Source organism: Agrococcus sp. Marseille-P2731 (assembly GCF_900117395.1).
Taxonomy (GTDB): Bacteria; Actinomycetota; Actinomycetes; order Actinomycetales; family Microbacteriaceae; genus Agrococcus.
In genome coordinates, this window is sequence record NZ_FPEG01000003.1 from 619,597 (window position 1) to 673,929 (window position 54,333).

A 54,333-nucleotide genomic window follows, 5' to 3' on the forward strand; every position below is an offset into this window, starting at 1 on the left:
CGCGGTCGCGGAGCGCAGCGGCCTGCCGTGGGTGTCGCTCGCGACGCACCCGCCCGCGGTGCGCTCGAAGGGATGCCCGCCCTATGGCTCCGGGCTGCGCCCGGCGCGCGGCCTCGGCGGCCAGCTGCGCGATGCGGCGCTCACGACTGCCGTCTACGGGCCGGCGATGCGCGCGCTGACGCTCCACCTCAACGCGATGCGGCGGGAGGTCGCCGGGCTGCCGCCGGTCCGCTCCTACGACGCGATGGTGCGCCGCGCGCCGCTCACCCTCGTGACGACCGCCGAGCCGCTCGAGTATGCCCACGCCGATTGGGCGCCGCACCTGCGGCTCGTCGGGCCGACCGCGTGGGAGCCCGCGGCGCCCGCGCCGGCGTGGTTGGCGCGCCTCGCGCATCCGATCGTGCTCGTGGCGACCGCCACCGCCTATCGCGGCGACACGGAGCTCGTGCGCACGGCGCTCGCGGCGCTCGCGGGTGAGCCGGTCACGGTCGTCGTGACGATGGGCGAGGGGGCGGCGCCCGGCCTGCCCGTGCCGCGGAACGCCCGCATCGAGCGGTTCCTGCCGCACGGGCTGCTGCTCGAGCGGGCGAAGGTGGCGATCACCCACGGCGGGCTCGGGGTCACGCAGAAGGCGCTCGCGCATCGCGTGCCGGTCGTCGCGGTGCCTGCGGGCCGCGACCAGGTCGAGGTCGCGGCACGCGTGCAGCACGCGGGCGCTGGCGTGCGGCTCGATCCCGAGCGGCTGACGCCCGCGCGGCTGCGGGATGCGGTGCGGCGGGCACGGGGGATGCGCGAGGGGGTCGACGCGGTCGCGGCGGGGCTCGCCGCGGCCGGTGGCGCGCCGCGAGCCGCCGACCTCATCGAGGAGCAGCTCGCGGCGCAGCAGCGCTGACGCGGGTCGCGCTGACCGCCGGTCACTCCATGTGCAGCTTGTCCTGCACCTCGCCGGCGACCTTCTCCATCAGGTTGGGCTTGGGCGTCGTGCCGTACCAGCGGGCGTCCGGCTGCGTCGGCGGCGGCATGGGCACGCCGCGCTCGGGCTCAGCACGATAGGAGAACTCGCCGTTGCCGTCGGGGGTGGGACCGCTCGCCCAGCTGCCCTCGCCGGCCGCTGGGCCGTCGCTGAAGTTGATGTACTCGTAGGACACCTCGGTGTGCTCCTTCTTCTGCGGGAAGTTGCTCGGCACCGGCAGGCTCTCGATGCCCTCCGCCTGCAGCTCGGCGGCGGCGGCGATCCACTGGTTCTGGTGCATCGTGTCGCGTGCCAGGAGGAACTTCAAGAGGTCGCGCACTCCGTGGTCGTCCGTCATGTGATAGAGCCTGGCGACCTGCACGCGGCCCTGCATCTCGGCGTTCGCGTTGGCCGTGAAGTCGGCCAGCAGGTTGCCGCTGGCGGTGATGTAGCTGCCCGACCAGGGGTTGCCCATCGAGTCGACCGGGCGCGCGCCCGCGCCCGCGACGATGCCCTGCTGGATGTCGGTGCCACCCACGACCGCGGCGACGGTCGGGTCTGCCTGGACCGCTTCGTCGGTGATGCCGAGCGGGGCCTTCTCGAGCAGCTGCGCGATCATCGTCGCGAGCATCTCGACGTGCCCCATCTCCTCGGCGCCGATGCCGAAGACCAGGTCGCGGTACTTGCCGGGCATGTGCATGTTCCAGGCCTGGAACTGGTACTGCATCGCCACGCTGATCTCGCCGTACTGGCCTCCGAGCACCTCTTGCAGCTTGCGCGCGTACACGGCGTCCGGCTTGTCGGGGGTGGCCTTGTGCTGCAGCTCTTGCCTGTGGAAGTACATGGTGAAGCTCCTCCGGTCTCGCTCTGCCCGGGCCCCTGCGGCCGCGGTGCCGATCGGCACGCTACGCCCGCGAGTGGGGTACAACAACGGGGTACATTGCCGCATCTCGTGCGAATCTCCTGAGAACGTCCCTCCTACGGCTCCATCGGAATGCGCTGCCAGCGACGCGGGTTGGCTCGAGCAGAACGATCGGCAGCAGTGCGACGACCAAGGAGACGACATGGCGAAGATCACGGTGCTCGGCGCGACAGGGTTCGCGGGCAGCCACATCGCGGCAGAGGCAGCGGCGCGCGGCCATGAGGTCACCCTCGTCTCGCGGTCGCAGCCGAAGGATGCGCCCGCGGGCGCGCGCGTGCTGCAGGGCTCGGTGCTCGATGGCGCGCTGCTCGCGCAGGCGCTCACCGGCGCCGACGCGGTGATCGGCGCGCTGTCGCCGCGCGGCGACATGGAGGGCAAGGTGGCGGATGCCTATGCCGACATCGCGGGCAGGCTCGCGGGCACGACGGCGCGGTTCATCATCGTCGGCGGCTTCGGATCGCTGAAGGACGCGAACGGCGAGCGCATCGTCGAGACCGAGGCCTTCGCACCGGAGTACAAGGACGAGGCGCGCGAGCTGTTCTCGGCGTACGAGCGGGTCAGCGCCGTCGACGGCGTCGACTGGACGTACGTGTCGCCGGCTGGCACCTTCGGCAGCTACGTGCCCGACCAGCAGCGCCGCGGCGAGTACCGCACCGGTGGCGACACCCCGCTCGAGACGGAGGACGGCGGCTCGCTGATCTCGGGCGCCGACTTCGCCCTCGCCGTCGTCGACGCGATCGAGTCGGGCGAGCACCGCCGCGCGCACGTGCACTTCGCCTACTGACCTCGCGCGTCGAGGACGCCGCGGCCCGCTCTCGCCCGTCGAGCAGGCCGCGGCCCGGAGGGTCGCTGCCGTCACGAGACGCCCCCCTGGCGCCTCCCAGCCGCACCTGGCACCGTGGCCCCATGGCTACCGAATGGATCCCTGACTACGGCGAGCTGCTCAAGCGCGGCGTCACCATCCCCCTCGACGGCACCGAGGATGACGCGGTCACCGCGGTGCTGCAGCAGCTCGACGCCGGCGGCCCGCTCCCCTCGGAGACCGACGTGCGCCAGCTGGTGCAGGATGCCCGCGCGGGCTACCAGGGCGACTGACTGCCCGCGGTCATGACGCCGCTGCTGTCATGACGCATCCGCTGCGCCGGGCGCTGCGCCGCCTGCTGGCGCCCGTGTCGCGCACCCGCGCGTTCCGCCGCGTCGGCCCGCGCGTCATGCCGATCGCGGAGCGCATCGCGACGCGGCTGACGGGCGGGCGGCTGGTCGTCTCCGGCATCCTGGTGCCCTCGCTGGTACTGCACACGCGCGGCGCGAAGACGGGGAAGCCGCGGCGCTCGGAGCTCATGTTCACACCGGACGGCGACGGCGGAGCGATCGTCGCCGGCACGAGCTTCGCGCGCGCCCAGCACCCGGGCTGGACGGCGAACCTGGCCGAGCATCCGGACGCAGAGGTCGTCGTGCGGGGCCTGCGCTACCCGGTGCGGGCGACGCGCATCGCGGCCGACGAGCGCGACGCCGCGTGGGCGCGCATCGAGGCGCAGTGGCCGGGCTATCGGGAGTACGAGCGCGACTCGGGCCGCACCGTGCGCCTGTTCAGGCTCACGACGGATGCGGTGCCGTCACCGTTCCGCGAGCGCCGCTAGGGCGCCAGCGCCGACGCGAGGGCCGAGACGAGCCTGGGCAGCGCCGTCGGATCCGACGCCGCGTGGTTCGGGTCGAGCTGGCCGATCGACATCCCCCAGCAGTCCGGATCGTGCAGGAGCTCGACGAGGGCCTGCTCGAGGATGGCGATGGTCGGCCCGCTGCTGCGGCCGTTGACGTTCTCGGCGATCGGCGCGTCGAGGAAGTCGAGCACGTCGACGTCGAGGTGCACGACGAACGGGCCCGGCTCGAGCGAGCCGCGGGCCCGGTGCGCCGCCGCGCGGGGATCGGCGCAGAGCGCTGCCTGCTCGACGACGGTGAGACCGAGGCCCGCCGCCTGCTCGCGCTCCCACTCCGTCGTCTCGCGCGTCGTGTCGGCGCCGAGGTAGACGAGATCCGCCGGGCGCAGCAGGGGCATGCGACCGGTCGCGTCGGCGAGCTCGGCGGCGGCACCCTCGAGGGCCAGCGCGTGCGCCATGCCCATCCAGCTGAGCGAGCCCTCCGTGGTCGAGCCCGGGGTGTTCAGGTCGAGGTGCCTGTCGACATAGAGGAGCCGCGGCCGCTCGCCGGCCTGCGCCATCGCAGCGCACATCCCGACGGCGACGGTGCAGCTGCCGCCGAGCACGAGCAGGCGCTCGCCCTGCGCGAGCAGCATCGCGGCCGCGTCGGCGAGCTCGACCATCGCCTCCGCCTCGTCGCCGAGGTTCTGCGCGAAGGGGCTCGTGCGGTCGGGCACCCAGACCCGCCTCGTCAGATCGCCCGCGTCGACGACCTGCGCACCCGTCGCCGCCAGCGCCTCGACGAGGCCCGCATCCCGCAGCGCCCCCGGCGCCCGCTCGACGCCGAGGCAGTAGGCACCGGCACTGCTCGGAACGCCCAACACGGTGACCTTCATCGGGCTCTCCACCAACGCAGGGTCTCGACCATGCGGCCACCATGCATCGGATGCGGGACGACGCGCAAGGGCCGCGGCGCCCGCGCACGCGTCCCGGGCGGGCGGATGCGCGCTGCCCGCCGACCGCGCAGGGCACACTGGGTGCATGCGCATCCTCATCGCCGGCGCCAGCAGCGCGCTCGGCCACGCCACCGCATCCGCCCTGCTCGACGCGGGTCATGACGTCATCGCCGTCGGATCGAGCGCGGATCGGCTCGGGCTCGTCGACGCGACCGGGCGCTTCGAGTGCGACCTGACCGACCTGGCGGCGGTCGAGCAGCTCGCTGCAGAGGTCGGCGAGCTCGACGGCCTGCTGCACCTGGTCGGCGGCTGGCGCGGCGGCGGTGGTCTCGCCGGCCAGAGCGATGACGACTGGGCATGGCTCGAGGCGCGCGTGGTGGGCACGCTGCGCAACACCACGCGAGCGTTCGCCGAGGCGATCGGTCGGTCGGATGCGGGGGTCATCGCGATCATCTCGTCGACCGGCGTCGAGAAGCCGACCGCTGGCAACGCGAACTACGTCGCGCTGAAGGCGGCGGCCGAGGCGTGGCTCGCGGCGGTCGGGCACGCGCTGCGGGCCACACCGGCGCGCACGGTGGTGCACCGCGTGAAGGCGCTGGTCTCCGATGCCGAGCGCGCCGCCCAGCCCGACAGGGAGTTCGCCGGCTTCACCGACGTCACCGAGCTCGCCGCGACCCTCGCCGCCGAGTTCGCCGCACCCGCGCCGGGCAGCGCCAACGGCGGCTGATCCGCTCTCAACCGCCTGACCGGTCGGGCGACCTGCTCTCGCGGCCGTGACCGCCGATCAGCCGGTCGAGCGATGCGCCAGACTGCGCCTATGCATCGGCGCAATTGCCCGACTATGCTCGCGAATACCTGCAGGGCTCGCCGTCGAGGGCTGCAGCGCCTCGCGTCCCCGAGCACCGCTGGAGCCTCCATGCCGTCACGCCGCATCGCCGAGCCCCGGCGATGCTCCACACCGCCCCGGCCATGAGCACCGTCGCGCCCAAGCACGCACCGCTCCTCTCGCGCGCGCTGCTGATCGGTCGCATCGCCCTCGCCGCTGCCATCGCGGCCGCCGTGCTCGGCCAGCTGAGCACGAGCCTCCAGTTCTGGACGCTCAGGGGTGATCCCGACATCCCCCTGCACGTGATCAACTTCTTCAGCTTCTTCGCCATCCAGGCGAACCTGCTGGCGATGGTCACGCTGGCACTGCTCGCCGTGCGGGCGCTCCGCCGGGCACCGCTCGGCCGGGCCATCCACGTGCTCGCGCTGTGCGCGACGGCCTACCTGGTGGCGACCGGCATCGTCTACAACACCGTGCTGCTCGGCGTCGAGCTGCCGCTGGGAGCGACGCTCGGCTGGTCGAACGTCGTCCTGGTCCTGATCGCGCCGCTCGGGATGCTCATCGACTGGCTGCTCAGTGCCAGGGAGCGCGCGGTGCGGTGGCCGGATCTCGCCATCGTCACCATCTATCCGCTCCTGTGGCTGACCTACACCCTGGTGCGCGGCCCGCTCGTCTCGTTCCAGACCGGTGCGCGCGATCACTGGTACCCCGCGCCCGTCCTCGACCCGGCCGGCTACGAGAACGGCTACGGCAGCGTCATGCTCCTGACCCTCGCGATCGCGGCGACGTTCGCGATCGCGGGAGCGGTGCTGATCACCGTCAGCCGCGCTGCGTCGAGCGCGCGGGCACATACCGTCACCACCGAGCCGCGAGGTCGCGGCGACCGAGAGCTCGAGCCGGAGGGCCTTGCATGACCGAGACCAGCGCACCGCAGTCTGCGCCCCAGCCCGCACCGCATCCGTCACCCCGTCGGCGCCGGTTCGGCCTCAGCGCGCAGTCGAAGCTGCTGGCGATGCTGCTCGGCGTCAGCCTCCTCGCCTCGATCGTGGTCGGCGTGATCGGCTACCGCAGCGGGCAGGAGAGTCTGCGGAGCGCCGCCTTCGAGCAGCTCACGACCGTGCGCGAGCTGCGTGCAGAGGCGATCGAGCGCGAGTTCTCGTCGCTGCAGACGAACGTCGAGCTGCAGTCGCGCAACGCCAGCTCGGTCGAGGGTGCCGCCGCGTTCATCGCCGGCTTCGAGGCCCTGGAGGGGACGGAGCTCGACGCTGCCCAGGACGCCACGCTCACCCGCTTCTTCGAGGAGGAGTACGTCCCCGCCCTCGAGAGCAGGAGCGGCAGCGAGTTCGAGCCCGCATCCTTCATCCCCGCGACGGACCCCGGTCGCTACCTGCAGTACCACTACACGGCGCAGCGGGCGATCGATGACTTCGACGCCGGGCTCGCGCTCTCGGATGCGGGCGACGGCAGCCAGTGGAGCGCCGCGAACGCGCGCTACGGCCCGTACTTCCAGAGCCTCGTGGAGGAGCTGGGCTACGAGGATGTGCTGATCCTCAACACGGATGCGGAGATCGTCTACAGCGCCTACAAGAGCGTCGACCTCGGGGTGTCGATGCGCGAGGCTCCCTATGAGGGCTCGTCGCTCACGACGGCGGTCGACGAGGCCCTGCGATCGGGCTCGCTCGACTCGGTGATCACGACCGACTTCGAGCGCTACCTGCCCTCGCTCGGCATCCCGACCGCGTGGGTCGTCTCACCGATCGGCACCGCGACCGAGCTCACCGGCGTGCTCGCCGTGCAGGTGCCGATCGAGCAGATCAACGCGGTGATGACGGGCGGTGGCGACTGGCTCGCGCAGGGGCTCGGCGAGACGGGCGAGGCGTACCTCGCGGGCGCCGACGGGCTCATGCGCAGCGCCTCGAGGCTGCTGACGGAGGAGCCGGATGCCTACGCGGCGACCGTGATCGCGAACGGCACGCCGCCGGAGGTCGCCGAGCGGATGGTGCGGGTCGCTGGCACCGTGCTGCTCCAGCCGGTCGACTCGGGCGCGCTGCAGGCGGCGCTGCGGGGCCAGTCGGGCACGATGGTCGGCCCGCAGTACACCGAGGGGTCGAGCCTGATCGCCTACGCGCCGCTCGAGATCGAAGGGCTCAACTGGGCGATCATCGCGCACATCGACGCGAGCGAGGCGTTCGCCCCCGTGAACGACTTCGCGCGGGACATGACCATCTGGACGCTGGCGATCCTGCTGGCGGTCAGCGTGCTGTCGCTGCTGCTCGCGCAGGTGTTCGTGCGGCCGATCCGGCAGCTCGTGGATGCGGTGCGGCGCCTCACCGCCGGCGCGCTCGACGTGCGGGTGCCGGCGCGCTCCCGCGACGAGTTCGGCGACCTGGGCCTCGCGTTCAACGAGATGGCCGAGAGCCTCAAGGTGAAGCAGGAGCTCATCGAGGAGCAGCAGTCGGAGAACGAGCGGCTGCTGGGCACGCTGCTGCCGGGTTCGGTCGCCGCGCGCTACCGCGACGGCGAGGAGTCGATCGCGGAGGAGCACGAGGACGTCTCGGTCGTCTACGCCGAGCTGATCGGCTTCGACGAGCACACGCGCGGCCTCTCGGGCTCGCAGGAGATCGAGGCGCTGAACGCGCTCATGCGCGGCTTCGACGAGGCTGCCACGACCGCAGGGGTCGAGCGGGTGCGCACGCTGCGCGGAGGCTACCTGGCGAGCTCGGGGCTCGTGGTGCCGCGGGTCGACAACGCGCTGCGAGCGGTGAGCTTCGCGCGCGAGATGCGCGCCGTGGTGCAGCGCTTCAACGCGCAGCACGGGACGCAGCTCGACATCCGCGCCGGCGTCGACACCGGTGCCGTGAAGAGCGGGCTCGTCGCGCGCACCAACCTCGCCTACGACCTGTGGGGCGATGCGGTGAGCCTGGCGTTCGCGATGCGCGCCGCCTCGCGCGAGCCGGGCATCTACGTCTCGGCGGCGGTGCGGGAGCGGCTGGCGGGCTCGGTCGAGTTCGTCGAGGCGGGCACCGTCGAGGCGCGCGAGCGCACCGAGACGATCTGGAGCGTCGTGGCATGAGCGACCTCGCGGGCGACTGGGTGTGGTGGGCGGTCGGCATCGCAGCGGCCGGAGCGATCCTGCTGGTCGTCCTCACCGAGATCGTCAACGCCCTGCAGCGCCGCGGGCACCCGGGCGCGAAGCCGCTGCGGTTCCTGCGCACGTGGGTGCTGCCCGTGGCGGGCCTGTTCGCGCTGCTCGCCTTCGGCCTCCGCTCGCCCGAGGAGCACGTGTGGACGCGGATCGTCGCGACCGTGCTCGGGTTCCTCGTCATCCTGCTGGTGCTGTCGGCGTTCAACGTGGCGCTGTTCAGCACCGCGAAGGAGGGCACGTGGCGAGAGCGGATCCCCTCGATCTTCGTCGAGCTCGCGCGCCTCGTGCTGGTCGTCGTGGGGCTGGGGCTGCTGCTGCAGTGGGTGTGGGGCGCGGATGTCGGCGGCCTGATCACCGCGCTCGGCGTCACGTCGATCGTCATCGGGCTCGCGCTGCAGAACGCGGTCGGCGGCGTGATCTCGGGCCTGCTGCTGCTGTTCGAGCAGCCGTTCAAGATCGGTGACTGGCTCGACGCGCAGGGCGCGCAGGGCCGGGTCGTCGAGGTGAACTGGCGCGCGGTGCACATCGACACCGGCAGCGGCATCCAGATCGTGCCGAACGCGACCCTGTCGGGCGCGACGTTCCGCAACCTGTCGCGGCCCGCCGGCTCGCACCAGACGGTCGTCGAGGTGGCCTTCTCCACCGACGATCCGCCCAACGAGGTGGTGGGGCTGCTGACGCAGCTCGCCGAGGCGCTGCCCATGCACGACGATCGCGGGCGCGTCAGCGCGGAGTACCGCGGGGCAGCGAAGTATGCGGTGACGCTCGTGACCGCTTCGCCCGCACTGGCCGACAGCGCCCGCAGCCTCTACCTCTCATGGCTCTGGTACGCCGCTCGGCGGCGCGGGTTCGCGCTCGACGGCGACGACAGCGATCCGGTGGCCGAGCCCGCAGCGGTCGAGGCGGCCATCGCCGCGATCGCGACGACGCTGCGCGCCGGCGAGGACGAGCGCGCGCTGCTCGCGCAAGGCGCTCGCCTCGAGCGCTGGGGCTTGGGCGAGACGGTGCAGCCCGAGGGCGTGGTGCCGGATGCGGTGCGATTCGTCATCGCCGGCAGCGCCCGCACCGTGGTCGGCGCGGGCGCCGCGGCGGTGGAGGTCGACCGGATCGAGCCTGGCGACTATGTAGGGCAGACGGCGCTCACGCGCGAGCGGGCGAGCGCGACGGTCATCGCCTCGAGCCCGCTGACGGTGCTGGTGGTGCCGCTCGCGACGCTCAACGAGCTCATCGGTGCGAACCCGCGGCTCGCGCAGGAGCTCGGGCGGGCGATCGAGGCGAAGCGCGCCCGGGTCGTGGCCGCCCAGCAGCAGGCGCGCATCCGCACCCGCTGACCTCCCTCTCGACCGGCCAGCTGGTCGGCGAGCGCTGCTGCAGCGCCTGCCCGACCAGCTGCCCGGTCGAGCGCTACTCGGGCTTGCGCTCGAGCACGAAGACCGGGATCTCCCGCTCGGTCTTCTCCTGGTAGTCGGCGTAGTCCGGGTAGGCGGCGACGGCGCGCTCCCACCATGCGGCCCGCTCCTCGCCGGAGACCTCGCGCGCGAGGTAGTCGTGCCGCTCGGCACCGTCCTGCAGCTCGACGTGCGGCTGCTCCTTGAGGTTGAAGTACCAGACGGGGTGCTTGGGAGCCCCGCCCAGCGAGGCGACCGCGGCGTAGGCGCCCTCGTGCTCCACCCTCATGAGCGCGGTCTTGCGCAGCTTGCCGCTCTTCGCGCCCACGCTCGTGAGCAGGATGATCGGCATCCCGCGCATCGTGTTCGCCTCGGCGCCGTTCGACGCCTCGAACTGCTCGGCCTGGTTGCGCGCCCACTCGGACGTGCTCGGTGCGTACTCGCCCTGCAATGGCATGGTGCTCCCTCGGTCGACTTCGACCGTAGCGCGCCCAGGTGTCGCGCAGGCAGCGCTAGAGGCGGGCCACCCGCGTGACCTGCACGACCGCGGTGCCCGCCTCCGCGGAAGCGGCGAGGTCGATCGTCGCCCAGATGCGCCAGTCGTGGTCGCCCGCCGGGTCGGCGAGGATCTGCTGCGCCTGCCACTCCGACGCGCCCTCGTCGATCTCGAGCATGCGCGAGCTGCGCGCATCCGCCCCCGTGCCCATCGTCTCGTGCTCGTCGTAGTAGTCGTCGAGGGCCTCGCCCCACGCATCCGCCCCGAACCCCGGGTCGAGCTCGCCGAGCGCCTCGTGCCGATCGAGCGCCGCGAGCTGCACCCGCCGGAACAGCTCGTTGCGCACCAGCGTGCGGAACGCCCGCGGGTTCGCCACCACGCTGGGCGGCGGCGGCGGCGCGATCGGCACCTCGCCCGGCGCCGTGGGGTGCATGAGCTCCTCCCACTCGTCGAGCAGGCTCGAGTCGACCTGCCGCACGACCTCGCCGAGCCACTCGATGATGTCGAGCAGATCCTCGCTCTTGGCCTCGTCCGGCACGGTCTGCCGCACGGCCCGGTAGGCGTCCGAGAGGTAGCGCAGCACGAGCCCTTCGCTGCGCGCGAGCCCGTAGTGCTGCGTGTAGTCGGCGAAGGTCATCGCCCGCTCCCACATGTCGCGCACGACCGACTTCGGCGAGAGCGCGAAGTCGCCCACCCACGGCTGCGACGACGCGAAGACCGCGAGCGCCTCGGTCAGCAGCTCCTCGAGGGGCTTCGGGTGGGTGACGTCCTCGAGCAGCTCCATGCGCTGGTCGTACTCGATGCCCTCTGCCTTCATCGCCGCGACCGCCTCGCCGCGAGCGAGGAACTGCTGCTGCGAGATGATCGGCCGCGGGTCGTCGAGCGTCGACTCGATGACCGAGATCACGTCGAGCGGATGCGTCGGGTCGGCCGGGTCGAGCACGTCGATGACCTCGAGCGCGAACGGCGAGAGCGGCTGGTTGAGCGCGAAGTTCGGCTGCAGGTCGACCGTGAGGCGGATGAGCGGGGGTCCCTCGGGATCGGCCGGGTCGACGTGCTGCTCGACGATGCCGGCGGTGCGCAGCGTGCGGTAGATCGCGAGCGCGCGCCGCATGAGCGCGAGCTGCGAGCGCCGCGACTCATGCGAAGACTCGATCAGCTCGCGCATCTCGGTGAAGGCGTCGCCGCCGCGCCCGATGACGTTGAGCAGCATGGAGTGGCTCACCTGCATCTGCGAGACGAGCGGCTCGGGCTCGGCGTCGATCAGCTTCTCGAACGACGGCTTGCCCCACGAGACGAAGCCCTCCGGCGCCTTCTTGCGCACGAGCTTGCGCCGCGCCTTCGGGTCGTCGCCGGCCTTCGCGAGCATCTTCGCGTTCTCGGCCTCGTGCTCGGGCGCCTGCACCACCACCGTGCCGGCGGTGTCGTAGCCCGCCCGGCCCGCGCGCCCCGCGACCTGGTGGAACTCGCGCGCGGTGAGCTGTCGCATCCGCTGCCCGTCGAACTTCGTCAGGCCCGTGAGCAGCACCGTGCGGATCGGCACGTTGATGCCGACGCCGAGCGTGTCGGTGCCGCAGATGATGCGCAGCAGCCCCTGCTGCGCGAGCTGCTCGACGAGGCGGCGATACTTCGGCAGCATGCCGGCGTGGTGCACGCCGATGCCGGAGCGCACCAGCCGCGAGAGCGTCTTGCCGAAGGTCGTCGTGAAGCGGAACTCGCCGATCGCGGCCGCGATCTCGTCGCGCTGCTCGCGGCTGACGATCTTCACCGAGGAGAGCGCCTGCGCCCGCTCGAGCGCCGCCGCCTGCGCGAAGTGCACGACGTAGACGGGCGCCTGGTTCGTGGCGAGCAGCTCTTCGATCGTCTCGTGCACGGGCGTCATCGCATAGCTGTAGGACAGCGGCACGGGCCGCTCGACACCGGTGACGGATGCGGTCTCGCGGCCCGTGCGCCGGCTCAGGTCGTCGGCGATGGGCTTCGTGTCGCCGAGCGTGGCCGACATCAGGATGAACTGCGCCTGCGGCAGCGTCAGCAGCGGCACCTGCCAGGCCCACCCGCGCTGCGGATCGGCGTAGTAGTGGAACTCATCCATCACCACCTGCCCGACGTCCGCGTCGGCGCCGTTGCGCAGCGCGAGGTTCGCGAGGATCTCTGCGGTGCAGCAGATGATCGGGGCGTCGGCGTTGACGGAGGAGTCGCCCGTCACCATCCCCACGCGCTCGGCGCCGAAGATCTCGACCAGGGCGAAGAACTTCTCGCTCACGAGCGCCTTGATGGGCGCCGTGTAGAACGACCGCTGTCCCTGGGCGAGCGCGGCGAAGTGCGCGCCGGTCGCGACGAGCGACTTGCCGGTGCCCGTGGGCGTCGAGAGGATCACGTTCGCGCCCGTGACGATCTCGAGCAGCGACTCCTCCTGCGCGGGGTAGAGCGTGAGGCCGCGCTCGGCGGCCCACGCCTCGAAGGCGTCGAAGGCGGCGTCGGGATCCCAGGAGTCGGATCCCCGGAGCTGCGCGGCGTGGTCGAAGAGGCTCATCACCTCGAGTCTGTCGCACCCTCTCCCCCGGCGTCGCCCGGCTCGGTAGGATCTCCTGTGCTCCCCCATCCTTCGGCTCCCTCCGGCGCGCCCTCCGACGAGCCCGCCGGCGAGCCCACGACGCTCTCGCCCGACGAGGTCGAGACGACGCTGCGCGTGCTCGCGACCCTCCACGAGATGGATCGCGACGACCCCCACTACGTCGCCGTGCGCCAGGCCACCGCGAACATGTTCAAGGAGGTCAAGCTCGCCAGCCGCAAGGCCAAGCACGCGCGCATCCAGGCCGCCGACAGGGCAGTGATCGCCGCGACCGCGACGGGTGCCCCCGACCGCATCGACGACGAGACGCGCGGCGTCCCGCTGGCGACCCGCGCATCCGCCCCCACCGCCGGCACGCTGCTGCGCTCGCGCGGCTGCTACATCTGCAAGCAGCAGTACACGCTCGTCGACGCGTTCTACCACCAGCTGTGCCCCGACTGCGCGGCGCTCAGCCATGCCAAGCGCGACGCCCGCACCGACCTCACCGGCAAGCGCGCGCTGCTCACGGGCGGCCGCGCCAAGATCGGCATGCACATCGCGCTGCGGCTGCTGCGCGACGGCGCCCACACGACGATCACGACGCGGTTCCCGCGGGATGCGGTGCGGCGGTTCTCGTCGCTCGAGGACTCGTCGGAGTGGCTCGGCAGGCTGAAGGTCGTCGGCATCGACCTGCGTGACCCGGCGCAGGTCGTCGCGCTCGCCGAGGACGTCGCGGCGGCCGGCCCGCTCGACATCCTCATCAACAACGCCGCGCAGACGGTGCGGCGCTCGCCCGGCGCCTACGCGCCGCTCGTCGACGCCGAGAGCGCGCCGCTGCCCGAGATCGCACCGCACGGCGGGCCCATGCCAGAGCTCGTGACCTTCGGGCACACGAACGACGCGCATCCGCTCGCCCTCGCCGCCTCGGTCGCCGCCCACCCGATCCTGGCGAGCGCCGCCTCGACGGCTGACGAGCTGACCGCGCAGGCCATGGCGGCGGGCTCGAGCTCGCTCGAGCGCCTCGCGGCCGGCACCGCGATCGACGCGGGCGGCCTGCTGCCCGACGAGGAGCACGTCAACAGCTGGACCCAGCACGTCGACCAGGTCGAGCCGCTCGAGATGCTCGAGGTGCAACTGGCGAACATGACGGCGCCGTTCCTGCTGGTGTCGAAGCTGCGGCCGGCGATGGCCGCCTCGACCGCGCGCCGCAAGTACATCGTGAACGTCTCGGCGATGGAGGGCGTGTTCGGCCGCGGCTACAAGGGACCGGGCCACCCCCACACCAACATGGCGAAGGCCGCGCTCAACATGCTCACCCGCACGAGCGCCCGCGAGATGTTCGAGCGCGACCGCATCCTCATGACCGCGGTCGACACCGGGTGGATCACCGACGAGCGCCCGCACTTCACGAAGGTGCGGCTCGCTGAGGAGGGGTTCCACGCCCCGCTCGACCTCGTCGACGGCGCCGCCCGCGTCTATGACCCGATCGTGCGCGGCGAGGCGGGCGAGGACCTCTTCGGCATCTTCCTGAAGGACTACGACAAGGGTGCGTGGTGAGGGTCTGCGCGGCGCTGCTGGTCTCGCGGCGGCCGTGCTGAGGGGCCCGCGATGAGGGCGAGCGAGCTGCGGGCGCTGCCGCTCGGCACGCGCCTCGTCGTGCGCTACCGGCTGCACGGCGAGTCGCACGGGGCGACGGATGCGCTCGGCGAGCTGGTCTCGGTCGACGCGGCCGAGTGCACCCTCCGCACGCGCCGCGGCGAGATCGCCATCCCGATCAGCGACATCGTCGCCGCCAAGCGGGTGCCGCCGCCGCCCGCGCCGCGGCCACGGCCGTAAGCGCGCCCGCGCCTGTGACGCTCAACCGGCTGACCGGCACCTCGACCGGATAGTCCGGTCGGCCTGCCGCCAGGCCGGTTGAACGTCGCACAGGCTGGGCGCACGGGACGGGCAGCGCGCCGCCGCTCGTCACGCGCACTCGATCTCCACCGATCGTCAGCGCCACGCGCGTCTGATCTCCACCGATCGTCAGGTTGCAGGACTAGCGTGAGCGGCCAGGCAGCACCGCGACGAAGGAGCGATCCGTGACCGACACCTCTGAGCCGAACCGCCGCTCGCGAGAACTCGACGCCGACGGCTCGCACTCGGCCACCCCCTACGACGAGCCGTACTCGCCGACGGCGGGCACCGCATCCGACCCCGACCTCGGCGCCGAGCGCGGCCGCAGCGAGCGGGTCGGCACCGACCGCGTCGGCACCGGCTCCACGGCAGCCACGCCGACCGCTGCGCAGCCCCGGGCGACGGATGCGCGCACGGGCTCGTCGAGCAGGAGCGACTCGAGCACCACCGAGTCGCCCGCCAAGCCCCGCGTCGTCAAGACCGACCCCGCGCTCGACTCGCATCAGAGCCAGGGCGTCACGGGGGCGACGTGGATCGCGCTGATCCTCGGCACGCTCATCCTGATCCTGCTGCTCATCTTCATCCTGCAGAACAACGTGCCCGCCGACTTCGCCTACTTCGGCTTCGCGTTCACCCTGCCGCTGGGCGTCGCCATGCTGTTCGCCGCGATCGCCGGCGTGCTGATCGCCGCGCTGCTCGGCTCGGTGCGCCTGTTCAAGCTCAGCCGGCGCGTGCGCAGGCTCGAGAAGGAGCGCGCGACGATCAAGCAGGCGATCGCCGAGACCTCGGGGCGCTGACCCGCGCGGCCTGGCGCTCCACCTGAGATCTGACCCGAGAGGCCGAGCCGGAGGCACCGCATGGGTGAGCTGCACGTCAACATGCACGTGACGCTCGACGGCGTCATCACTGCGAACGGCGGCCCCACCGAGGTCGACGGCGACTTCCCCTACGCGGGGTGGGAGTGGCCGTACGGCGACGAGGAGCATGGCGCGCGGCTGCTCGAGATCGTCGAGGGGTCGGATGCGCTGCTGCTCGGCCGCGTCACGTACGACATCTTCCGCGCATACTGGCCGGGCAAGACCGATCGCATAGGGACGCTCTTCGAACGGGTGCCGAAGTACGTGGCGTCCCGGGGCGAGCCGGAGCTGTCGTGGCAGGGGACGACGCAGATCCGCGACGTCGCCACCGAGGTGCGAGCGCTGCGCGAGCGGCACGAGCAGACGCAGACGTGGGGCAGCAGCGACCTGCTGCAGACGCTGCTCGCCGAGGGGCTCGTCGACGTCATCAACCTCTGGACCTACCCGATCGTGCTCGGCATGGGCGGCCACGTGTTCCCCGCCGGGACGGTCGCGACGCGCTTCGCGCTCGAGGAGCCGGCGATGACCTACCCCTCGGGCGTCGTGCTGCTGCGCTACCGCCGGCTCGACGGGCTGCCCGAGACGGGCCGCGCGCCCGGCGCCTGACGCGGATCCGCCTCCGGCCCCCGACGCTCAACCGGCTGGGCGGTGAGGCGAGCCGCTGAGGAGCCTCCGCCGACCAGCTGACCGGTTGAGGATGTGCGGCGGCGGGCGCCGATACGATCGGAAGCCCGTCCGATGGAGGTCCTGTGCCCACCGAGTCCGTCTCCCACGCCGAGGATCTCGCCGACTTCGTCGACGCATCCCCCTCGAGCTACCACGCGGCCGCCGAGGTCGCCCGACGCCTGCAGGGCGCGGGCTTCGCCGCGCTCGACGAGACGGATGCGTGGCCCGAGACCCCGGGCAGCTACCTCGTGGTGCGCGACGGCGCGGTCATCGCGTGGGTGGTGCCCGAGCGGGCGACGGCGACCACGCCGGTGCGGGTGTTCGGCGCCCACAGCGACTCCCCCGGCTTCAAGCTCAAGCCGAAGCCCACGACCGGCTCGCACGGCTGGCTGCAGGCGGGCGTCGAGGTCTACGGCGGTCCGCTGCTGAACTCGTGGCTCGACCGCGAGCTGCGCCTCGCCGGCCGGCTCGTGCTCGACGACGGCACCCAGCTGCTCACCGACTCCGGCCCGCTGCTGCGCTTGCCGCAGCTCGCGATCCACCTCGACCGCGAGGCCAACGAGCGCTTCGCCCTCGACAAGCAGGCGCACACGCAGCCGGTCTGGGGGCTGACCGCGACGTCGGGCGCACCCGCGTCGGCAGACCTGCTGGCCGAGCTGGCCGCATCCGCCACGACCGACGGCGGCGCCGTCGACCCCGGCCGCATCCGCGGCTTCGACATCGTGACCGCCGATGCGGCTCGCGGCCAGGTCTTCGGCAAGGGCGACGTCTTCTTCGCGAGCGGGCGCCTCGACGACCTCGCCAGCGTGCACGCGGGCGTCGTCGCCATGGCGACGGCCGCCGAGGGCTTCGACGGCGACCACATCCCGATGCTGGCCGTGTTCGACCACGAGGAGATCGGCTCGGCCACCCGCTCGGGCGCCGCCGGCCCGTTCCTCGAGGACGTGCTCGAGCGCATCGGCCTCGCGCTCGGGGCCGATAGGGCAGAGCGGATGCGCGCGCTCGCGTCGTCGTGGTGCGTCTCGAGCGACGTCGGGCACTCCGTGCACCCGAACTTCGCGAGCAAGCACGACCCGGTCGTGCAGCCGGTGCTGGGGTCGGGCCCGATCCTGAAGATCAACGCGAACCAGCGCTATGCGACCGACGGCGCGGGCGCCGCCGCATGGCACGGATGGTGCGGTGCGGCCGGGGTCGCGAGCCAGGAGTTCGTGTCGAACAACACGGTGCCCTGCGGGTCGACGATCGGGCCGATCACGGCGACGCGGCTCGGCATCCGCACGGTCGACGTGGGGATCCCGATCCTCTCGATGCACTCGGCGCGCGAGCTCGCGGGCGTGAGCGACCTCTTCGACCTGACGCGGGTGGCGGAGGCGTTCTTCCGCGGCTGAGCGCGCCCGCCGGTCCGCGCCCGCAGGGCGCCCCCGCCGGCTGAGCCGGTCCGAGCCCGCAGGGCGCCCCCGCCGGCTGAGCCGGTCCGCGCCCGCAGGGCGCTGACCGCGTCGAAGCCCCTCAGTCGGCAGCCGGCCGCGCCAGCGCCAGCTCCCGTTCCGAGGGGCGCGGGACGCCCGCCCACCCCGCCTGCCCGATCCCCGCAGGGCCGCGCCCCACCGCATCCGCATCGCCGTCGATCCCGCCCTCGCCAGAGCGCAGCGCCCCCGCCCACGAGCGGCCGCCCCGCCACACGCGCGTCAGCGCGACGAGCGAGCTCGTCACCGTCGCCGTCACCTCGAACCCGGGGTCGAAGTCGCACAGATCGGTCTCGCCGTCGTGGCACACGAGCCACCACCGCGCGGCCCCCGTCTCGACATCGCTGAACCGCAGCGCCACCACCGTGCGGCTGCGCGGCCAGCGCTCGACGTCGACGGTGCGCCGCACATCCCACAGCAGCAGGTGCGGGTCGAGGTCGGCCTGGCCGAGGTCACCGATCCACCGCACGCCCCAGCCCGCGAGCGCCTCGACGATCGGCCGCAGCTCCACGCCCGAGGGCGACAGCCGGTAGGCCGTGTGGCTGCCGTCGACGCTCTTGCGCACGAGGCCGGCGCGCTCGAGCCGCTGCAGCCGCTTCGACAGCAGCGCCGGTGACATGTGCGGCACGCCCCGACGCAGGTCGTTGAAGCGCGTCGAGCCGGCGAGCAGCTCGCGCACCACCAGCAGGGTCCACCGCTCGTCGAGCAGCTCCATCGCCTTGGCGACGGGGCAGAACTGGCCGTATCCGCTCATGTTCGCCTCCACCGCCAGGTGTACGCCTGTCGAGCCCGCGAGGGAAGTACAGATCTTGAACTGCCGCCGGTGCAGATCGGTGACTGGATGCGCGGGGCGCGCGAGAGCACGCTCACAGCATCGACAGAAGGAGACACCATGAACACCATCGCTGCTGCGGTCACCACCGCCGCACCTGAGATCAAGGCGAAGCACGCCGCCATGTGGGCGCTCGGCGACTACCCCGCCGTCGCCCGCGAGGTCATCCCGAACCTCGGCGCGCGGCTCGTCGAGGCGGTCGGCATCGCGGCGGGCGAGCGCGTGCTCGACATCGCCGCGGGCGACGGCAACGCCTCGCTGCCCGCCGCTGAGCGCGGCGCGAGCGTCGTGGCCAGCGACCTGACGCCCGAGCTGCTCGAGGCCGGGCGGGCACGGGCCGCGGATGCCTCGCTCGAGCTGACATGGGAGGCGGCGGATGCGGAGGCGCTGCCGTTCGCGGACGGCGAGTTCGACGTCGCCATCTCCTGCGTCGGGCTGATGTTCGCGCCGTTCCACGCTCCGGTCGCGTCCGAGCTGGTGCGCGTCGTGCGGCCGGGCGGCCGCATCGGGCTGATCGCCTGGACGCCCGAGGGCTTCATCGGCGAGATGTTCCGCATCATGAAGCCCTTCGCGCCGGCGCCGCCTGCGGGAGCCGAGCCTGCCGTGCTCTGGGGTTCTGAGGAGCACGTGCGCGGGCTGCTGGGCGAGCGCGTCGCGCTGTCGTTCGCGCGGGAGGTGGTCGAGGTGCGGCGCTTCGGCGACGGTGCCGCGTTCCGCGACTTCTTCAAGGCGAACTACGGACCGACGATCGCCGCCTACCGCGGCATCGCTGCCGAGCCCGGGCGCGTGGCCGAGCTCGATGCGGCGCTCGCCGACCTCGGCGACCGCAGGCTCGAGGGGCACGTGCTGCCCTTCGAGTACCTGCTGACGACAGGCCTCGTGCTCTGACCGCGAAGTGGGGCGACATCGGCACTTGACACCACTTTGTGCGGAAGTTAATTTACTCCTGAACAAAGTAGGGAGAGCCGATGTCGTCTCGCACTGGCAACGACGCCAACCGCTCCGCGATCCTCGCGCACCTCGGTGCCGCTGGGCCGACGAGCCGGGCCGGGCTCTCCCGCGCGCTCGGCGTGAGCCCCGCCCTCGTGACCGCCCTCGTGCGCGGCCTGGTCGCCGACGGCCTCGTCGCCGAGGGCGACCACGACCGCACGCTGCCCGGCCGCCCGGCGAAGCTCCTCAGCCTCGTGGGCACCTCCGGCGTCGTGATCGGCGCCAAGCTCGTCGCCGACCACGTCGCCATCGTCGAGGCCGGGGTCGACGGCACGGTGGTGCGCTCGGCGATCGAGCCGTGGCAGGCCTCGGCGCCGACCGCGATCAGCGAGCTCGTGCAGCTGCTGCAGGCGTTCATCGGCCGCGGCAGCGAGCGCCGGCTGCTCGGCGTCGGCGTCGGCGTGCCCGGCCAGGTGGCAGGCCGCGAGCGCGGCACCGTCACCTGGCCCGCAGTGGGATGGCACGGCACCGACCTGGGCGAGTCGCTCTCCGCGAGCCTCGAGATCCCCGTCATCGTCGACAACAACGTGAACGCGCTCGCGCTCGCCGAGCGACTCTTCGGCCACGGCCGCCGCTTCGAGGACTTCCTCACCATCACGATCGGCACCGGCATCGGCTGCGCGATCGTGCTCGGCGGGTCGGTGCAGCGCGGCGCCACCGGGGCCGCGGGCGAGATCGGCCACTTCCCGGTCGACGACGGCGTCGATGCGCGGATGTGCGAGTGCGGCAACCGGGGCTGCCTCGAGTCGGTCATCGGGCAGGAGGCGCTCATCGCCACCGCCCGCTCGGAGGGCGCGCTCGGCCCCCGCCAGGGCATCGACGACCTCGTGCGTCGCGCCGACGACGGCGAGGAACCCGCGCAGCGCGTCTTCGGTGAGGCAGGCAGGACGCTCGGTCGCACCCTGGCCGGGCTCGTCAACGTCATCGACCCCCAGGCGGTCGTGCTCACCGGTGAGGGGATGCCTGGCTGGCGCCATTGGACGTTCGGCTTCGAGCCCGCCTTCCGCGGCGGCCTGCTGCCGCAGCGGCGCGAGCTGCGCGTCGAGATCGAGACGTGGCAGGAGGATCGGTGGGCGCAGGGCGCCGCCGCACTGGTGCTCGGCACCCCGTTCGAAGCCGACGCGGGAACCCAGAGCCGCCGGGTGCGCGCCCGCATGGCGGCCGCCCGCCCGACGGCGACGAGGGCCGCATCCGCCGACACCGCCCCGGCGCCATGACGACCACGCTCGACCCCGTTGCCGCCACACGCGCCCGCCCCGCCCGGCCGCCTCGTCGCGCAGGTCGCTCGCAACGGCGCACGACGCTGATCGCGCTGGCGTTCCTCGCTCCCAGCGCCATCCCGCTCGCGCTCTTCACGCTCTGGCCGATGCTCAACGCTGCGTGGATCAGCCTGCACGAGTGGAACCTGATCGGTGACATGCGGTTCGTCGGGTTCGAGAACTATGCCTCGCTGCTCACGGATCTCTCGACGTGGAACGTCGTGCTCCACACGCTCTACTACATCGTCGGCTACCTGCCGCTGGTCTACATCGGCGGCCTCTGCATCGCGCTCGCACTGAACACGCGCCTCCGCGGCCGCACGTTCTTCCGCGGGATCTACTTCCTGCCCGTCGTCACCAGCTGGATCGCGGTCGCGCTCGTCTGGCGCTGGCTCCTCAACCCGTCGAACGGCATCGTCAACTCGGCGCTGGGGATGATCGGTGTCGAGGGCCCGGGCTGGTGGACCGACCCGATGTGGGCGATGCCGAGCGTCATCATCGCCTCGGCCTGGAAGGATCTCGGCTTCGTCATGGTGATCCTGCTGGCCGGCCTGCAGGCCATCCCGGAGGACGTGCTCGAGGCGGCCAAGGTCGACGGCGCTGGTCGGTGGCGCACGCTCTGGTCGGTGACGCTGCCGATGCTCAGCCCCTCCACCTTCTTCGTCGTGGTGATCTCGCTCATCAACGGCTTCCAGGTCTTCGACCAGGTCTATGCCATGGTCGGGCCATCGGCGGCCCCCGCAGCGGAGGTGGTCGTGCAGCGCATCTACAACCTGACCTTCCAGTACCAGCGCGCAGGCGAGGCATCCGCCCTGTCGTGGATCCTGTTCGCCGTGATCCTGGCGGTCACGCTGCTCCAGACGCGTGCGCAGCGGCGGTGGGTGCACTATGCCTGAGCTCCTGCGCACGCACGAAGTCGAGCGGGCGGCCACCCGCCGGCGGCGCCTGTCCCCCCGCGCGGTCGCGCTGTGGCTGCTCGTCGCGCTCGGCGCCGCCGCGATGCTCTTCCCCTTCGTGTGGACGGTCGTGACCTCCATCACGCCGGGCGCGAACCTCGGGCAGTCGCCGACCCTCTGGCCCCAGGACCCGAGCTTCGACGCCTATCGCACGCTCTTCGAGCGCGGCGGCTTCGGGCAGGCGATCGTGAACTCGATCGCGCTCGCCTCCGCCACCACGGTCATCCAGCTCATCACGAGCTCGACCGCCGCCTACGCCTTCAGCCGCCTGCCGTTCCGCGGCTCCGGCGCGGTCTTCGCCGTCTACCTCGCGACCATGATGATCCCCCTGCAGGTTCTGATCGTGCCGCTCTTCGCGCAGCTCAAGGTGCTGGGCCTCATCGACACCCTCGCCGGGGCGCTGCTGCCCTCGCTCGCGAGCGCGTTCGGCATCTTCCTGCTGCGGCAGGCGATCAACCAGGTGCCGAAGGAGCTCGACGAGGCAGCCACGATCGACGGCGCCGGCCACCTCCGCATCTTCGCGACGATCATCCTGCCCAACATCCGGGCCGCGCTCGCCACCTTCGCGATCTTCGCCTTCATGGGCAGCTGGAACTCGTTCCTCTGGCCGCTCGTCGTGCTGCGCAGCCGTGAGTCGCAGACGCTCCCCGTCGCGCTCGCCGGCCTGCAGGGCCAGTTCACGACGCAGTGGGATGTCGTGATGGCCGGCTCCATCGTCAGCATCGTCCCGATGCTCCTCATCTACCTGCTCGCCCAGCGCCACGTCGTGCAGGGCGTCGCCACCTCCGGGCTGAAGTAGCCCTCTCTCTTCGCCTTTGCCTGTCCCTCCCTCACCTCAACCCCAACCAGGAGAACTCCATGCGAACCAAGGCCACGGCCCTCGTCAGCATCGCGGCAGCGACGGCGCTGCTCGCGACCGGCTGCTCGTCGGCAGCCCCCGCACCGTCCGACGGGGCGTCATCCCCCGCCGAGCCGGTCACCATCACCTACTCGAACTTCATCTCGAACGCCGGCAACGAGGAGAACCTCACCGCCATCGTCGACGCCTTCGAAGCCGAGCACGAAGGTGTGACGGTCGAGGTGACGACGCTGCCCTACGACCAGTACGGGCAGGTGCTCGACACCGACCTCGCCGCCGGCACCGTCGCCGACGTCTTCGACCTCGAGTTCGCGAACTACGCGCGCTACCAGTCGCTCGGCGTGCTCGCGCCGCTGGCGGTCGACGACCCATCCGTCTACCGCCCATCGCTGCTGGAGTCGTACCAGACCGAGGGCGAGCAGTACGCGCTGCCCTCCTCCTTCAGCAACGTGGTGCTCTACTACAACGCCGACATGTTCGACGCGGCGGGCCTCGACTACCCGAGCGCCGACTGGACCTGGGAGGACGAGCAGGCCGCAGCAGAGGCGCTGACGGATGCCTCGGCAGGCGTCTGGGGCGACCACCAGCCGGTCTCGTTCCACGAGTTCTACAAGGTGCTCGCGCAGAACGGCGGGCAGTTCCTGAGCGAAGACGGCACCGCCGTCGCCTTCAACACCCCTGAGGGCATCGAGGCCGCCAGCTGGCTGATCGACAAGTCGGGCACCGTGATGCCGACGATCGAGCAGGGTCAGGGCACCGCCGACTTCGACACGAACCTCTTCCTCGAGGGCAAGCTCGCCATGATGCACTCGGGCATCTGGGTCTTCGGTGCACTCGCCGACGCGCCCTTCGCCTGGGACATCGCGGTCGAGCCGGGCAACGCGCAGCAGGCCAGCGCGACCTTCTCGAACGCGGTCGGCGTCTCGGCGGAGAGCGAGCACGTCGAAGCGGCGACCGCATTCGCGCAGTTCCTCACCTCCTCTGACGTGATGGTCGACACCAGGCTCTCGACCGGTTGGGAGCTGCCTCCGATCAGCGACGAGGCGGCGCTCGGTGCGTACCTCGAGCAGGAGTCGCCGGCGAACCGCCAGGCGGTGTTCGACAGCCTCGACCAGATCGCGCTGCCGCCGGTCGTCGCCGAGGGCCAGACCGAGATGCAGGACATCGTGACCGAGGAGCTCGTGGCCGCCCAGGCTGGCCAGCAGAGCGTCGAGGATGCGCTGTCGAACGCCGAGCGCCGCATCAACGAGGTCATCGGCTCATAGCCCGGGGCTGCTGGGCGGCGGCGCTCGTCGCCCCGCCCAGCAGCGCAGCCCCTCTTCCCGCCTCGACCTCCGCAGGCGTGCGCCGCTCGACCGCGGCCCCACGCCGCCACCACGAAAGGACCCCCGTGGCCGACCTCCACGAGCGCCCAGAGCTGCTGATCGCCCAGCTGCAGGACGTCACCGGCGCATACCCCGCGTCGCCGACGTTCTCGGCCTACCGCGGCTACAGCTGGTTCCGCGACGGCGCCTTCATCGCAGACGGCGCATCAGCGGCGGCGAGCGCCGCTGCCCGTCGCGCGAGTGGCGCGGGCGCTGCGTCGGCCGACGCGCTCGCCGACTCCGCCGACCGCTTCTTCTCCTGGTGCGCGCGCACGATCGGGGGTCTCGCCGCCGACATCGAGGCCATCGCGGCTGCGGCCGAGTCGGGAGAGCCGCTCCCCGATGCCGCCATGCCGCCCACCCGCTTCCGCTTCGACGGCACGCCCGGCGACGACGACTGGTGGGACTTCCAGCTCGATGGCTACGGCACGTGGCTGTGGGCGCTCGAGGCGCACGTCGCGCGACACGCACGCGACGCCGCTCCCTACGCATCCGCAGTCGTCAGCACCGTGCGGCTGCTCGTGAGCAGCTGGCATCGGCCCTGCTTCGACTGGTGGGAGGAGCACGACGAGCACCGGCACGTGTCGACGCTCGGTTGCGTCGGCGCGGGCCTGGAGGCAGCGGTGCGCCTCGGCGTCCTGCCGACCCAGCTGGCGAGTCAGGCGCGCGCTGCGGCGCAGGAGATCCGGGCGCTCGTGCTCGCCCAGGGAGTGCGCGACGGGCACCTCGTCAAGTGGCTGGGCAGCCGGGAGGTCGATGGCAGCCTGAGCGCGCTGATCGCGCCGCTCGGCTGGATCGAGCCGGGCTCCGAGCTCGCTCGGGCCACCCTCGACGCCGTGCATCGCGATCTCGAGGTCGATGGCGGCGTGCACCGCTTCGTGGACGACACGTTCTTCGGCGGGGGCCAGTGGCCCCTGCTGTCGTGCTTCCTGGGGCTGGCTGAGCTCGCCGCCGGAGACCGCGACGAGGCGGAGCGGCTGCTCGCCTGGGCCCGATCGACCGCGACCGAGGATGGCATGGTGCCGGAGCAGGTCGACCGACACCTGCTCGCGCCCGAGCGCGAGCAGGAGTGGATCGATCGGTGGGGCACCGTCGCGACGCCGCTGCTGTGGTCGCACGCGATGGTGGCGCGACTCGAGGCCGCGCTGGCCGCGCAGCCCGCGGAGGTCGATCGATGAGGCGCACGATCCGTCACCGGCCCTTCGGCACCGGGCACCCCTACGCGGTCGACACGGCCGCCCGCGAGCCCGCGATCCCCGTCGTCGGCGAGCCGCTGCGGCTGGGGGTGACGGCGAGCGACGGGATCATCGGCGTCGTCGCCGAGCTCGAGGCCGACGGCGTGGTGAGCCGCGTGCCGCTCGAGCGCGTCGTGCAGACATCTCGGGGCCGAGCGGTCGACGGCGGTCACCTCGCCGCTGCAGCCGCCAAGCAGCGCCGTGCCGCGGGCGGCTGGTCGGCGACCTTCACGCCTCAACCTGATCTGCAGCGGTACCGCTTCGTCGGGGAGGCGGCCGACGGCGAAGCGACGACGACGGGGTGGTTCGACGTGCGACCTGCGCGATGGCGCGCTGGTTCCCTCACGGAGATCGGTCGCTCGCGCATCGTCGATGGCTCGGTGCAGGTGCTCGACGACGGTGCCGCCATCCACCGCGTGCGCTTCCAGCTCGTGCTCGCTCCCGGCGAGCACGTCCTCGGCTTCGGCGAGCGCTTCGATCGCGTCGACCAGACGGGTCGCGCGCTCGACGTCATGGTGTTCGAGCAGTACAAGTCGCAGGGCGCCGAGGGCAAGACCTATCTCCCGATGCCGTTCGCGCACGTCGTCGGCGGCGACGGGTGGGGCTTCCACCTGCGCACGACGGCACGCTCCTGGTTCGACGTCGGCGGCACCGACGCATCCGTCATGTCGGTCGAGGTGGAGACCGAGCTGCCGAGCGGTGCGGCGAGCGCGCTCGAGATCGAGTGCTTCGACGGCACGCCCACCGAGGTGCTCGATCGCTTCCTCGAGAGCGTGGGCCGACCGGAGGAGCTGCCGGAGTGGGTGCTGGGCCTCTGGGCCAGCGGCAACGAGTGGAACACGCAGGCCGAGGTCGAGCGACAGGCGGCGCTGCATCGCGAGCACGGCATCCCGATCAGCGCCATGGTCATCGAGGCGTGGAGCGACGAGTCGACCTTCACGGCGTTCCGCGACGGGCGCTCCGCGGTGCGCGAGCACGGTCGGCCAGCCCGGCTCGCCGACTTCGCGTTCCCCGCCGAGGGCGCGTGGCCCGACCCGAAGGCGATGGTCGAGGGGCTCCGGGCCGACGGCGTGCGCACGATCCTCTGGCAGATCCCGCTCATGAAGATGCGTCCCCACCCGGTCGGCCAGGCGCGTGCCGACGCTGAGGCAGCGCGCGGCGCCGACGTCCTCATCCAGGAGCCCGGTGCTCGGGGTCTCGTGCCCTATCGAAACCGTGGCTGGTGGTTCCCGCTGTCGCTGATGCCCGATCTGAGCGATGAGCGCGCCGCGCGGTGGTGGACCGACCAGCGGCGATACCTCGTCGATGAGGTGGGCATCGATGGGTTCAAGACGGATGGCGGCGAGCACGCGTGGGGCCGGGAGCTGCGGTATCGCTCTGGCGCGACGGGCGTGCACGGCAATAACGCGTATCCGGTCGCCTACGCGAAGGCTTACGGCGACCTGCTGCGCTCGGCCGGCAAGGCGCCGGTGACCTTCTCGCGCGCCGGCTGGGCCGGCTCGCAGGCTCACGGCGCCGTGTGGGCAGGCGACGAGAACTCGACGTGGGAGGCGTTCCGCTGGTCGATGATCGCGGGGTTGAACGCCAGCGCCTGCGGATTCACCTATTGGGGCTGGGACATCGCCGGCTTCTCCGGCGACATCCCGACGGCCGAGCTGTACCTGCGGGCGATGGCCGTGAGCGCCTTCGTGCCGATCATGCAGTATCACTCGGAGTTCAACCATCACCGATCGCCCTCGCGCGATCGCACGCCATGGAACATCGCCGAGCGCACCGGGCACGATGAGGTGATCCCGCTGACGCGCGAGATCGTGGCGCTGCGGGAGCGACTGCGGCCCTACCTGGCGGATGCGGTGCGACAGTCGATCGCGACCGGTGCCCCGGTCATGCGGCCGATGTGGTTCTCGTGGCCGAGCCTCGTCGCGGAGGCGGAGCGCATCCAATGGCAGTGCGGCGACGACCTCATCGTCGCCCCCGTGCTCGAGCCGGGCGGCACGAGCGTCGAGGTGCGCGTGCCGGAGGACGGCTGGGTCGATGCGTGGAGCGGGCAGGCGGTGCCGGCAGGGCTGACGCAGCTGCATGCGCCCCTGGGGCGCACGCCCGTGCTGGTGCGAGCGGACGCCGAAGTACGAGACGCCTTCCTCGTCGACTAGGTAGACAACCAGACTAGATAGCCGTACGATCTAGTGCATGACGACAGAGGGATGGCCGAGCGACTGGCTGCGGGGCGTGCTGGAGGTGTGCGTGCTGCGGTCCGTCGCCGCTGCGCCGACCTACGGCTACGCGATCGCGGCTGATCTCGAGGCCGCGGGCCTCGGCTCGATCAAGGGCGGCACGCTCTACCCGCTGCTGACCCGCTTCGAGAAGGCCGGCGTCGTCGCGCCCGAGTGGCGCACCGGCGAATCGGGGCCCGCCCGCAAGTACTACTCGCTGACCGAGCGCGGGCAGAGCGAGCTCGCGGAGCTCACCGCCCGCTGGTCGGCCTTCTCACACGTCGTCACGACCCATCTCGGCGAGCCCCTCGACGCCGAGCTGACCACCACCTCGCGAAAGGCGACCTCATGACCACGCACGACAACCTCGTCGACTCCTCCTGGCAGGAAGCCTTCATCGTCGAGCTGCGGCTGCGCGACGTCGACGGCCGCACCATCGGCGATGCGCTCGCGCAGGTGCGATCGCACTGCGCCGAGAGCGGCCAGACGATGCGCGAGGCGTTCGGCGAGCCCGAGTCGTATGCGCGGAGCCTCGAGCTGCCCGCGCAGCCGAGCAGCGGCGTCGGCCTCGTGATCGCACGGAGCGCCATCGGCCTCGTCGCCATGTTCCTGACGCTCTGGAGCTTCACCGCGTGGCTCGACGGCGAGGGGTTCACGCTCACCATCGGTCGGATCGTCGCCCTCGCGCTGCTGACCGGCGCGGTGCTCCTCATCGCTCGCGGGCTCGGCTTCATCGTGCGGCACCCGTGGTGGTCGAGCCTCATCATGGGCGCGCTCGTGGCGGGCGTGGTGGTCGCCGAGGTCGTGCTCCCCCAGCAGCTGGTCGTGCTGCCCGCGCTGGTCACGGGCGCGGTCGGCGTCGCCGCGCTGCTCGCCACCTCCGTCTGGGAGGCGCGCTCCTCGGCCACCGATGACGACCCGGTCGTCGACCCGGTCTCGGATCAGGATGAGCACTCGGGCCGCGCTGGCCGCGTGCTGCTCGCGCTCACGCCCTGGGTGCTCCCGATCGCCACGGCCGCGGTGCTGCTGGGCGCCTGGCTGATGCACCAGCTCGTCTGAGCGGACCCGGCTTCGACACGCTCGGCGCCTGCGGCGCGGAGCGGCTCAGCCAGCGGCTCGACGGCTGAGCCGGTCTGCGCCCGCAGGGCGCAGACCGTGTCGAAGCCCCCGTCAGCCAGCGACCTCCTGCCGCCGCACGATCTCGGCGATCCAGATCGGCGCGAACGGCGAGGTGCAGTTCGGCGGCGTCGGGTAGTCCTTCAGCACCTCGAGTCGCTCGCCGATCGCGACCGCCCGTTCGCGCAGCTCGGGGTGCGAGATGCCGATCTGCGCGAGGCAGTGGTTCATCGCCCACTGCTTGCGCTCTGGCGCATCGACCAGCTCCGCCTCGATCTGATCGAGCAGCCCCACCAGGTCGAGGCCGGCCGGCGACTTCGCGACCCGGTCGATCGTCAGTGCCCAGCCGGCGCTCGCGACCACCGCATCCGCGTCGTCGAACCACCGCACGCGCAGCGCCTCGACGTGCGGCGACCTCTTGACGACGTAGCTCACGAGCCAGTCGTGCACCTTGGGCGCGCGAGCCTCCCGCAGCATCGCGTCGAGCTCATCGGCCGCGAAGGCCTTCGGCCGGCAGACGAGCAGCGCGAGCAGCCGCGCCGGCGTCTCGCCGGTCGCCCACAGCTCGAGCGCGAGCTCGTGATCGGTCTTGAGCCGCTTCGCGATCGCGCGCAGCTTCGACAGGTTGATGCCGTGGTCGTCGCCGTGCCGCTCGTTGACCTCGCGCATGCGCGGATCCTCGAGCGCTGCGAGCTCTGCCTGCAGCGCCGCCACCGTCTCGGTCATCGTGGCCTCCTCGCCGTGGTGACGCCAGCATACGAGCGGATGCGCATGCACGGCTCAGCCGGGTCGAGCAGAATCGAAGCATGAGCCTCTTCGACGACCGGCCTTGGCTGTCCTCCTACGCGGAGGGGGTGCCGCGCGACATCCCGGACGTCACCGAGACGCTCGTCGACATGATCGAGGGCTCGATCACAGAGCATCGCCGCGCCGTCGCGCTCGACTTCTTCGGCGAGACGCTGACCTATGCCGAGCTCGGCGAGGCGATCGAGCGCGCGGCCGGCGGTCTGCGCAAGCTCGGCGTGGAGGCTGGCGACCGCGTCGCCATCGTGCTGCCGAACTGCCCGCAGCACCTGATCGCCTTCTACGCCGTGCTCCGGCTCGGCGCGATCGTGGTCGAGCACAACCCGCTCTACACCGAGCGCGAGCTGCGCCACCAGTTCGAGGATCACGGCGCCACCGCGGCGATCGTGTGGGACAAGGTGGCGCCCGCCGTGCTCGACTTCCCGAGCGACCTCGGCGTCGCGCACGTCGTGTCGGTCGACGTCACCCGAGCGATGCCCTGGCGCACGCGCGCGGCGCTGCGCCTCCCGATCGCCAAGGCGCGCGAGTCGCGAGCAGCGCTGACGAGCGCCGAGCTGGCGCCGGGGGCGGTCGACTGGCCGCAGGTGGCCGAGGCCAAGCGCATCTCGCGCTCGCACCCGCGCCCGGCGGTCGACGACATCGCCGTGCTGCAGTACACGAGCGGCACCACCGGCCGGCCCAAGGGCGCGATCCTCACGCACCGCAACCTGCGCGCCAACGCCGCGCAGGGGCAGGCGTGGGTGCCCGGGCTGCAGCCCGGCCGCGAGGTCGTCTATGCCGTGCTGCCCATGTTCCACGCCTACGGCCTCACGCTGTGCGCGACGTTCGCCATGAGCATCGGCGCGCGCCTCGTGCTGTTCCCGAAGTTCGACCCGGCGCTTGTGCTGAAGGCCATGCGCTCGGCGCCCGCCACCTTCCTGCCCGCGGTGCCGCCGATCTACGAGCGGCTCGCGAAGGCCGCCGGCGAGCAGGAGGTGAGCCTGCGCAGCATCCGCTTCGCGATCTCTGGCGCGATGAGTTTGCCCGTCTCGACGGTCGAGCTGTGGGAGGAGGCATCCGGAGGGCTGCTCATCGAGGGCTACGGCATGACCGAGACCTCGCCCGTCGCGATCGGCAACCCGATGGGTCCGTCGCGGCGCCCTGGAGCCGTCGGCGTGCCCTTCCCAAGCACGCGGATGCGGGTGATCGACCCCGAGGATCCCACCGTCGACCGCGGTCCCGACGAGGAGGGCGAGCTGCTGCTGAGCGGACCGCAGGTGTTCTCCGGCTACTGGAACCGGCCGGAGGAGACGCGCGAGACCCTGCTCGACGGCGGCTGGCTGCGCACCGGCGACCTCGTGCGCGTCGACGCCGACGGCTTCGTCACGATCGTCGACCGCCGCAAGGAGCTCATCATCACGGGCGGCTTCAACGTTGCGCCCTCGGAGGTCGAGGAGGCGCTCGTCTCGCACCCCTCGGTCGCGGAGGCCGCGGTGGTGGGGCTGCCGAGCCCGAGCGGCGGCGAGACGGTGGTCGCCGCCGTCGTGCTGACGCCCGGCGCCGAGCCGGATCTCGAGGAGATCCGCGAGCACGCCAGGCTGCGGCTCACGGCATACAAGGTGCCTCGCGGCATCGAGGTGGTCGAGGATCTGCCTCGCTCGCTCATCGGCAAGGTGCTGCGGCGCGAGGTGCGCGAGCGCTTGCAGGCGGCGCAGTAGCGGCCGCGTCCGCCGCGGCCGCCGCCCGCCCTACTCCTCGAGCCCGAAGTTGCGCCCCCACCACTTCTGCGGCCGGATCACGAACGCGACGAACCCCTCGCGCTCGCCGTAGGGCTTGCCCTCGTACTTCTGCGAGAGCCGATCGACGATGACCATGCCCTCCTCGCCCTCGACGCGCTCGACGACCTCGCCCCGCACGGTCGCCATCACGTAGGGGTCGTCGGGCGAGGTGATCGAGAGCGCGACGCGCGGGTCGCGCGTGACGTTGCGATCCTTGCGCGAACCGGCGGTCGTGAAGAACACCAGCTGATCCTCGCCGTGTCGGTCGATCCAGAGCGGCACGACCTGCGGCGAGCCGTCGGGCTGCAGGGTCGCGAGGTGCGCGACCGCAGCCGTCGAGAAGTGGTGGGCGAGCTCGTCCCATGCCTGCATCGGATGCGTCCCTCTCGTTCGAGCGCGCGATGGTCGTCACAGCGCGCGGTCAGCGTATCCGGCACGGCCGAAGGGCAGCCCCGGCACCTGGCGGGCGGCTCAGCTGCGCTCTGACCTGCGAGCGTCGAGCGCGAACCGAGCCGTGTGCACCGCCCCGTCGACCTGGAAGTCGAAGAACAACCAGTAGCGGCCGGCGGTCGGGGCCTGTGCGTGGAACACGACGTCGGGGCCGCTCAGATCCCCGGCGGACGGCTCGGACCCCTCGGGGTGCACGTGCAGGTAGCCGAGGTCGCCCTCGCGGAGCGCCACGAGGTGGCCGAAGGCGCCCAGGTACGGCTCCAGCGAGCGCACCGCGCTTCCCTCGCGCTCGACGGTGATCGTCAGCGGTCCCGAGCCCCCGACGAGGAGATCTCCGGTGACGGTGACGTCGAAGCCCCCGGCTCGGCTGGTGGAGGAGGGGGCTCGATCGAGCCCAGGCTCGAGCATGCCCGGCACCTGCACGAGCCTGCTGAGCACCACCGATCCCGCATCGTTCGCGCCTTCGCCCGGCGCGAAGTCCACGAACACGCGGTATGCGCCCGCGGCAGACCACTGCCACGGCAGGCTCCACCACCCGGTCGCGCGATCGAGCACGGGGTGGACGTGCTGGAAGTGCTCGCCGTCCGTCCGCACCACGATCAGGTGCAGCTCCCGCTCATGGGCCTTCGCGAACGACCGCACCGGCCGCCCGACTGCATCCTCGATGCGGAAGCCGAGCTGCCCCGGGACGCCAGCAGCGGCCGGAGCCTCGACGACCGAGAGGCTGAACCCCCGATCGGCGACCGCGAGCCCGCCGACGGGCATCTCGTGACCGTGCCCCTCGTGCGATGACTCTGTGCTGGTCTCTGCGTGCTGCATGGTGCTCTCCACCCTCCTCGCTCGCCGCAGCGGGAGCGGCGGCGGTCGCCAGCATACCCCTAGGGGGTATGCGCGGCAAGAGCGCCGACCATGGCATCAGGGCTCGATGACGAGCTCCGCGATCCGCTCGCCCTCGAGCCGGAAGTGGAAGCGCAGGTCGGCCTCGCCTCCCGGGAAGTCACCCTGCAGATGCGCGTGGACGGTCCACCGCTGCGGGCCGTCAGCGACCTGCGCCGTGTAGGTCGTCGTGTAGGTGTACTCGCTGGCCGCCGTGAGCAACCACGTCCGGATCGCATCGCGGCCCAGATGCTCGATGCCTTCGTCTCGCACCCTGGCGTCCCCGGCGAAGCCGGTGTCCGGCAGTGCCGACCGCGAGGCCGGGTCGACCGCATCGAGATAGCGGAGGATCGCCGATGGGAGCTGGTCGCGGTCGAAGGGCTGGAGTGCGGTGCTCATGCGGAGCTCGCTTCCTGAAGTCGGTGTGGTCGGGTCGATGGGGGGCCTCTGCCCTCATCGTGGGGATTCCCCCAAGGGGAAGGTCAAGTGCCGCTCCGCGCCTAGGATCGTCGACGTGGCGACGCAAGCGAGCAGCCCCCTGGCGCGCGGCGCTGCCATGTCGCCTGAGCCGACGAGCTCGCTGATGACGATCGGCGACTTCTCGCGCGCGACGCAGCTGACGGCGAAGGCGCTGCGCTTCTATCACGGGGAGGGCCTCCTCACGCCCGCGTCCGTCGACGTCGACAGCGGCTACCGCCGCTACGCGGCGCACCAGGTGGCCGACGCGCAGCTCATCCGGTCGCTCAGGAGCCTCGACGTCTCCGTGGACGACATCCGCAAGGTCCTGACGGCGCCCGACGTCGCATCCCGGGCGCTGGTGCTGGCAGAGCACGCAGACCGGCTCGAGGCGCAGCTGCACCAGACCTCGGCATCGCTGCGCACGCTGCGCGGGATGCTGGAGCAGAGTGAGCCGCCCGTCGACATCTCCTCCCGCCGCCAACCCGCCGCTGCCGTGCTCGGCATCGAGCAGACCATCGAGCTGCGCGACCTCGGGTCGTGGTTCCGCGGGGCGGTCGCCGAGCTGCGGGCCGCCGTCGAGAGCGCCGACGCTCGGCAGGTCGGGCCGCTCGGTGGAGCGTGGTCGAACGCGCTGTTCCTCGAGGAGCGCGGCGCAGCCACCCTGTTCGCGCCGATCTCCGATGCCGGCGCCCCCTCGCTCGCTGGCAGGGTGCGCAGCTTCACGCTCCCTGCGGTCGAGCTCGCGGTGGCGACCAGCCGCGGAGCGGATGAGAGCGTCTCCGCGGTCTACGGAGCCCTGGGCGAGCACGTGGCTCGACATGCACTGAGCATCGACGCCCCGCTGCGCGAGGCATACCTGCAGGGCCTGCCCGGCTTCGACGAGGAGGCGGTGATCGAGATTGGGTGGCCGATCTTCCGCCTCAGCGGTTGAGGCGGCCACGCTGATGCTCGAGCATGACCACACGAGGAGGAGTCGATCACCATGGCCTGGAGCACGCGCGAGCTCGCCGACCTGACCGGCACGACCGTCAACACCGTGCGGCACTACCACCGGCTCGGGCTGCTCGAGCTGCCCGAGCGCAGCGTCAACGGCTACAAGCACTACGGCGTGCAGCACGTCGTGCGGCTGCTGCGCATCCGCCGCCTCGTCGACCTCGGCGTGCCGCTCATGCAGATCGCCGAGCTCAGCAGCGACGTCGAGCGCACGCCCGAGGCGCTGCTCGCGGTCGACGCGCAGCTCGCCGAGCAGATCGAGCGCCTGCAGCGGGCGCGCGACGACATCGCGGCGATCCTGGCCGGCAACGGCCCGGCCGACGCCCCGCGCGGATTCGAGGCGATCTCGGCGCAGCTCTCCGATGCCGACAGCTCGATGCTGCACCTCTACTCCCAGCTCTACGACGAGGATGTCGTGCGGGATCTGCGCGCGATGGTCGAGGCGGAGGCCGGCGACGCGGCGGAGGCGGAGTTCAACGCCCTCACGGCCGATGCTGACGACGCGACCAGGCAGCGCGTCGCCGAGGCGCTCGCGCCGGCCCTCGAGCAGCACATGCGCGACTTCCCCTGGGTGCTCGACCCGGTCTCGCGCTCGCAGCGAGACGCGCAGTCGACGGCCGAGACCTTCGTCGAGGCCGTCGTGCAGCTCTACAACGCGGCACAGCTCGATGCGCTGGGTCGTGCCGACGTCATCGCGCGAGCGCGCGTGCAGCAGGGCGACGGCGAGGCCGGCGGAGGTGCGGGCGAGGCGGGCGAAGTGGGCGAAGCAGCAGCGCCAGGGGCCGGCGACGCGCCCGACGCGACCCCGTCCTGACCGGCTGCGGCACCGCATCCGCCCACCGTGCTCACCGGGGCTTGACCCTGTGGTGGGAACACAGTGCCTACTGGGTTGAGCGCCGCTTCCGGCGCCTCGCACAACCCGAGGAGCACCCCCGTGAACCCGATCCAAGACCTGATCGCCGGCTTCCAGGAGCTCGTGGCCCAAGTGCCAGAGCTGCTGCAGCCCTTCATCGTCATGCTCGCCGGCATGATCCCCTTCATCGAGGGCGAGGGCGGCGCAGCGATCGGCATCATCGGCGGCATCCATCCGCTGATCGCCGCGATCGCAGCAGCTGTCGGCAACTTCCTCGCCGTGCTCGCGATCGTGCTGCTCACGTCGCGCACGCGAGATGCCGTCGTGGCGCGTCGCGACCGCGGCGCGACCGGTGACGACGGCACCGTGCTGACGCTCGAAGGCGACGAGGAAACCCAGCCGGCCGGGAGCGCGGGGCCTGCCAAGCCCGAGTCGAAGGGTCGACAGCGGTTCAACCGCTGGCTCGTGCGCTTCGGGGTGCCGGGGGCGAGCCTGCTCGGCCCGCTCGCGATCCCGACGCACTTCACCGCCGCGACGCTCGTCGCCTCCGGTGTCGCGCGCGGCTGGGTGCTGCTGTGGCAGGCGATCGCGATCGTGCTGTGGACGACCATCGTCACCGTGCCGCTCTGGCTCGTGATCTCGGCCGTCGCTGGCTGACGCGCTCGAGCGCAGCTCGACCGCATCCGCATCCTCACCCGCACCCGCACGTGCACGGCACCCGCCAGCGCACGCGCACCCGCACGTCCACGACATCCGCCCTGCTTGAGAGGAACCTCCATGAGCGACTCCGTCCACCCGAGCCAGCCATCGGGCCCTGCCCCCGGCGCCGAGCCCGACGCATCCGCCAGCCCCCAGCCGACGACCGGCGCGCCGACCCTCGCCGAAGACCTGATGCTGCTGCTCTTCCAGCCGCAGTCGGGCCTGCACTCCGGCACCGGCAGCATCGCCGGCGAGGGCACGCTGTTCTACGTGCTCGCCGGTGCGGTGCTGACCGATCTCGCGCTCGGCGGCCACGTCACGACCGACGAGTCGAGCCGCGCCGCCCGTGTCGAGGCGGTCGCCGACGACCCGCCGACCGACGCGCTGCTGCGCAAGGGCTGGGAGTACATCGCGCAGAGGCCGCGCGGCGTGCAGACCGTGCTCGCTGCGATCGGCCCGACCCTGCGCGCCCCGGTGCTCGAGCGGCTCGTCGAGCGCGGCGACATCGAGCGCGGGCAGCGCAAGTCGCTGGGGCTGTTCACGACGGATGTGCTCGAGGGCGACGGCGGCGAGCGTCGCGCTGCGCTGATGGCCGAGGTGCGCGGCGTGCTGGTCGACGGCGCCGAGCCGAGCCCGCGCATCGCGGCGCTCGGCGCCCTCCTGGCGGCGAGCGGCACGCTGCCGCAGTTCGACAGCGAGATCCCGTGGACGACGCCGGTGATCGAGCGCGCCGAGCGGCTCAAGCGCGGCGAGTGGGGCGCGGGTGCCGCGGCGCAGGCGGTCGCGCGCACGACGACGGCGATCGTCGTGAACAACGTGATCGTCGCCGCCGCAGTGCTGCCGCGCACGTAGCAGGCGTCGCCTGCGCCAGTCGCGTCGGGCTGCGGCCAGAGCCGCAGCCCGCGCGGCACAACGCTTCGGGGCGGTCAGCCCGCGCGGCTCAGTCCTTCTTGAAGTGCTTCCGGATGCGGTCGGCCTGCTCGGGCGTGAGGTGCCACTCCGTGCCGATCTCGTGGTCCTCGAACGGCCCGCCGCCATCGCTCGGGTTGCGCAGGAATCCGCGGATCTGCCTGCCCTTGCGGTCCATGCCCAGCTCGCGCGACAGCTCGACCGGCGTGATTGTCTCCATCCCCCGAGGCTACCCCGCGCGCGCGACGCTCAACCGGCGTGGCCGCAGCTCGACCGGATCATCCGGTCGCCGCACGCTCCTGCCGGTTGAGCGACAGGATCGCTCAACCGGGCAGCTGGCTGGGCAGCCGGCGACAGCACGCTCGCCGGCCCATCAGCCGGTTGGGAGCTCAGCCCTCCCCGCCCAGCTGCCCCGTCATCCGATCGCGCATCGACACCGACGCCGCGTTCAGCCCACGCAGCTCGACGGTCTTGCCGAGCCGCTCGTACTTCGTCTCGATCGCGTCGAGGGCGGCGACGGTGGAGGCATCCCAGATGTGCGAGCGCGACAGGTCGATCACGACGTGGTCGGGGTCGTGGACGTAGGAGAACTGCGTCGTCAGGTCGTTCGACGAGGCGAAGAACAGCTCGCCCTCCACGACGTAGTGCGCCTCCGCGCGCGCCGGCGCTCCTGCGTCGCCCGACGCATCCGTCACCGTGCGCGTCACGGACTGGAAGTGCGCCACCCTCCGCGCGAACAGCACCATCGCCACCAGCACGCCCACGATCACGCCGATCGCGAGGTTGTGCGTGATGACCACCACGACGACGGTCACGACCATGACGAGCGTCTCGGAGACGGGCATGCGCCGCAGGGTCGACGGGCGGATGCTGTGCCAGTCGAAGGTGCTGATGACCACCATGATCATCACCGCGACGAGCGCCGCCATGGGGATGAGCGCGACGACGTCGCCGAGCACGACGACGAGCAGCAGCACGAAGACGCCGGCGAGGAAGGTCGAGACGCGCGAGCGGGCGCCAGAGACCTTGACGTTGATCATGGTCTGGCCGATGACCGCGCATCCGCCCATGCCGCCGAAGACGCCCGAGAGCAGGTTGGCGACGCCCTGACCCCACGACTCGCGCGTCTTGTTCGAGCGGGTGTCGGTGATGTCGTCGACGAGCTTGGCGGTGAGCAGCGACTCCATCAGGCCGACGAGCGCCATGGCGAAGGCGGTCGGTCCGATGATGCCGAGAGTCTCGAGGGTGAGCGGCACCTGCGGGATGAACAGCTCGGGCAGCGCGCGCGGCAGCTCGCCCTGGTCGCCGACGTTCGGCACCGACCAGCCGAAGACGAGCACGGCGCCGGTCAGCAGCACGACGGCGATGAGCGGCGACGGCACCACCTTCTGCAGCCGCGGCAGGAGCACGATGACGGCGACGCCGACCACCACCAGCGGATAGACGAGCCACGGCACGCCGAAGAGGTGCGGCAGCTGCGCGATGAGCACCAGGATCGCGAGCGCGTTGACGAACCCGACCATGACGCTGCGCGGGATGAAGCGCATGAGCCGCGCGACCCCGAGCACCGCGAGCACGATCTGCAGCACGCCCGCGAGCAGCACGGTGGCGATGAAGTAGTCGAAGCCGTGGTCGCGCATGATCGGCGCGATCACGAGTGCGACGGCTCCGGTCGCGGCGGAGATCATGGCGGGGCGCCCGCCGACGAACGCGATCGTGACGGCCATGACGAAGCTCGAGAAGAGTCCGACGCGCGGATCGACGCCGGCGATGATCGAGAACGAGATCGCCTCGGGGATCAGCGCGAGCGCGACGACGAGGCCCGCGAGCGCCTCGCGGGTGAGCAGGCGGGGCGAGCGCAGCACGGTCACGACGGATGGGTTGTCGCGGTAGCGAGCGCGCTCGTTCGTCGGTGCAGTGGTTGCCATGGGGCTCCTCGGGTGAGGCTCGCGCGCAGATCGCCGCGTGGAGCGCAGAACCCTACTCTAACGTGAGGGTAGAGTTGGCGGCGACATGAGCGGTGAAGCAGCGAACCACGATCCGATGCAGGTCGATCCGAATGGCTCGACCATGCACATCGGCGAGCTCGCGGAGCGCACGGGGCTGTCGCTGCGGTCACTGCGCCACTGGGACGAGGTCGGCCTCGTGCGTGCCTCGGGTCGCACCGACGGAGGCTTCCGCCTCTACACGGCCGACGACGAGCAGCGCGTGCGCCTCATCATGCGCATGAAGCCGCTCGGCTTCACGCTCGACGAGATGGCAGAGCTCGCTCGCGCGCTGGACGTCTCCCCCACCGACCCGCTCGCCGGCATGCCGGCCGACCGCGCCGACTACTACCGCGCCGAGACGCGTGCCCGCCGCGAGAAGCTCGCGGGCCAGCTCGCGGCGGCCGATGACTTCCTGCGGCGGATCGACCCCAGGGGTGCGTGACCTCGCCCTCTTCTCTGGCCTCAGACGCCTCGCGGCAGTGGATGAGATCTCCTGTCCAATCGAAAGCCGAGCGCCTCGGAACGGTCAGTACCCGAACAGATGCGCGCTCACGATGTCGACTTCTCGACGCGGATCGCCGAAAAAGGCAGAGAGCCGCCGCACGACCGCGGCGTACGGTCGCTCACGGGGCGAACCGTCGGCGCGGAAGTTCACCTGAGGCACGACGAGAAACAGATGATGCGCGTTCTCTGCAAGGTGCGTCTTCCACACGTCTTTCAGGTCGTGGTTGTTGGTCGTGGTGCCCCCGCGCTCGACCTCAACAACAATGCCCCGACTGACGCCCAACGATGCGTAGAAGTCAGCGCGAGGCCGAAGCGTCAGCGCCGGTCCAACTAACACGTTGCTCTCCGGCGTGAACCCGCCCAGCTGCTCAAGGTGCTCTGCGATCAACGCCTGAATTGCCGAGCTCTGCGCCCCGTGTACATGGCCTTCCATCAGCCGCGCAGTGGCTCCCTCAAGGAAGCCCCGGAGAGAAGTCGCGATCCGGTCAACGTCCGCGAGTTCCGACCGCTCGTCGTCATTGACTTGGGTTCGCTCGAAGCGTTGGTAGAGAATCACGTCCGCAGCTTCCCAGCTCCCACATCAGAAACCAAAGTTCCCTCGGGTTGCGGTCGATCCGTCACGCGACGTCACATGCTCGCGCCCGCACCGCATCCGCGAGACACTGTCTGATAGCTCGTCGTCGGCGACGAGCTGCACCAGCCACCATGCAGGGCGTCGGCCGCGCCCGCCTTTGGAGCCCCCATGATCTCGATCGAGCACGTCAGCCGCCGCTTCGGCGACGGCCCAGACGCCGTCGTCGCCCTCGACGACGTCAGCATCGAGGTCGCCAAGGGGCAGATCTTCGGTGTCGTGGGGCAGTCGGGCGCCGGCAAGTCCACGCTGCTGCGCACCGTCAACGCACTCGAGCGGCCCGACAGCGGGCGCGTCACCGTGAACGGCGTCGAGGTCACCGCGCTCGAGGGCAAGGCGCTGCTCAAGGAGCGCCACAAGATCGGCATGGTCTTCCAGCACTTCAACCTGGTCGGCAACCGCACCGTGGCGCAGAACGTCGAGTTCGCGCTCGAGGCCGTCGGCACGCCCCGCCGCGAGCTGCGGCCCAAGGCGCTCGAGATGCTCGACTTCGTCGGGCTCGCGCACCGCGCCGACGACCGCCCCGGCCAGCTCTCCGGCGGCCAGCGCCAGCGCGTCGGCATCGCCCGCGCGCTCGCCTCCGGCCCCGACGTGCTGCTGAGCGACGAGGCCACGAGCGCCCTCGACCCCGAGACGACCCGCTCGATCCTCGAGCTCATCCAGCGCCTCAGCCGCGAGCTCGGCCTCACCGTGCTGCTCATCACCCACGAGATGGATGTCGTCAAGCGCATCTGCGACGCCGCCGCCCTCATGGAGCACGGCCGCGTCATCGAGCAGGGTGCCCTCGACGACCTCATCCGCACGCCCGGCAGCCGCGTCGCCGCCGAGCTCTTCCCGGTCGGCGAGGCCCACTACATCCCGAACCACCGCATCATCGACGTCACCTACACGGGCCTCAGCGCCGACCGCCCCGTCATCGCGCAGCTGAGCCGCGACTTCGGGCTCGACGTCTCGATCCTCGGCGCCGCGCTCGAGACGATCGGAGGCCGCCAGGCCGGCCGCACCCGCCTCGCCGTGCCCGGCGACGCATCCACCGCCCTCAGGGTCATCGACACCCTCACCGCGCAGGGCGTCACCGCCTGGGAGGTCAACGGACGCGAGGTGCACGCATGATCGACGTCAACTCCCCCGACTTCTGGTCAAACCTCTTCGACGTGCTCGCCGAGGGCACGTGGGAGACCATCTACATGGTGGCGATCGCCATGGCCATCACCTTCGTCGTCGGTCTGCCGCTCGGCATCATCCTGGTCGGCACGGAGCAGGGGCGGTTCCTCGAGGCGCCGCTCGGGCAGCGCTGGCTCGGCCGCGTCGTCAACGCCGTGCTCGGCTTCATCGTCAACCTCGGCCGCTCGGTGCCGTTCATCGTGCTGATGATCGCGCTCATCCCCGTCACGCGCTGGCTGCTCGGCTCGTTCATCGGCACCGGACCCGCGATCGTGCCGCTCACGCTCGTCGCCATCCCGTTCTTCGTGCGCGTCGTCGAGATCGCGGTGCGCGAGGTCGACCCGGGCCTGTTCGAGGCGGCCGACTCGCTCGGCGCCTCGCGCTGGCTGCTCGTGCGCCGCGTGCTGCTGCCGCAGGCGTGGCCGGCGATCCTGCTCGGCACCGCCACCACCATCACCTCGATCATCAACTTCTCGGCGATGGTCGGCGTGGTCGGCGGCGGCGGCCTCGGCAACGTCGCCCTCACCTACGGCATGCAGCGCTACAGCGTGCTGCACATCGTCTTCGTCGTCGTCATCCTCTTCGTGCTCGTGCAGGCCATCCAGTGGACGCTCACCTTCGCCGCCAAGCGGCTCGGTGCCGTGCCGAACAAGCGCGGCACGAAGCGTGCGGTGGCGGATGCGCAGGCCAACCTGGATGCGGATCTCACGACCACGCGGTCCACGACCGTGCCGCCGGGCACGCAGTGATCCAGGCCGCATGATGACGCGTCCTCGACACCGCTGACCGCGCCCGCGCTCGCACCGCCCCGCGCATCCGACCCCCACACCACCGAAGGAAGCACCATGACCAGCACTGCCAAGCGTCGCGTCGCGACCACCGTCGTCGCGGGCGTCGCCGCCCTGACCCTCGCCGCCTGCTCGTCGGGCGCGCCCGCCGCCGAGACGCCCGAGGACGGCTCGCTCGGCACGATCCGCGTCGGCGCGCTGCCCGTGCCGGCCGGCGACCTGCTGACCTGGGTCGACGAGAACCTGGCCGAGGAGGCCGGGCTCGACATCGAGTGGGTCGAGTTCACCGACTACAACACGCCGAACCCGGCGCTCACGGACGGCTCGACCGAGGCCAACCTCTTCCAGAACTCGACGTTCATGGAGACCTACAACTCGCAGGCCGGCGGCTCGCTCGTCTCGGCCGGCGAGGTCTACCTGCCGGCGGCCGCCTACTACTCCGAGTCGCTCACCTCGCTCGACGAGCTCGAGGACGGCGCCACGATCGCCATCCCGAACGACCCGACCAACGAGGGCCGCGCGCTCGAGATCCTCGCGGCCGAGGGCCTGATCGAGATCGCCGAGGGCACCACGAACCTCGACGGCATCACCTCGAACCCGCAGAGCTTCGAGTTCACCGAGGTCGAGAACGCCACGCTGCCGCTCGCGATCCCCGACAACGACGCCGTCTTCGTGACCGCATCGTTCGCGCTGCCCGCAGGGCTGACGAGCGACCAGGCGATCCTGATGGAGAGCAACGACTCCAACTACTTCAACATCCTGGCCACGACGCCCGAGCTCGAGAGCGACCCGCGCGTGACGGCGCTGTATGAGCTGCTGACGTCGGAGGAGACGCAGGAGTACATGCTGGAGACGTGGAGCGGACTGATCGTGCCGGTGGAGAACTGACGCACACCCAGGCATCACCGTCGAGGGCCTGCGCCCGAGCCCTCACCGGCTCGAGCGCAGGCCCTCGTCTGGCGCGCGCATCGACGGATGCGGCGGTGCGCGCGTGAGCGCCATCCGCCAGCTCGCGGCCTCGGTGCCGATCCGCACCGCGAGCAGCGGCACGCAGATCGCGATCCCGATCCTCGTCGTCGAGACGACGGGTGATGTGGCCCTCGGCGCAGCGCTCGTCGCCATCGCGCTGCTGCCGGGCATCGTCGCGGCGCCGCTCGTGGGCGCCGTGCTCGACCGCGCCCGGCGGCCGCGCGACTTCATGATGGCCGCGGCCGCGGGCACCGCGGTCGCCTTCGCCATGGCCGCCGCGCTCGATCCGCTGCCGGTCTGGCTGGTCGCCATCGCGCTGGCGATCAGCGGCCTGCTCACGCCCTTCGGCTTCGGCGGGCTCTCGAGCTTCGTCGCGCAGCCGGGCTCTGACGCCCGCCGCGCCTACGCCCTCGACGCCCTCAGCTACAACGTCAGCGGCGTGGCCGGCCCCGCCGCGGTCGCGGTGCTCGCCCCGACGCTCGGCCCGCGCACGGCGCTCGTCGCGATGGCCGCGGTCGCGCTGATCTCGCTCGTCGCCTACCCGCTGCTGGCGATGCCGCCGCGCGAGGGGGAGCGCACTGGCTTGCTGCGATCGATGGCGGCCGGCATCGTCGCGCTCACGACGATTCGCCGCCTCGCGGTCGTCACCACCTCCGGCACCCTCGCCGAGCTGGCCCGCGGCATCATGCCGATCGCCGCCATCGGCATCGCGCTCGCCACCACCGGCGACGCCACCTCCAGCGCCGTGATCGTGACCGCCTTCGCGATCGGTGCCCTGATCGGCGCGGCGATCGAGCCGCTGCGGCGCCAGGTGCTCTCGCCCCAGGCGACGATGCTCATCGGCTTCGCGCTCACGGGATTGGCGACCCTCGCGGCGGCCCTCGACCTCGGCTTCGCCTGGACGGCGGCGCTCGTCGGCCTCTCGGGCCTCTGCACGGCAGCGCCGACCGCGGCGATGCTGCTCCTGCGCCGCACCGAGAGCCCGGATGCGGTGGTCGCCCAGGTCTTCACCGTCGGCTCGGCGCTGCGCACTGCCGCGAGCGCCACCGGCACGGCGATCGCAGGCGCCCTCGCCGGCTTCGAGCCGCTGCTGCTGCTCGCGGGCTCGGGCATCGGCTGGCTCGTCGCCGCCGCGGCCATGCTTGCCTTCGGGCGGCCAGGGCGCTGACCTCGGCGCTGCAGGAACCCGGAAAGCTTCCGTCTCTCCGGTCCTCCGAGTGGATTATCCACGCGGAGGACCGGAGCGAGCGAATCTTTCCGGGAGCCCGCCGGGAAGCGGCGCAGCCGCAGCGCGACGAGGCGGCGCGACGTGCGCCCGCACCGTGACCGCCCGGCCCCCTCCCCACCAGGCGACCGGCCCGATGAGCCCGACCGCTCGGCGGCCGCGAACCCGGTCGACCTCCGCGCCATCCCGGGCGCGGCAGATCGGCCCTGTGCACGGGACCGCATCCGCCATACCGTCGCTGCCATGACGCCCGGCATTCGCACGGGCCTCGCCACGGCCATCCGAGCCCAGCGACAGGAGATCCGATGCTCGACACCACCCCGCAGACGCCCGAGGGCAAGGTGCTGTGGCACTTCGCGACCTCGCTCGACGGCTTCGTCGCAGGCCCAGACCACGAGATGGACTGGATGATCGGAACGAACCGCGACACGCTCATCGACGAGTACGTCGCGACCCTCGGCGCCGTGCTCGGCGGTCGCACCGGATGGGACATGGCTGCCGCGAGCGGCGCCCGCCCCTACGGCGACTGGGAGGGCCCGATCTTCGTGCTCACCCATCATCCCGAGGATGCGGAGCCGGCCGAGGGCGTCACGTTCCTGACGTGCGAGCCGGCCGAGGCGGTGCGCATCACGCGCGACGCGGCGGGCGGCAAGAACGTCGAGGTGCACTCCCCGACCGTCGGCCGGCAGCTGCTCGAGCTGGGCCTCATCGACGAGATCGACCTGCACATCTCGCCGGTGCTCCTCGGCGACGGCATCCGGCTCTACGACAAGCCGGGCTATGCGCCCGTGCACCTCGACCGCGTCGGCGACGACGGCTCGTCCTCCGAGGTGAACGTGCGCTATCGCCTGGCGTCGCGGGCCTGAGCAGCGCAGGGCTCGCCGTACGCCCTCGAGCGCCATAGGATCCCGTCAGATCGGTTCCGATGGAGGAGGCCGCCCATGACGCAACGCAAGCTCGAGCTGCCGGAGGTCGATCTGGTCTACGACGTCCACGGCCCGCTGCCGCCGGCGGGCGGTCTGCCGCCCCTCGTCATGATCGGCCAGCCGATGGATGCGAGCGGGTTCGACGCGCAGGTCAAGCTGTTCGAGGACCGCACGGTCGTGACCTACGACCCACGCGGGATCGGTCGCAGCACGCGCAAGGACGGCGGCGTGACGAACGAGCCCGAGACGCAGGCCGAGGACGTCCACGCGCTCATCGAGGCGCTCGGCGCCGGCGCCGTCGACCTGCTCGCGAGCAGCGGCGGCGCGGTCACTGCCCTCGCGCTCGTGACTGCGCATCCGCATGACGTGGCCACACTCGTCGCGCACGAGCCGCCGATCGACTGCGTGCTGCCGGATGCGGAGGCCGTGCAGCGGGCGCGCGCGTCCTACACGCAGGTCTATGAGGACGAGGGCTGGGGCGCCGGCATGGCCGCGTTCATCGCGATGACCTCGTGGGAGGGCGAGGTCACCGAGGAGCACCTGGCGCAGCCGTGGCCAGACCCCGCCGCGTTCGGCATGCCCACCGAGGACGACGGCGCGCGAGACGACCCGCTGCTCTCGAAGCGATCGTGGGCGGTGTGCCTCTACGAGCCGGACTTCGAGGCGCTGCAGGCGTCGCCGACGCGGATCGTGGTCGCGGTCGGCGAGGAGTCGACGAAGGTCTACACCGGCCGCACCGCCATCGCGCTCGCGGAGCGCCTCGGCCAGCAGGTCACCGTCTTCCCGAGCCACCACGGCGGCTTCATGGGCGGCGAGTTCGGCTACGCGGGCCAGCCAGAGGCCTTCGCCGCGAAGCTGCGCGAGGTGCTCGCGCAGCGGTGAGGGACAGCTGACCGCGCAACCGCGGCGAGCCCGCGACTAGCGGATCTCGCGCCTCGCATACAGCCGAGCGGCGATGGCGACGCCGACCACGATGCCGATGACGCCGATCGCAGCGCAGGCGGCGACGATCCACTCCAGCGGCACGGCGAGGATCGCATCCGTGCTGACGTTGCCGGTGGCCTGCGCGACCCACGCCGCGGCGGCGATCACGAGCGCCGGCGCATAGACGATCAGCCGCCCTCTCGAGTAGCCCACGCGGAAGAGCACCGGCAGCTGCACCGCCATCGCGATGCCCACGAACGCGAACGCGCCCGCAGCGGCTACGATCAGCAGCTCAGGCGCCGGCTCGGTGCCCCGGACCGCCGTGATGCCGAGGGTCGCCGCGAGAGCGACGAGCGCTGCCGCCGCCCCGTAGATCAGGAGGGAGGCCGCTCGACCGACGACGATCGCGCGACGCGAGACCGGCAGCACGCCGTAGAGCGTGTCGAGGCGATCGCGCTCGTCGCCGAGGAACGGCACCGAGAGGACGAGCGAGGTGACGAAGGCGGATGCGACGATCGCCATCCCGGGGATGGGGAGCGCGACGCCGACCACGACGATGAGCGCGAGCGGCAGCAGCGTCTGCGTGCGGAAGCACCACGACAGCAGGTCGAGGCGGGTGAATGCGAGCGTCATGCTGCTGCCTCCTCGTGCGCAGAGAGATGGATGATGATGTCGTCGATGGTGGCCTCGTCGATGACGACCTCCGGCCCGAAGCCGGCCGAGTCGCTCGTGCGGATGAGCGCCGACCACCGGTCGCCGGTCTGCTCTGCGCCGAGGACGCCATCGGGGGCAGCGCCCGAGCCGCGCGCCATCGCGAACTCCTCCTTCGCATCCGGCAGCGGGCCCCGATGGGCGATCCGTCCGCCGACCAGCACGAACAGGTCGTCGGCGAGACCCTCGAGGTCGGCGGTGATGTGCGTGGAGAGCAGCGTCGAGTGCTGCGGGTCGATCATGAACTCCCTGATCACGTCGTTGATCTCGCGCCGTGATGCGGGGTCGAGGCCGCTCGAGGGCTCATCGAGGATGAGGAGCTCGGGTCGCTGCGCCAGCGCGGCGGCCAGGCTGAGCTTCACGCCCTGGCCGCGCGAGAGCTCGCCGACCCGCTGGTCGCGCGGCACCCCGAGGCGAGCGAGCAGCGCGCCGAACGCATCGTGATTCCACTGGGGGTAGAAGGGCGAGAGGCGACGGCCGATCGAGCGCACTCGCCAGTCGGCGGCCGCCGTGGGCAGATCGAGCACGACGCCGATGCGCGCGAGCGCCGCGCGCGCACCGGGCGCCTCGCCGAGCACGGCGATGCGGCCGCTGCTCGACGGCAGCAGCCCGAGGAGCGCCCGGATGATCGTCGTCTTGCCCGCGCCGTTCGGGCCGACGAGACCCACGACGGTGCCCCGCGGGATGGTGAACGTGATGTCGCGGACGTCGAACTGCGGTCGTGCGATGCGCAGATCGGTGACCTGGACCAGCTGGTCAGTCATGCTGCCTCCGTGCCTCGTTCCACGCCTCATCGAGGCGTCGGTGGATGTCGTCGATGGTCATGCGAGCCTCTCTCCCCGTCGTGCAGAGCGACTGCAGCGCTGCCGTGAACCGCTCGTCGAGCCCGCGAGCGGCGACCGAGGGGTCGACCTCGAGCACGACGAAGCCGCGCCCGTGCTCGTTCCTCACGAGCCCGGCGGCCACGAGGTCGTTGTACGCGCGAGTGACGGTGATGACGCTCACCCGCAGGTCTGCCGCGAGCTGCCGCAGCGACGGCAGCGTGGCTCCGGGCGCGACGGCGCCGGACAGGATCGCCGACGTCGCCTGCTGCTTGATCTGCTGATAGATCGGCTCAGCGCTGCTCGTCGAGATCACGATGCGCATCCGCTTCCCCTCACCCTGCCGTCATGCTCGGCACTGACCGATCACTGTACATGAACACCATAACAGTCGCACGTCGGAGGCGCAGGGTGCACGGGCGCGCCGGAGGATTCGGGCGTCAGCGGGCGCACGAGCGCACTATCCACCCGGAGCACCGCACAGAGCGGAATCCTCCGCGCATCCGCCCGCGCGCGGGGCGCTCAGCCCTGTTGACGCCGATGCACGACGAAGAGGGCCCGGCCCGTCGCGAGCGACGAGGCCGGGCCCTCAGCGTGGGCAGTGTCAGCGCCGCAGGAACTCCAGCAGCGCCGCGTTGAAGCCCTCGGCGTGGCTCAGGTTGCAGCCGTGCGGGGCTCCGGGCAGCAGCACGACCTCGCTGCCGGCGACCGCCGCGTGCGTGCGCGCGCCAGACCCCTCGAAGGGCACGATGCCGTCGGCGTCGCCGTGCAGCACGAGCGTCGGCACCGTGATCTGCGCGAGGTCGTCGGTGAAGTCGGTGAGGCCGAAGGACTGCATCGCCTCGAGCGCCGCGAGCTGATCGGACTGGTGGCACAGCGCTATCGAGCGCTGCCGCTCGGACTCGCTGACGAGCACCGTGCCGTCGGCGTTCGCCGAGTAGAAGTCCTTCGTGAACTGGTCGAAGAAGCCGTCGCGGTCAGCGGTCAGCTGCGCCGTCATCTCGGCCGCCTTGCTCGCGGTGAGCGGGCCGTCCGGATTGCCGGGCGTCTGCATCATGTGCGGCGGCACCGCTGCTGCGAACACGACGCTCCGCAGCCGCTCCTGGCCGTGCCGGGCGATGTAGCGCGCGACCTCGCCGCCACCCATCGAGAAGCCGACGAGCGTGACGTCGCGCAGGTCGAGCGCCTCGAGCAGGCCGGCGAGGTCGTCGGCGAGCGTGTCGTAGCCGTAGCCGGTCTTCGGCTTGTCGCTCTGCCCGAACCCGCGCCGGTCGTAGGCGATGGCGCGGTAGCCCCCGGCGGCGAGCGGGCCGAGCTGCGGCTCCCACGACGCGCCGGAGAGCGGCCAACCGTGGATCAGCACCACCGGGCGCCCCTCACCGCGCTCCTCGACGTGCACCTGCACGTCCTTCAGTCCCAGCATCCGCTTGTTGACGGCGATCTCAGTCATGCGTGCCTCCTCGATGATCACCGCCACGCTAATCCGCGCACCTGGCACCGCATCCGGCTGATGCCTAGCCCAGGCACAGCACCCCGGAGCGCGCTCCCAGGCTCAGCAGCGCCGGGCTCACGGCATGGTGTCGGCCGGCACGTCGTGCAGCTCGATCGTCTCCATCACGCTCAGCGCCTCCTGCACCGCAGGGGCATCCTCCAGGTAGGCGCGCGCCTCGTCGGCCGACTCGAGCACGACGGGCGAGGGCTGCTCGCCGTCGTGCAGCATCAGGAAGCCGCGCGCGCGATCCTCGTCGCTCGTCTGGAAGAGCAGCATCGGCGCCCCGTCGTCGCCGAGCATCCCGATGAACACGTAGGGGACGTAGCCGCCGCTCTCCGCGATCCACATCGCGATCGCCGTCACGTCGCCGTCGATCGTCCGCTCCTCGACGATCTCGAACTCGCCCGAGGCCGCGCTCTGCTGCACCGTCATGCCGTCGCGGTAGACCAGCTGCACGCCCGACTCGAGCGTGAAGCGCACGTCGTTGAACCAGCTCGCGCCCTCTGCCGGGTTCTCGGCGCTCGCATCCTCGACACCCGCGCCCGCGGGCAGCTGCACCGTCATGGTGCCCGTCTGCGTCTCGAACGAGGTGGCGGATGCGTCGGCACCCGCAGGCGCCTCACCCTCGTCGGTCGTCGGCGCGGGCTCGGTCGCGGCGGGCTCCGTCGCGGCCGGGTCGGTCGCGACGCCCGACTCGGCCGGCTCACCGGCGCCGCCACAGCCGGTCAGCACGAGCGCCGCGGTCGCGAGCGCCGCCAGCGCCGGAGCGACCCGACGCCGCGCTGAGGCGCGCGCGGCTGTGGCTGCGAACGATCGCGGGATGTCCGTGGGCAGGGTGGGCATGGCGCGACTCCTCGTGTGGGCAACAGGCCCGAGGACGCTACCGCACCCGCCCGGCAGGAGCCCATGCGCGCGCCGCGCTCCCCCGCCCGACGGAGGCGCACCGCGCATCCGCCCGCCTCGGGATGGAGGCGACCGCCGACGCCGCGCGCCTAGGCTCGACGCATGCCTGTGCGCCCCGCTCCTGACGCGAGGTCGACGCGCGCCGACACGCTGCTCGCGATCGCGCTCGCCTTCTCCGGCTGCATCATGGTCGCGCTCAGCACGAGCTTCCAGCCGCTGGAGGCGCCGATCTGGCAGCCGCTGCTCGCGGCGGCCCTGCTGCCGCTGCCGCTGGTGCTGCGGCGACGCTTCCCGCTCGCGGTCGCCGCCTGCCAGATCGCCATCTACATGGTGGCGGGCGAGCTCGGCGTGCTCGAGCTCTATGCCTCGCAGGTGGCGCTGTTCATGGGCTTCTACTCCATCGGCGCCTGGGATCCGAACCGCACGCGCGCGCACTGGGCCCGGGTCGCGATCGCGATCTTCATGGCCGGATGGCTCGCGACCTCCGCGGTGCGCGGGTTCCTCGACCCCGAGACGGGCGAGCGCGGCGTCTCGGCCTACTTCGGTCTGCTCATCATCCAGATCATCGTCAACATCGCCTACTTCGGCGCCGCCTGGGTCTTCGGCGACCGCGCCTGGTCGAGCGCCATCGAGCGCGAGCGCCTCGCCGCGGCGCACGACGAGATCGTGGCGCAGCAGGCGCAGCTGGCCGAGCAGGCGGTCTCGCTCGAGCGGCTGCGCATCGCTCGCGAGCTGCACGACGTGGTCGCGCACCACGTGTCGGCGATGGGCGTGCAGGCCGGGGCGGCCCGCCGCATGCTGGCCGTCGACGCAGACCGGGCGGCGGATGCGCTGCGGCACGTCGAGCAGTCGGCCCGCGACGCGATCGGCGAGCTGCGGGCGCTCGTGGTGACGCTGCGCGCCGACGACGACGGCACCGCGGCGACGCCCGACCTCGAGCGGCTGCCGGAGCTCGTCGAGCAGGCGCGCGCCGCCGGGCAGCGGATCTCCCTCGCCACGATCGGCGAGGCGCGGCGAGTGTCGCCGATGGTGGGGCTGACGGGCTTCCGCGTCGTGCAGGAGGCGCTCACGAACGCCCGCAAGCACGCCGGCCCCATCGCGCAGGTCGACGTGCGCGTGCGCTACCTGCCCGACGAGCTCGAGGTCGAGGTCGCCGACGACGGCCACGGCGGCGGGAGCGGCGAGCAGGGTGCAGGTGCCGGCGTGATGGGGATGCGCGAGCGCGTCTCCGCGCTCGGCGGCACGCTCGACGTGGGGCCGCGGTCGCGCGGCGGCTGGCTCGTGCGGGCGCGGGTGCCGGCGGTCAGCGCGAGCGCCGACGACTAGGGCCGGGCGGCGCGAGCCGGGAGCGGAGGACCACGTGGTGCCACAGCGGATCGAGCGTGACTGCGTCATCGCGGGTGGCGGGCCGGCCGGCATGGTCGCCGGCTACCTGCTCGCGCGCGCCGGCCTGCGCGTGACGGTGCTCGAGAAGCACGACGACTTCTTCCGCGACTTCCGCGGCGACACCATCCACCCCTCGACGATCGGGCTGCTGGGCGAGCTGGGCCTGCGCGAGCGCTTCCTGCAGCTGCCGCTCTCCCGCGTCCGGACGATGGATGCGGTGCTCGACGGGGAGCGCGTTACGATCGCGGACTTCGGCACGCTGCCGGCGCCCGATCGCTTCCTCGTCTTCGCGCCGCAGTGGGACTTCCTGCGCTTCCTCGCGGACGAGGGCGAGGCGCTGCCCGGCTTCGAGCTGCGGCTGGGAGCCCGCGCCGAGGGCCTGATCGTCGAGCGCGGCGCCGTGCGCGGCGTGCGCGTCTCGAGCGCCGACGGGGCCTTGGAGCTGCGTGCCCCGCTGACGATCGCGGCCGACGGGCGCGCATCCGCCCTGCGCACCGACGCGGGGCTGACCCCGAGAGAGCTCGGCGCTCCCATCGACGTGCTGTGGTTCCGCCTGCCGAAGCCCCAGGACCCGCCGCCGGTGACGCTCGGCTACCTCTCGGAGCGCGGCATGGTGCTCACCATCGAGCGCACCGACTCCTACCAAGCCGGGATGGTCATCCGGAAGGGCGCCTTCGAGCAGATCGAGCACGCGGGCCTCGACGCGTTCCGCCGCCGGGTCGCCGGCGCCGCGCCGCACCTGGGGTCGGTGGTCGACGCGCTCGTCGACTGGGAGCAGGTGAAGCTGCTGTCGGTGCAGCTGAACCGCCTCCCTCGCTGGCATCGCCCCGGCTTCATCGCCATCGGCGACGCCGCGCATGCGATGTCGCCGATGTTCGGCGTCGGGGTGAACTACGCGATCCAGGACGCGGTCGCCCTCGTCAACGCCGTCGCCGACGACCTCGCGGCCGGGGCCGTGCCGGAGTCGAGGCTCGCCGCCCTGCAGCGACGGCGGCAGCGCCCGGTGCAGGTCATGCAGCGCGTGCAGCGGATGGGTCACCGGGCGATCACGCGCACACCGCGGGACGGTCGGGTCGCGCCCCGCGCGCTCGTCGTCGGCCTTCGCGTGCTCTCGCCCATCGTGCGGCGGCTGGCGGCGAGGTTCGTCGGCATCGGACTGCTGCCCGAGCACGCCGACGTGCGACCCGCGGCCCAGCGTCGCCGCAGGCTCGGCGGGCCGGGGCGGGATCAGCGGCGCTGAGCGGAGCGATGCCGCTCAGCGCCGCTGCCTGCTCAGCAGCTCGTGTAGCGGAGGGTCGACGTGTAGATCGTCGGCGGGCCGCCCAGCACGAGCACCGACTCGGGCTTCGCGCGCACCAGCGCGGTGCGCACCTCTTCGGGCATGCAGTGGCGCGAGGTCAGCAGCATCGGAGCGTTCTGCGATCCGGCCACGGCGGCGCCGGCGAGCGCATCCGGGAAGTTCTGGCCGCTGACGACGTATGCCGTGCGCACGTCGCCGAAGTCGGCCGCGAGTCGCACCGAGGTCTCGAACCGGTTGCTGCCGCCGTAGCGCACGACCGTGGCTCCCGTGCTGGCGATGCCCGACGCGATGGGCGCGGAGACCGAGGAGCCGTTGCCGACCACGCCCGCCCAGCGCACGCCCAGCCGCTGCAGCGTCGCGCGCGTCGGCGCGTCGAAGCCGCGGCGGTTGTCCACGAGCAGCACCGGGCCGTCGCGGCGCGCGGCAGCAGGCCCCGCGGAGAGCGCGTCCGGGAACCGCAGACCGGTGGCGAAGAAGGCGGAGGAGGCCGAGCGGAAGGCGTACTCGGCGATCATGCGGCTGGTCTCGAATCGGTCCTTGCCTCCGAGGCGCAGCACCGGGTTCGCCGCCGACGTCTGCGCGTCGGGGCTCGCCGGGTCGGCAGCCGTCGCAGCGAGGGTCTCCTGCGACCGCGCCAACTCGCTGGCGGATGTCGGGGCTGAACCCGCCGTCGCCGTCGGAGACGGCTGGGGCGAGGCCGAGGCATCCGGCCCAGCGGGCGCGACTGCTTCCGCCGGGTCGACCTCGGCGGATGCGGTCGGCTCGGCGCTCTCGCTCGGCACCGGTTCGGCGGTGTCCGCAGGCGTCGGCTCCGCTGTCGCGCTGGGCGTCGGCTCCGTCGTGGCGGCGGGCTCGGACGGCTGCTCGGTCGTCTGCTCGACATCGGTCGACGCCGGCAGCTCGTCCACGGTCACCGTCGCACCGGCCAGCGGACCGCGGCTGCCCCAGAGCCCGCGCACGGCAGTCTCGACCGCGGCCGACACCGAGTTGGCATCGCCGACGATCACGACGCGCTGCGGCCGGAGCCGCACGATCTCGTCGAGCACGTGCTTCGGCAGCTCCGCGCGCGGCGTCAGCAGCACCGGGCCGCCCTGGTGCGCAGCCGCGGGCCCGGCGGAGAGCCCGTCGGGGAAGTTCTGGCCGCTCGCGAGGTAGACGACGGGCACCCCGGCGCCGAACTCGCTGCGCGAGACGGCGACAGCCGTGCGGTAGCGGTCGGTTCCGGAGATGCGCTTGGCGGTCGGCAGCTGCACCACCGTCTGGGTCGGGTCGCCGAACCAGTCGCTCCACATGCGCCAGGTGTTGCGGTTGCCGTAGGACGAGCAGCTGTTGCCGGTGCCGTAGAGGTTCGCGAGCGCCGCCGCGTTCGGGCGGTAGGGCGTGTAGTTGTAGAGGCCGGCGGTCGCGGCGTTGCGGATGGTGATGGAGCTGCGGCCGCAGGCCTGGTTCGGGTGCCACCACACCCAGTTCGTCACGCCCGCCCGGTGCGACCAGCGCTCGGGGTGGGCTGCGTAGCGCTGGAACTGCCGGGCGCCGTAGTACACCTGGTAGAAGAATCCGCCGACGCTCGAGTCGCAGGGGGCGGTGTCGGGGCAGCCGAAGCCGGTCGCCGCGGTGTACTGGCGGGTGCTCGGCGCGCGCGAGGTGACGAGCGACTGCTCCTTCTGCAGCAGCACGAGCAGGTAGCGCTGCGAGATGTTGCAGGCCTGGCCGACGCGGGCGATGATGCTCGCCGCCGACTCGCTCGATCGTCCGGCGAGGCCGGCGCAGTAGGCGTCGGCAGGCATCGTCGGCGTGCGCTGGGCGTAGGTGTCGAGGCAGCGGTACCCGGCCGCGCATCCGGGGTGCTTCGCGTCGATGAACGTCTGCACCTGCGTGGCGCTCATGGCGCGACCGTCGTAGAACTGCTGATCCGAGATCAGGTATCCCGGGTCGAAGTCCGCCGCGTTGGCCGCGGAGGCCTGGCCGTCGGAGCCGGTCGACGGGACCACGGTGAGCAGGGCGCCGACGAGCGCGGTGACGACCGCGGCGACGATGAGGCGAGGGCGCGAGCGCATGCTGCAACCTTTGGTTCAGGGTTAGGGCTACCCCAGGCTACGTGCAGCGCGCACCTATGGCGAGCATATGGAAAACATAACGGTGTGATGCTTGAGACCGGCCGGATTCGGGCCGCTCCCGGGCCCGTGGACCGCTGCCTCGCGCGAGTCCGCGGGTAGCGT

Annotated in this window: 54 protein-coding genes (1 of these 54 only partly in view); 36 read left to right on the forward strand and 18 right to left on the reverse strand. The window is 72.0% G+C overall.

The window, feature by feature from the left end:
- Positions 1-892, forward strand: the 3' portion of a protein-coding gene (locus BQ6202_RS11060; RefSeq protein WP_072314500.1) for a glycosyltransferase. It extends 344 nt beyond the left edge of the window; 892 of the gene's 1,236 nt are visible here — the last part of the coding sequence; its start codon lies beyond the left edge, outside the window; the stop codon is at positions 890-892.
- A 22-nt stretch (positions 893-914) separates the two neighbouring features.
- Here the strand turns inward: BQ6202_RS11060 and BQ6202_RS11065 are convergent, their stop codons facing one another.
- Positions 915-1,796 carry a manganese catalase gene (locus BQ6202_RS11065; RefSeq protein ID WP_072314501.1) on the reverse strand — a complete coding sequence of 294 codons (882 nt, stop codon included), beginning with the start codon at positions 1,794-1,796 and terminating at the stop codon, positions 915-917.
- 220 nt (positions 1,797-2,016) lie between these two features.
- Here BQ6202_RS11065 and BQ6202_RS11070 point away from each other — a divergent pair, with 220 nt between their 5' ends.
- The 3 genes from BQ6202_RS11070 to BQ6202_RS11080 all read left to right on the forward strand — a co-directional run bounded on the left by BQ6202_RS11070 (position 2,017) and on the right by BQ6202_RS11080 (position 3,514).
- Positions 2,017-2,658, forward strand: coding sequence for an NAD(P)-dependent oxidoreductase (locus tag BQ6202_RS11070; protein ID WP_072314502.1), 642 nt, complete (start codon positions 2,017-2,019; stop codon positions 2,656-2,658).
- 122 nt (positions 2,659-2,780) lie between these two features.
- Complete coding sequence (locus BQ6202_RS11075; protein WP_072314503.1) at positions 2,781-2,969, forward strand: hypothetical protein; 189 nt, start codon at positions 2,781-2,783, stop codon at positions 2,967-2,969.
- A 29-nt stretch (positions 2,970-2,998) separates the two neighbouring features.
- On the forward strand, positions 2,999-3,514 hold the full coding sequence (locus BQ6202_RS11080) for a nitroreductase family deazaflavin-dependent oxidoreductase (protein WP_072314504.1): 516 nt from the start codon (positions 2,999-3,001) through the stop codon (positions 3,512-3,514).
- Here BQ6202_RS11080 and BQ6202_RS11085 read toward each other — a convergent pair.
- Positions 3,511-4,407 (reverse strand): arginase family protein, encoded by an 897-nt coding sequence (locus tag BQ6202_RS11085; protein ID WP_072315121.1) that lies wholly within the window; start codon positions 4,405-4,407, stop codon positions 3,511-3,513. The two genes, BQ6202_RS11080 and BQ6202_RS11085, sit on opposite strands and share 4 nt — an antisense overlap.
- A 145-nt stretch (positions 4,408-4,552) precedes the next feature.
- Here BQ6202_RS11085 and BQ6202_RS11090 point away from each other — a divergent pair, with 145 nt between their 5' ends.
- The 4 genes from BQ6202_RS11090 to BQ6202_RS11105 all read left to right on the forward strand — a co-directional run bounded on the left by BQ6202_RS11090 (position 4,553) and on the right by BQ6202_RS11105 (position 9,769).
- Positions 4,553-5,194, forward strand: coding sequence for an SDR family NAD(P)-dependent oxidoreductase (locus BQ6202_RS11090; RefSeq protein WP_072314505.1), 642 nt, complete (start codon positions 4,553-4,555; stop codon positions 5,192-5,194).
- A 242-nt stretch (positions 5,195-5,436) separates the two neighbouring features.
- Entirely contained in the window at positions 5,437-6,207 is a 771-nt protein-coding gene (locus BQ6202_RS11095) for a Pr6Pr family membrane protein (RefSeq protein ID WP_143143721.1), read from the forward strand.
- A complete protein-coding gene (locus BQ6202_RS11100; RefSeq protein WP_083587221.1) occupies positions 6,204-8,366 on the forward strand; it encodes an adenylate/guanylate cyclase domain-containing protein in 2,163 nt (720 codons plus the stop codon). Before BQ6202_RS11095 ends, BQ6202_RS11100 begins: the two co-directional genes overlap by 4 nt.
- Positions 8,363-9,769 (forward strand): mechanosensitive ion channel domain-containing protein, encoded by a 1,407-nt coding sequence (locus BQ6202_RS11105; protein ID WP_072314507.1) that lies wholly within the window; start codon positions 8,363-8,365, stop codon positions 9,767-9,769. The genes BQ6202_RS11100 and BQ6202_RS11105 overlap by 4 nt, the downstream gene beginning before the upstream one ends.
- Before the next feature lie 73 nt (positions 9,770-9,842).
- On the opposite strand, the gene BQ6202_RS11110 is transcribed toward BQ6202_RS11105, so the two are convergent.
- Positions 9,843-10,283, reverse strand: a complete 441-nt coding sequence (locus tag BQ6202_RS11110) for a nitroreductase family deazaflavin-dependent oxidoreductase (RefSeq protein ID WP_072314508.1) — start codon at positions 10,281-10,283, stop codon at positions 9,843-9,845.
- A 55-nt stretch (positions 10,284-10,338) separates the two neighbouring features.
- Positions 10,339-12,855, reverse strand: a complete 2,517-nt coding sequence (locus BQ6202_RS11115; protein ID WP_072314509.1) for a DEAD/DEAH box helicase — start codon at positions 12,853-12,855, stop codon at positions 10,339-10,341.
- 150 nt (positions 12,856-13,005) lie between these two features.
- Between BQ6202_RS11115 and BQ6202_RS11120 the strand changes: the two genes are divergently transcribed.
- The 5 genes from BQ6202_RS11120 (at position 13,006) to BQ6202_RS11140 (ending at position 17,680) form a co-directional block, all read left to right on the forward strand.
- Positions 13,006-14,430, forward strand: a complete 1,425-nt coding sequence (locus BQ6202_RS11120; RefSeq protein WP_234946232.1) for an SDR family oxidoreductase — start codon at positions 13,006-13,008, stop codon at positions 14,428-14,430.
- Positions 14,431-14,481: 51 nt separating this feature from the next.
- Positions 14,482-14,709 (forward strand): putative acetyltransferase, encoded by a 228-nt coding sequence (locus BQ6202_RS11125; RefSeq protein WP_072314511.1) that lies wholly within the window; start codon positions 14,482-14,484, stop codon positions 14,707-14,709.
- Positions 14,710-14,954: 245 nt separating this feature from the next.
- Positions 14,955-15,566: a LapA family protein gene (locus BQ6202_RS15150; protein ID WP_083587222.1), complete on the forward strand. Its 612-nt coding sequence runs from the start codon at positions 14,955-14,957 to the stop codon at positions 15,564-15,566.
- A gap of 60 nt (positions 15,567-15,626) precedes the next feature.
- Complete coding sequence (locus BQ6202_RS11135) at positions 15,627-16,232, forward strand: dihydrofolate reductase family protein (RefSeq protein ID WP_072314512.1); 606 nt, start codon at positions 15,627-15,629, stop codon at positions 16,230-16,232.
- A 143-nt stretch (positions 16,233-16,375) separates the two neighbouring features.
- On the forward strand, positions 16,376-17,680 hold the full coding sequence (locus BQ6202_RS11140) for a M18 family aminopeptidase (RefSeq protein ID WP_072314513.1): 1,305 nt from the start codon (positions 16,376-16,378) through the stop codon (positions 17,678-17,680).
- Between the two features lie 121 nt (positions 17,681-17,801).
- On the opposite strand, the gene BQ6202_RS11145 is transcribed toward BQ6202_RS11140, so the two are convergent.
- Positions 17,802-18,512: a winged helix-turn-helix transcriptional regulator gene (locus BQ6202_RS11145; protein WP_072315123.1), complete on the reverse strand. Its 711-nt coding sequence runs from the start codon at positions 18,510-18,512 to the stop codon at positions 17,802-17,804.
- Positions 18,513-18,650: 138 nt separating this feature from the next.
- On the opposite strand from BQ6202_RS11145, the gene BQ6202_RS11150 reads away from it, so the two are divergent.
- The 9 genes from BQ6202_RS11150 (at position 18,651) to BQ6202_RS11190 (ending at position 28,525) form a co-directional block, all read left to right on the forward strand.
- Entirely contained in the window at positions 18,651-19,478 is an 828-nt protein-coding gene (locus BQ6202_RS11150) for a class I SAM-dependent methyltransferase (RefSeq protein ID WP_072314514.1), read from the forward strand.
- 80 nt (positions 19,479-19,558) lie between these two features.
- Entirely contained in the window at positions 19,559-20,797 is a 1,239-nt protein-coding gene (locus tag BQ6202_RS11155) for an ROK family transcriptional regulator (RefSeq protein WP_072314515.1), read from the forward strand.
- Between the two features lie 149 nt (positions 20,798-20,946).
- Entirely contained in the window at positions 20,947-21,735 is a 789-nt protein-coding gene (locus BQ6202_RS11160) for a carbohydrate ABC transporter permease (protein ID WP_200792247.1), read from the forward strand.
- On the forward strand, positions 21,728-22,594 hold the full coding sequence (locus BQ6202_RS11165) for a carbohydrate ABC transporter permease (RefSeq protein WP_083587224.1): 867 nt from the start codon (positions 21,728-21,730) through the stop codon (positions 22,592-22,594). Before BQ6202_RS11160 ends, BQ6202_RS11165 begins: the two co-directional genes overlap by 8 nt.
- Before the next feature lie 59 nt (positions 22,595-22,653).
- Entirely contained in the window at positions 22,654-23,919 is a 1,266-nt protein-coding gene (locus BQ6202_RS11170; RefSeq protein WP_072314516.1) for an ABC transporter substrate-binding protein, read from the forward strand.
- A 125-nt stretch (positions 23,920-24,044) separates the two neighbouring features.
- Positions 24,045-25,196, forward strand: a complete 1,152-nt coding sequence (locus tag BQ6202_RS11175; protein ID WP_072314517.1) for a glycoside hydrolase family 15 protein — start codon at positions 24,045-24,047, stop codon at positions 25,194-25,196.
- Positions 25,193-27,406, forward strand: coding sequence for a glycoside hydrolase family 31 protein (locus BQ6202_RS11180; RefSeq protein ID WP_072315126.1), 2,214 nt, complete (start codon positions 25,193-25,195; stop codon positions 27,404-27,406). Before BQ6202_RS11175 ends, BQ6202_RS11180 begins: the two co-directional genes overlap by 4 nt.
- A 37-nt stretch (positions 27,407-27,443) precedes the next feature.
- Positions 27,444-27,818: a PadR family transcriptional regulator gene (locus tag BQ6202_RS11185; RefSeq protein WP_072314518.1), complete on the forward strand. Its 375-nt coding sequence runs from the start codon at positions 27,444-27,446 to the stop codon at positions 27,816-27,818.
- Positions 27,815-28,525: a hypothetical protein gene (locus tag BQ6202_RS11190; RefSeq protein ID WP_072314519.1), complete on the forward strand. Its 711-nt coding sequence runs from the start codon at positions 27,815-27,817 to the stop codon at positions 28,523-28,525. The genes BQ6202_RS11185 and BQ6202_RS11190 overlap by 4 nt, the downstream gene beginning before the upstream one ends.
- Before the next feature lie 111 nt (positions 28,526-28,636).
- Here the strand turns inward: BQ6202_RS11190 and BQ6202_RS11195 are convergent, their stop codons facing one another.
- On the reverse strand, positions 28,637-29,308 hold the full coding sequence (locus BQ6202_RS11195; protein ID WP_072314520.1) for a DNA alkylation repair protein: 672 nt from the start codon (positions 29,306-29,308) through the stop codon (positions 28,637-28,639).
- A gap of 29 nt (positions 29,309-29,337) precedes the next feature.
- Between BQ6202_RS11195 and BQ6202_RS11200 the strand changes: the two genes are divergently transcribed.
- Complete coding sequence (locus BQ6202_RS11200) at positions 29,338-31,083, forward strand: long-chain-fatty-acid--CoA ligase (RefSeq protein WP_268753767.1); 1,746 nt, start codon at positions 29,338-29,340, stop codon at positions 31,081-31,083.
- A gap of 30 nt (positions 31,084-31,113) precedes the next feature.
- On the opposite strand, the gene BQ6202_RS11205 is transcribed toward BQ6202_RS11200, so the two are convergent.
- From BQ6202_RS11205 to BQ6202_RS11215, 3 genes are all read right to left on the reverse strand, one after another.
- Positions 31,114-31,515 (reverse strand): TIGR03618 family F420-dependent PPOX class oxidoreductase, encoded by a 402-nt coding sequence (locus tag BQ6202_RS11205; RefSeq protein WP_072314522.1) that lies wholly within the window; start codon positions 31,513-31,515, stop codon positions 31,114-31,116.
- 99 nt (positions 31,516-31,614) lie between these two features.
- Positions 31,615-32,412 (reverse strand): hypothetical protein, encoded by a 798-nt coding sequence (locus tag BQ6202_RS11210; protein WP_234946199.1) that lies wholly within the window; start codon positions 32,410-32,412, stop codon positions 31,615-31,617.
- A gap of 96 nt (positions 32,413-32,508) precedes the next feature.
- A complete protein-coding gene (locus BQ6202_RS11215) occupies positions 32,509-32,868 on the reverse strand; it encodes a nuclear transport factor 2 family protein (RefSeq protein ID WP_072314523.1) in 360 nt (119 codons plus the stop codon).
- A gap of 184 nt (positions 32,869-33,052) precedes the next feature.
- On the opposite strand from BQ6202_RS11215, the gene BQ6202_RS11220 reads away from it, so the two are divergent.
- From BQ6202_RS11220 to BQ6202_RS11235, 4 genes are all read left to right on the forward strand, one after another.
- Entirely contained in the window at positions 33,053-33,859 is an 807-nt protein-coding gene (locus BQ6202_RS11220; protein WP_159433642.1) for a MerR family transcriptional regulator, read from the forward strand.
- A 51-nt stretch (positions 33,860-33,910) separates the two neighbouring features.
- On the forward strand, positions 33,911-34,735 hold the full coding sequence (locus BQ6202_RS11225; RefSeq protein WP_072314524.1) for a MerR family transcriptional regulator: 825 nt from the start codon (positions 33,911-33,913) through the stop codon (positions 34,733-34,735).
- 120 nt (positions 34,736-34,855) lie between these two features.
- Positions 34,856-35,431 carry a small multidrug efflux protein gene (locus BQ6202_RS11230; protein ID WP_072314525.1) on the forward strand — a complete coding sequence of 192 codons (576 nt, stop codon included), beginning with the start codon at positions 34,856-34,858 and terminating at the stop codon, positions 35,429-35,431.
- A gap of 120 nt (positions 35,432-35,551) precedes the next feature.
- Positions 35,552-36,325: a GOLPH3/VPS74 family protein gene (locus BQ6202_RS11235; protein WP_083587228.1), complete on the forward strand. Its 774-nt coding sequence runs from the start codon at positions 35,552-35,554 to the stop codon at positions 36,323-36,325.
- Positions 36,326-36,413: 88 nt separating this feature from the next.
- On the opposite strand, the gene BQ6202_RS11240 is transcribed toward BQ6202_RS11235, so the two are convergent.
- Positions 36,414-36,602, reverse strand: a complete 189-nt coding sequence (locus tag BQ6202_RS11240) for a hypothetical protein (protein WP_072314526.1) — start codon at positions 36,600-36,602, stop codon at positions 36,414-36,416.
- A 169-nt stretch (positions 36,603-36,771) separates the two neighbouring features.
- Positions 36,772-38,310: a SulP family inorganic anion transporter gene (locus BQ6202_RS11245; RefSeq protein WP_072314527.1), complete on the reverse strand. Its 1,539-nt coding sequence runs from the start codon at positions 38,308-38,310 to the stop codon at positions 36,772-36,774.
- Between the two features lie 85 nt (positions 38,311-38,395).
- Between BQ6202_RS11245 and BQ6202_RS11250 the strand changes: the two genes are divergently transcribed.
- On the forward strand, positions 38,396-38,812 hold the full coding sequence (locus BQ6202_RS11250; protein WP_234946200.1) for a helix-turn-helix domain-containing protein: 417 nt from the start codon (positions 38,396-38,398) through the stop codon (positions 38,810-38,812).
- A gap of 84 nt (positions 38,813-38,896) precedes the next feature.
- Here the strand turns inward: BQ6202_RS11250 and BQ6202_RS11255 are convergent, their stop codons facing one another.
- Positions 38,897-39,430 (reverse strand): hypothetical protein, encoded by a 534-nt coding sequence (locus BQ6202_RS11255; RefSeq protein WP_072314528.1) that lies wholly within the window; start codon positions 39,428-39,430, stop codon positions 38,897-38,899.
- A 186-nt stretch (positions 39,431-39,616) separates the two neighbouring features.
- On the opposite strand from BQ6202_RS11255, the gene BQ6202_RS11260 reads away from it, so the two are divergent.
- The 6 genes from BQ6202_RS11260 to BQ6202_RS11285 all read left to right on the forward strand — a co-directional run bounded on the left by BQ6202_RS11260 (position 39,617) and on the right by BQ6202_RS11285 (position 45,459).
- The gene (locus BQ6202_RS11260) at positions 39,617-40,618 is read left to right on the forward strand and encodes a methionine ABC transporter ATP-binding protein (RefSeq protein ID WP_072314529.1); all 1,002 of its coding nucleotides are present in this window, start codon (positions 39,617-39,619) and stop codon (positions 40,616-40,618) included.
- The gene (locus tag BQ6202_RS11265) at positions 40,615-41,418 is read left to right on the forward strand and encodes a methionine ABC transporter permease (protein ID WP_072314530.1); all 804 of its coding nucleotides are present in this window, start codon (positions 40,615-40,617) and stop codon (positions 41,416-41,418) included. Before BQ6202_RS11260 ends, BQ6202_RS11265 begins: the two co-directional genes overlap by 4 nt.
- Positions 41,419-41,514: 96 nt before the next feature.
- Positions 41,515-42,345: a MetQ/NlpA family ABC transporter substrate-binding protein gene (locus BQ6202_RS11270; protein WP_072314531.1), complete on the forward strand. Its 831-nt coding sequence runs from the start codon at positions 41,515-41,517 to the stop codon at positions 42,343-42,345.
- Between the two features lie 103 nt (positions 42,346-42,448).
- On the forward strand, positions 42,449-43,594 hold the full coding sequence (locus BQ6202_RS11275) for an MFS transporter (protein WP_072314532.1): 1,146 nt from the start codon (positions 42,449-42,451) through the stop codon (positions 43,592-43,594).
- 362 nt (positions 43,595-43,956) lie between these two features.
- Positions 43,957-44,517 (forward strand): dihydrofolate reductase family protein, encoded by a 561-nt coding sequence (locus BQ6202_RS11280; protein WP_072314533.1) that lies wholly within the window; start codon positions 43,957-43,959, stop codon positions 44,515-44,517.
- Between the two features lie 75 nt (positions 44,518-44,592).
- Positions 44,593-45,459 carry an alpha/beta fold hydrolase gene (locus tag BQ6202_RS11285; RefSeq protein WP_072314534.1) on the forward strand — a complete coding sequence of 289 codons (867 nt, stop codon included), beginning with the start codon at positions 44,593-44,595 and terminating at the stop codon, positions 45,457-45,459.
- 36 nt (positions 45,460-45,495) lie between these two features.
- On the opposite strand, the gene BQ6202_RS11290 is transcribed toward BQ6202_RS11285, so the two are convergent.
- The 5 genes from BQ6202_RS11290 to BQ6202_RS11310 form a co-directional block, all read right to left on the reverse strand.
- Positions 45,496-46,134, reverse strand: coding sequence for an ABC-2 transporter permease (locus BQ6202_RS11290; protein ID WP_072314535.1), 639 nt, complete (start codon positions 46,132-46,134; stop codon positions 45,496-45,498).
- The gene (locus BQ6202_RS11295) at positions 46,131-46,976 is read right to left on the reverse strand and encodes an ABC transporter ATP-binding protein (protein WP_072314536.1); all 846 of its coding nucleotides are present in this window, start codon (positions 46,974-46,976) and stop codon (positions 46,131-46,133) included. Before BQ6202_RS11295 ends, BQ6202_RS11290 begins: the two co-directional genes overlap by 4 nt.
- Positions 46,969-47,358: a GntR family transcriptional regulator gene (locus tag BQ6202_RS11300; RefSeq protein WP_072314537.1), complete on the reverse strand. Its 390-nt coding sequence runs from the start codon at positions 47,356-47,358 to the stop codon at positions 46,969-46,971. The genes BQ6202_RS11295 and BQ6202_RS11300 overlap by 8 nt, the downstream gene beginning before the upstream one ends.
- A gap of 279 nt (positions 47,359-47,637) precedes the next feature.
- Positions 47,638-48,483, reverse strand: a complete 846-nt coding sequence (locus BQ6202_RS11305; protein ID WP_083587343.1) for an alpha/beta fold hydrolase — start codon at positions 48,481-48,483, stop codon at positions 47,638-47,640.
- A gap of 117 nt (positions 48,484-48,600) precedes the next feature.
- Positions 48,601-49,368 (reverse strand): hypothetical protein, encoded by a 768-nt coding sequence (locus BQ6202_RS11310; RefSeq protein ID WP_072314538.1) that lies wholly within the window; start codon positions 49,366-49,368, stop codon positions 48,601-48,603.
- A gap of 162 nt (positions 49,369-49,530) precedes the next feature.
- Here BQ6202_RS11310 and BQ6202_RS11315 point away from each other — a divergent pair, with 162 nt between their 5' ends.
- Positions 49,531-50,754: a sensor histidine kinase gene (locus BQ6202_RS11315; protein WP_072314539.1), complete on the forward strand. Its 1,224-nt coding sequence runs from the start codon at positions 49,531-49,533 to the stop codon at positions 50,752-50,754.
- 37 nt (positions 50,755-50,791) lie between these two features.
- Positions 50,792-52,054: an FAD-dependent oxidoreductase gene (locus tag BQ6202_RS11320; RefSeq protein WP_159433643.1), complete on the forward strand. Its 1,263-nt coding sequence runs from the start codon at positions 50,792-50,794 to the stop codon at positions 52,052-52,054.
- 32 nt (positions 52,055-52,086) lie between these two features.
- Here BQ6202_RS11320 and BQ6202_RS11325 read toward each other — a convergent pair whose 3' ends face one another.
- Positions 52,087-54,171, reverse strand: a complete 2,085-nt coding sequence (locus BQ6202_RS11325) for a cell wall-binding repeat-containing protein (protein WP_072314541.1) — start codon at positions 54,169-54,171, stop codon at positions 52,087-52,089.
- Between the last annotated feature and the right edge of the window lie 162 nt (positions 54,172-54,333).

Excerpts from the sequence above, each read along its gene's own strand:
- BQ6202_RS11185 (WP_072314518.1), top strand. The coding sequence starts at position 27,444 with ATGACGACAGAGGGATGGCCGAGCGACTGGCTGCGGGGCGTGCTGGAG.
- BQ6202_RS11075 (WP_072314503.1), top strand. The coding sequence starts at position 2,781 with ATGGCTACCGAATGGATCCCTGACTACGGCGAGCTGCTCAAGCGCGGC.
- BQ6202_RS11290 (WP_072314535.1), bottom strand. The coding sequence starts at position 46,134 with ATGACGCTCGCATTCACCCGCCTCGACCTGCTGTCGTGGTGCTTCCGC.
- BQ6202_RS11170 (WP_072314516.1), top strand. The coding sequence starts at position 22,654 with ATGCGAACCAAGGCCACGGCCCTCGTCAGCATCGCGGCAGCGACGGCG.
- BQ6202_RS11220 (WP_159433642.1), top strand. The coding sequence starts at position 33,053 with ATGACGATCGGCGACTTCTCGCGCGCGACGCAGCTGACGGCGAAGGCG.
- BQ6202_RS11215 (WP_072314523.1), bottom strand. The coding sequence starts at position 32,868 with ATGAGCACCGCACTCCAGCCCTTCGACCGCGACCAGCTCCCATCGGCG.
- BQ6202_RS11150 (WP_072314514.1), top strand. The coding sequence starts at position 18,651 with ATGAACACCATCGCTGCTGCGGTCACCACCGCCGCACCTGAGATCAAG.
- BQ6202_RS11195 (WP_072314520.1), bottom strand. The coding sequence starts at position 29,308 with ATGACCGAGACGGTGGCGGCGCTGCAGGCAGAGCTCGCAGCGCTCGAG.
- BQ6202_RS11310 (WP_072314538.1), bottom strand. The coding sequence starts at position 49,368 with ATGCCCACCCTGCCCACGGACATCCCGCGATCGTTCGCAGCCACAGCC.
- BQ6202_RS11115 (WP_072314509.1), bottom strand. The coding sequence starts at position 12,855 with ATGAGCCTCTTCGACCACGCCGCGCAGCTCCGGGGATCCGACTCCTGG.
- BQ6202_RS11105 (WP_072314507.1), top strand. The coding sequence starts at position 8,363 with ATGAGCGACCTCGCGGGCGACTGGGTGTGGTGGGCGGTCGGCATCGCA.
- BQ6202_RS11065 (WP_072314501.1), bottom strand. The coding sequence starts at position 1,796 with ATGTACTTCCACAGGCAAGAGCTGCAGCACAAGGCCACCCCCGACAAG.
- BQ6202_RS11135 (WP_072314512.1), top strand. The coding sequence starts at position 15,627 with ATGGGTGAGCTGCACGTCAACATGCACGTGACGCTCGACGGCGTCATC.
- BQ6202_RS11315 (WP_072314539.1), top strand. The coding sequence starts at position 49,531 with ATGCCTGTGCGCCCCGCTCCTGACGCGAGGTCGACGCGCGCCGACACG.
- BQ6202_RS11165 (WP_083587224.1), top strand. The coding sequence starts at position 21,728 with ATGCCTGAGCTCCTGCGCACGCACGAAGTCGAGCGGGCGGCCACCCGC.
- BQ6202_RS11280 (WP_072314533.1), top strand. The coding sequence starts at position 43,957 with ATGCTCGACACCACCCCGCAGACGCCCGAGGGCAAGGTGCTGTGGCAC.
- BQ6202_RS11305 (WP_083587343.1), bottom strand. The coding sequence starts at position 48,483 with ATGACTGAGATCGCCGTCAACAAGCGGATGCTGGGACTGAAGGACGTG.
- BQ6202_RS11180 (WP_072315126.1), top strand. The coding sequence starts at position 25,193 with ATGAGGCGCACGATCCGTCACCGGCCCTTCGGCACCGGGCACCCCTAC.
- BQ6202_RS11100 (WP_083587221.1), top strand. The coding sequence starts at position 6,204 with ATGACCGAGACCAGCGCACCGCAGTCTGCGCCCCAGCCCGCACCGCAT.
- BQ6202_RS11110 (WP_072314508.1), bottom strand. The coding sequence starts at position 10,283 with ATGCCATTGCAGGGCGAGTACGCACCGAGCACGTCCGAGTGGGCGCGC.
- BQ6202_RS11125 (WP_072314511.1), top strand. The coding sequence starts at position 14,482 with ATGAGGGCGAGCGAGCTGCGGGCGCTGCCGCTCGGCACGCGCCTCGTC.
- BQ6202_RS11265 (WP_072314530.1), top strand. The coding sequence starts at position 40,615 with ATGATCGACGTCAACTCCCCCGACTTCTGGTCAAACCTCTTCGACGTG.
- BQ6202_RS11270 (WP_072314531.1), top strand. The coding sequence starts at position 41,515 with ATGACCAGCACTGCCAAGCGTCGCGTCGCGACCACCGTCGTCGCGGGC.
- BQ6202_RS11240 (WP_072314526.1), bottom strand. The coding sequence starts at position 36,602 with ATGGAGACAATCACGCCGGTCGAGCTGTCGCGCGAGCTGGGCATGGAC.
- BQ6202_RS11080 (WP_072314504.1), top strand. The coding sequence starts at position 2,999 with ATGACGCATCCGCTGCGCCGGGCGCTGCGCCGCCTGCTGGCGCCCGTG.
- BQ6202_RS11285 (WP_072314534.1), top strand. The coding sequence starts at position 44,593 with ATGACGCAACGCAAGCTCGAGCTGCCGGAGGTCGATCTGGTCTACGAC.
- BQ6202_RS11300 (WP_072314537.1), bottom strand. The coding sequence starts at position 47,358 with ATGCGCATCGTGATCTCGACGAGCAGCGCTGAGCCGATCTATCAGCAG.
- BQ6202_RS11070 (WP_072314502.1), top strand. The coding sequence starts at position 2,017 with ATGGCGAAGATCACGGTGCTCGGCGCGACAGGGTTCGCGGGCAGCCAC.
- BQ6202_RS11090 (WP_072314505.1), top strand. The coding sequence starts at position 4,553 with ATGCGCATCCTCATCGCCGGCGCCAGCAGCGCGCTCGGCCACGCCACC.
- BQ6202_RS11205 (WP_072314522.1), bottom strand. The coding sequence starts at position 31,515 with ATGCAGGCATGGGACGAGCTCGCCCACCACTTCTCGACGGCTGCGGTC.
- BQ6202_RS11145 (WP_072315123.1), bottom strand. The coding sequence starts at position 18,512 with ATGAGCGGATACGGCCAGTTCTGCCCCGTCGCCAAGGCGATGGAGCTG.
- BQ6202_RS11325 (WP_072314541.1), bottom strand. The coding sequence starts at position 54,171 with ATGCGCTCGCGCCCTCGCCTCATCGTCGCCGCGGTCGTCACCGCGCTC.
- BQ6202_RS11225 (WP_072314524.1), top strand. The coding sequence starts at position 33,911 with ATGGCCTGGAGCACGCGCGAGCTCGCCGACCTGACCGGCACGACCGTC.
- BQ6202_RS11085 (WP_072315121.1), bottom strand. The coding sequence starts at position 4,407 with ATGAAGGTCACCGTGTTGGGCGTTCCGAGCAGTGCCGGTGCCTACTGC.
- BQ6202_RS11235 (WP_083587228.1), top strand. The coding sequence starts at position 35,552 with ATGAGCGACTCCGTCCACCCGAGCCAGCCATCGGGCCCTGCCCCCGGC.
- BQ6202_RS11095 (WP_143143721.1), top strand. The coding sequence starts at position 5,437 with ATGAGCACCGTCGCGCCCAAGCACGCACCGCTCCTCTCGCGCGCGCTG.
- BQ6202_RS11160 (WP_200792247.1), top strand. The coding sequence starts at position 20,947 with ATGCTCAACGCTGCGTGGATCAGCCTGCACGAGTGGAACCTGATCGGT.
- BQ6202_RS11250 (WP_234946200.1), top strand. The coding sequence starts at position 38,396 with ATGAGCGGTGAAGCAGCGAACCACGATCCGATGCAGGTCGATCCGAAT.
- BQ6202_RS11295 (WP_072314536.1), bottom strand. The coding sequence starts at position 46,976 with ATGACTGACCAGCTGGTCCAGGTCACCGATCTGCGCATCGCACGACCG.
- BQ6202_RS11210 (WP_234946199.1), bottom strand. The coding sequence starts at position 32,412 with ATGCAGCACGCAGAGACCAGCACAGAGTCATCGCACGAGGGGCACGGT.
- BQ6202_RS11260 (WP_072314529.1), top strand. The coding sequence starts at position 39,617 with ATGATCTCGATCGAGCACGTCAGCCGCCGCTTCGGCGACGGCCCAGAC.
- BQ6202_RS11245 (WP_072314527.1), bottom strand. The coding sequence starts at position 38,310 with ATGGCAACCACTGCACCGACGAACGAGCGCGCTCGCTACCGCGACAAC.
- BQ6202_RS11155 (WP_072314515.1), top strand. The coding sequence starts at position 19,559 with ATGTCGTCTCGCACTGGCAACGACGCCAACCGCTCCGCGATCCTCGCG.
- BQ6202_RS11190 (WP_072314519.1), top strand. The coding sequence starts at position 27,815 with ATGACCACGCACGACAACCTCGTCGACTCCTCCTGGCAGGAAGCCTTC.